This window comes from Collinsella sp. AF31-11, assembly GCF_003475605.1.
Lineage (GTDB): Bacteria > Actinomycetota > Coriobacteriia > Coriobacteriales > Coriobacteriaceae > Collinsella.
The window spans coordinates 57,900-115,570 of record NZ_QRQS01000002.1 but is presented as its reverse complement, the minus strand read 5'-3'; the positions used below and the strand labels follow the sequence as shown (position 1 = coordinate 115,570).

Below are 57,671 nucleotides of genomic sequence, written 5' to 3'. Positions count from 1 at the left end.
CTGGAGCTTTCGGCGGAGGATGGCGCGACCATTTGGTACACCACCAACGACACCTGCCCCTGCCGTGACGAAGGCCGCGTAAAGTACACCGAGCCTATTGCGCTCGATAGCAACATGTATGTGCGCATTGCGGCACAACGCCCCGGCATGTCGTACAGCGAGTATTCGGAGCGCTTGAACATTACGATTACGGTGACCGATGAGGCGGTGCCTGAGCCCAAGCCGGAGCCCGGGCCGGAGCCCGAGCCGACGCCTGGCGGTGGCGAGCAGGGTGGCGGTGCGGATGGCTCTGGCGGTACCGGGGCTCCTGCGGGTGGTTCGACTTCGACGACGACCACAGTGACGACGGACAAGTCCAAGGGTAAGGGCGAAAACGGCAAGAAGTCCGGCGGCACGGAGCTTGCCAGCACGGGTGACTCCGCCGCGATGACGGTCGCCGCCCTGGGCATCGCCGGCGCAACCGTTGCCGCGGCCGGCGTCGCCGTGACCAAGCGCCGCAAGCGCTAGGTTTTGGTGGCGGCGCCCATTCTCGGCTTTTGCAAAATTTCAATCTGTAACACCAAGCCAGATATTTGGACTCAAGGTGTTACAGATTGAGACGAAACGACCAGGCAAGTCCCAAACCACCACAAAGGTGCCTGTCCCCTTTGTGGTGGTTTGGACGGCCGGCACAAAAAAGTCCCCGCCGGGCGTGTGCTCGACGGGGACTTTGCCGTTTCATGGCTAGCGCTGTAGGTGATTACTCGCCCAGCAGGCTCTTGGTGATGGAAGCGGCGGCCTTCTTGCCGGCGCCCATCGCCAGAATGACCGTAGCGGCACCGGTGACGATGTCGCCGCCGGCCCAGATGCGGGGATCGGTGGTCTGGCCGGTCTCCTCGTCAGCGACGATGTAGCCCCACTTGTTGAGCTCCATCTTGCCGCCGATCTTGGCAGCGAAGGGGTTGGCGTTGGTGCCGATAGCCGAGATCGCGACGTCGCAGGGGATCTCCTCGATGGCACCCTCGATGGCAACCGGACGACGGCGGCCGGACTCGTCGGGCTCGCCGAGCTCCATCTTCTGGACCTTGACGGCGCACACGGAGCCGTCCTCGCCAGCGACAAACTCGAGCGGGGAAACGAGCGGCAGAACCTCGACGCCCTCGGCCTTAGCATGGTGCAGCTCGGCGCGACGGCAGGGCATCTCATCCTCGGTACGGCGGTAGGCGATGATGGCGTGCTCGGCGCCCAGGCGCTTGGCGGTACGGACGGCGTCCATAGCCACGTTGCCGCCACCAAAGACGACGACGTTCTTGCCGTGCTTGGTGGGGGTGTCGTACTCGGGGAACTTGTTGGCCTTCATCAGGTTCACGCGGGTGAGGTACTCGTTAGCGAAGAAGACGTTGGGCAGGTTCTCGCCGGGGACGTTGAGGAACTTGGGCAGGCCGGCGCCGGTCGCCACGTAGATGGCGTCGAAGCCCTGCTCGAACAGCTCCTCGGCCGTGGCCATGTTGCCCACGACGGAGTTGTACTCAAACTTAACGCCCATGTCCTCCAGGCCGTCAATTTCGCGCTTGACGACTGCCTTGGGCAGACGGAACTCGGGGATGCCGTAGACCAGCACGCCGCCGCCGGTGAAGAAAGCCTCGAAGACGGTGACGTCAAAGCCGTTGCGGGCGAGCTCGCCGGCGCAGGTGATGCCGGACGGGCCGGAGCCGACGACGGCGACCTTCTTGCCGTTCTTGGGGGCCATCTTGGGCGTGGAGGCGAGCTCGGGGCGGTCACCCAGGAAGCGCTCGAGCTGACCGATGGCCACGGGCTCGGACTTCTTACCACGGATGCACTTGCCCTCGCACTGGCTCTCCTGCGGGCAGACGCGGCCGCAGATGGCGGGAAGCATGGAGTCCTCGCGGATGGTATCGAGGGCGCCGCCGAAGTCCTTCTCGCGGATCTGCTCGATAAAGCGGGGGATGTTGATGTTGACGGGGCAGCCCTCAACGCAGAACGGCTTCTTGCAGTTGAGGCAGCGCTCGGCCTCGGCCAGCGCCATCTCCTCGGTGAAGCCCTTGTCGACGGGGCGGAAGTCGCAGGCGCGCTCGGCAGCCGGCTCCTCGTTATCGGGGGTGCGGGGCGACTTCATATCGGCAACGAAACGACCGTTAACTAGTGGCATGCGCAGCTCTTTTCCTCATAGGCCTTGAGGGACTCGCCCTCTTCGGAACGGTAAGCGGCCTGGCGGGCACGAAGGTCATCCCAGTCGACCAGGGTGGCATCGAAGTCGGGGCCGTCGACGCAAGCGAACTTGGTCACGCCGCCCACCTCGACGCGGCAGCAGCCGCACATACCGGTGCCGTCAACCATGATGGGGTTGAGCGACGCGGTGATGGGGGTGTCGTACTTCTGGGCGGTGAGGGTCGAGAACTTCATCATCGGAACGGGGCCGACGCAGAAGACCTGGCTCACGGCCTTGTCCTGCAGCAGGCGCTCCAGCGGAGCGGTGACAACGCCCTGCTCGCCATAGGAGCCGTCGTCGGTGGTGATGTGGATGTGGTCCTCGTCGAGGAGCTCGCGGAACTGGTCCTCCATGAGCAGGAGGTCCTTGGTGCGGGCGCCCATGATTGCGTGCACCTCGTGACCGGTCTCGACCAGGTGCTTGGCGACCGGGAAGGCAATTGCTAGGCCGACGCCGCCGCCAATGACGGCGCAGGGGCCCTCGGCCATCTCGGTGGGAACGCCCAGCGGGCCCACGACGTCGCGCAGCGACTCGCCGGCCTCGTAGGTGGAAAGCATCTCGGTGGTCTTGCCGATCACCATGAAGATGAACTCGACCCAGCCCTCGTCACCGTTCCAGCCGGCCAGGGTGAACGGGACGCGCTCGCCCGTCTCGTTGGCGCGAACCATGAGGAACTGTCCAGCATGCGCATGCTTGGCGATTGCGGGCGCCTCGATGCGGAACTTGAACACCTTCTCCGAGAACTGCGTCTTCTCCAGGATCTTATACATAGAACCCCTCTCTTGTTAGGGCGACCGAACCGTGCCTCCACGGAAATGGACGGCAGCCCGATTAGAACCGTACGCGCACAGGCGTTGTGCAGACATACGGTGCAAATTATACCCTCATGGGCATGTCGCTTGCGTGTATCTTCGGCAGGTGGGAAAAGTGACCTGCCAAAAAGGGACAGGTTTATTTTGGCAGGTTTTAGTGCTTGCCGTTGGCGGAAGCGGCGCCGTTTACGTGATCGCGGGCGTAGATTACGCCGTGGACGATGGCCAGACCGGCAGCGTCGGCGGCACGGGCGCAGGTGTTCTGGAAGTCCTCGGCCTCGCGGGCGCGCAGCTGCTTGAGCACATAGTCGGCGACGGCCATCTTGCCGGGAGGGTTGCCGATGCCGGTGCGGATGCGGCTAAAGTCGCGGCTGCCCATCTTGTCGATGATGGAGCGCAGGCCGTTGTGGCCGGCATGGCCTCCGCCCACCTTGACGCGCACATCGCCGGCGGGGATGTCGAGCTCGTCGTGGATGACGAGCAGCTCCTCGGCCTTGATCTTGTACTCACGGCAGAGCTTGGAGATGGGACCGCCCGAGGTGTTCATGTACGACTGCGGCTTGACCAGCACGATCTGGCGCTTGCCGTCCTCTTCCTCGGCATCGTTGATGCTGATGAGCGCGACCTCGGCGCCGGCCTGGTTTTTCCAGTACGTGACGCCGGCCTGACGGGCCAGCTCGTCGATTGCCTTAAAGCCGGCGTTGTGGCGGGTCTCGGCATATTCCTCGCCCGGGTTGCCAAGCCCGGCAACCATACGAATCTTGAGCGGCTGTGCGGCTGCCATATGCTTCCTTTCGTCGATTTGTCGCCTGCTATGGTGAGCGACCCTGTTGCCACTGTCAAATGGAGGGCAATTGAGGTTGTTTGGGGGCGTTTGGACGCCCGTCAAAATCCGAGGTGGACAGTTAGTTCAGATACGTATAAGTTCTGAGGACTCGAAGTGCTTAATTCGATGCCGATACGTTGTTTTGGAGCTTTAGTTAGTCCATATGGCGCTGTTTTGAAGTCTACCCTGCCTTCAAATAGGGCGAATGGTATAGAGATAGCTGCAAAACAGCCTAATTCACTGTGTCCATTTATACGTATTTGAACTGACTGTCCAGCCCTGCTCGACGGCGCACGGGTGATTCGCCGTTTAGACCGGCGCAAGGCCGATTCCGGCCCGCAGGGCGTTGAGCCATGCGGCCTGACGCTTGCGATAGCCCTTGATGCGATACCGGAATCGGACTCCCGCGAGTCGATGCATCGTTTGGGCGAAGGCTTCGAGTGCAACAAGGTCTTTCATTTGGTCGCGATTGATAACCAGGACGTGGATGCCCATTGCTTTGAGTCCATTATTTCGATTGCCATCGTGGATGCGAGCGTTTTGAAGCTCATGCCCAATTCCGTTGTATTCGTTGTCGACTCCGGCTGCCGGGCAATATAGGTCGCAGATGGCGTAAGGGATGCCGGAGGACATGTTGACCGCAAGAGTGTCGAAGTCGATTCGATGGTTGAGTAGCAGGCCTCCCATGGGCAGGCTGCAGCATCCGAATCCGCCAAAGCGCATGGGCGCTCCGAGAACGGCAAACATTAGGGATTCGGCTGGGGATGCAGATCCGGGTCGGGCGAGATTGACTGCCGTGCGAAACGAGGTGTATGAGCTACTTTTGGCGAAGCGCGCGACCGCCTCAAGCTCTTCGATAGTTGTGGCGGGCTCGCATTTGTAGTGCGCCTGTTCGTAGCGGGTTTCGTTCTGCTGTTCGGCCGCCGACCGATCGCCCCGGCAATCGAGGTCGTCCATCGCTTCGTAGCCATCGCCCTTGGGCCAGACGTCGTCATAGGCAATGGGGTATGTTGCCCCGGGAGGAAGGGAGTAGGTTCCGAGCAGTTCCATGAGAAGCATCAAGGTTTTGGCGACTGATTCATTTTTGGAACAAAGCATGGCTGTCATGGCAGGAGACGTTGCGTAGATGTCGGCCTCGACGTGCATAATTGCACCTTCAGGAAGCGGAGCGGAGAGAATATGCTGAAGAAGTCGCTTGTCGGGGCGTCTGTTGTCTTCGCTTGAAACGAGAAGATCGAGCAGTTCGGAATCATCTTCATTCCAGGCGTCGAGTATCGAAAGTGCGCCAAAGTCTATCGCGTCATTATTGGGAATGCAGCTAGCCAAGGCCTGTGCTTGCTGTTCACTATCAACGGAGTCCCAGGGTAGGGCAGAGTACGCCCGTCGTGCGCGACGAATTGCGCGGAGGGCGGAGAGATGTGAAATCACGGTCGTCATAGCTATAACGTACTAAGTTGGCGGCAGAATGCGACCGCCATACCGTTCTTTTCGCTCAGCGGGGCGCTGCGCGCCATGAACGGCTGGGTGTTATGAAATCGATGGAATCGGTTGAGGGGATTGCAGGAAATTGAGCTCTGCCGCGAAGGTTGACGATAGCTACTGGACAGTTAGTTCAGATACGTATAAGACGGCGGGCGTTCGAGGCGTTTCTAAGGGCCTTCGAGGGCGATTTGAGGGTAAATATGCGGCGGTTGTACTCGAAAACGATGAGCATTGGGCGGCATGGCATCCGCCGGGGAGCTCAGAAGGCTCCGAACGGCCCTTTGGGGCTTTAAAAAAATACGTATCTGAACTAATTGTCCAGGGAAGGTTGGCGAGGGATAGAAAAAGGGTCGGAAGCGAGCTTCCGACCCTTTAAAAGCATCAAAGATGATGCGATGCGCGTTGGATTACAGTGCGAAGTCGCCGCCGACGAGCGTGGAGACGGGCTCCTCGTGGTAAACGGCGGAAATGGCCTGGGCGAACTCCTCGGCGACCGAGATGGTCTTGATCTTGCCGCCGACCTCGACGGGGATGGCGTCGGTGACGACGCACTCGACGATGGGGGCGTCGTTCAGGCGCTCGATGGCCGGGCCGGAGAAGATGCCGTGGGTGGCGCACACGTAGATGTCGCCGGCGCCCATGGCCTTGAGCTCCTTGACGTTGGCGCACAGGGTGCCAGCGGTGTCGATCATGTCGTCATTGATGATGCAGGTCTTGCCCTTGATGTCACCGATGATGCCCATGACCTCGGCGGCGTTGTGGCGCGGACGGCCCTTGTGGGCGATGGCGAGATCGCAACCGAGCATGTCGGACAGCTTCTTGGCGGCCTTGGCGCGACCCACGTCGGGGGACACGACAACCAGGTTGTCGGTGTCGAAGTGCATGTCGTTGTAGTACTGGCCGAACAGCGGCAGTGCGGACAGGTGGTTAACCGGGATATCGAAGAAGCCCTGGATCTGGCCCTGGTGCAGGTCGAGGGTGATGATGCGGTTGACGCCGGCGCGCTCGAGCAGGTTGGCGACGAGGCGGGCGGTGATGGGCTCGCGCGGGCCGGCCTTGCGGTCCTGGCGGGCATAGCCGTAGTGGGTGATGACGGCGGTGATGGAGCGGGCAGATGCGCGCTTGGCAGCGTCGGTGGCGATGAGCAGCTCCATGAGCATGTCATTGACGTTGCCGCCGGCCACGGACTGAATCAGGAAGACGTCGGCGCCGCGGACGGTCTCGTCGTAGCGGGCGTAAATCTCACCATTGGCGAACTGCTTTAGCGTAAGGCCCGAAAGCTCGACCCCAAGGTACTCAGCGATCTTCTGAGCGAGGGGACGGTTGGAGGAACCGGAATACACGCGGATGGACTTGCGCATATTCTCCGACTTCTCGGGATCATTAATCGGCATTACCCTTCTCCTTTATATCGAATGCCATATAGATGCCTTGTTGCATTGTAACCGCGCGATGGGGTTTATCGAGTCTTGATAACGTCTTTACCGTCAACGGACACGAACCGACCACTCATCCGGTTGCGCAGGTCACGATAGAAAAAAGGAGCTGCCCCATGGAACAGCTCCTTTTGTGCTTGGTAAAACGTTATACCTCGTCGTCCTCGTGCAGACGGCGGCGATAATCGGCGGCCCAGCCCTCAATATTTACCTGACGGGCGCGGCCCAGGCCGAGTGCGTCTGCCGGAACCGGCTCGGTGATGACGGAGCCGGCGGCCACGAGCGCGCCGTCGCCGATCTGGGCGGGCGCGACCATCATGGTGTCGGAGCCGATGAAGGCGTCCTTGCCGATGACGGTCTTGTGCTTGTGGACGCCATCGTAGTTGCAGGTGATGGAGCCCGCGCCCACGTTGACGCCGGAGCCCATGGTGGTGTCGCCGATGTAGGACAGGTGCGGCACCTTGGAGCCCTCGCCGATCGTGGACTTCTTGATCTCCACGTGCGTGCCGGCCTTGGAGCCATCGAGCATGTGGGTGCCCGGGCGCAGGTAGGCGCGCGGGCCGCAGTCGACGCCGTTCTCGATGACGGCCTCGATGGCGATAGTCTCATCGATGACGCAGCCGCTGCCGACGGTGGTGTCGGTGAGGCGGCTGTTGGGGCCGAGCTGACACTCCTCGCCCACGGTGACGTGGCCGATTAGGTGCGTCTGCGGCCACACGATGGTGTCGCGGCCGATGACGGCATCGGGGCCGATCCAAGCCTGCGTGGGGTCGATGAAGGTGACGCCCTCGGCCATCCAGTGCTCGTTGATGCGGTCGCGCGCGATGGCGGTGAGCTGCGCGAGCTGGATGCGGCTGTTGACGCCCAGACCGTCGCGGTAGTCATCGCAGTGGAAGATGGAGACCGCCTGGCCGTGAACCTTGAGAATTTCGAGCATGTCGGGCAGGTAATACTCGGACTGCGCGTTGTCGTTGCCGATCTCGTTGATGTGTGCGGCGAGCTGCGCGCCGTCAAAGGCGTAGCAGCCGGCGTTGCACTCGAGCAGCGATGCGGCCTGCTCGGGCGTGCAGTCCTTCTGCTCGATGATGCGCTCGATCTGGCCATCGGCGCCCAGCTTGATGCGGCCGTAGCCGAAGGGATCGGGCGGGGTCATGGTCATGACGGTGCAGGCGAGCTCGCCGGTGGCGACGGTCTGTGCGAACTTTGCGACGGTGTCGGCGGTGATGAGCGGCAGGTCGCCGTTGAGCACGACGACGGGGCCTTGCGTGATGCCACAGGCCTCGAGCGCGACCTTTACGGCGTGGCCGGTGCCCAGGCGCTCGGTCTGCTCGACGCACTCGACCTTGGTGGCGCTGGTGGCGTAGGCGCCGTCGATAAGGGCGCGCATCTCGTCGGCGTGGCTGCCGATGACGACCACGACGCGGCTGCAGCCGGCCTTGATGGTGGCGTCGACGATCCACTGAACCATGGGCTTGCCCAGGATCTTGTGCGAAACCTTGCAGTGGTTCGACTTCATGCGGGTGCCCTCGCCGGCGGCGAGGATAATTGCGGTTGCGTCCATGTGATCTCCTGTTACGTTATAGAGACGTGTGTTTGGAAACGATACACGGCGCAATATGATACCGCAGGCATATGATGAGCGCGTAACGATTGGCGCATGGCGGCCGATGTCGGTGTCGCCGGTGTGGCGTTTGCGCTGGTTGTGTATGGCGTCGGCGGCGCTGCGGCGTTGGCGTTTGAGCGAGGGGATGGGGGGGCCGTGGACATCACGCGAGAGGAATCGGGCAGTGAGCCCGTCGCGGCATTCTCGATGTCGCACCCGGCGGTGCCGGCGCTCTATATGGTGCTGACGCTGGGGCTTACCATGTTCTCGATGCAACCGGTGTTGATTGCGCTGTCGCTTGCGGGCGGGCTGGCGTACGGGTTTGCGACGCGCGGTGCAGCGCGTGCGCTGGGGGCGCTTCGCTGGCAGCTGCCGGTGATTTTGATCATCGCGCTGGTCAATCCGCTGTTTAGCGCCTCGGGCTCGACGGAGCTGTTCCGCATCGGCATGCGCGCGGTGTATTTGGAGAGCATGGTATACGGCCTGTGCATGGGTGGGCTGTTTGTGGCGAGCGTGCTGTGGTTTGAGGCTGCGGCGTCGATGCTTGGCTACGACAAGGTGCTTGCGCTTTTGGGCAACGCTGCGCCGGTGGTCGCGCTCATGATTTCGATGTGTATGCGGTTGATTCCGCAGTTTCTGCGCCGCGGCCGCACGGTGCTGGCGGTGCAAGATGCGATTGACGTGCCGGGGCGCGCGCCGGCCGACCCCGTGCGCTCGCGCCTGCGGGCATCGAGCGTGCTGATGGGCTGGGGCATGGAAGATTCGCTGGAGCGCGCGGACGCCATGCGTTCCCGTGGGTGGGGCGTCGCGACGCGTCGCACGACGTACGCGCGGTATCGGCTGGGGCGCGGCGATGTTGCCGCGCTGGTTGGGCTTGCGGCGTTTGGTGCCGCCGCGGTAGCGGTGGCATGGGTTGCGACGACGCAGTATTCGTTTTACCCGCAGCTTTCGGTGCCGGCACCGTGGCCGGGCTATGTTGTATACGCGGCTTGGATGGCACTGCCCTGTGTGCTGCACGCGGTTGACGAAAAGAGGTTTGGCTGATGACTCGGTGGACGGGAGCATGATGACGGACATGGTGCGCGGCTCGGATGAGCCGGCGATTGAAGTGCGAGGCCTGCGCTTTGCCTACCCCGGGGCCGAGGCGCCGGTGTTCGATGGTCTCGATTGGCGCGTTTCCCAGGGCGCGTTTGCGCTGCTCGTTGGTGGTACCGGGTCGGGTAAGTCGACGCTGCTCTCGCTGCTTAAGCCCGAGATTGCGCCGACGGGTGAATGCGCTGGTGAGTTGCGCGTGCTGGGCGAGAACGTTGCCGACATGGACGTTCGGGCGTCCGCGGAGCGCGTGGGCTATGTGTTTCAGGACCCCGAAAACCAGATTGTGTGCGAGACCGTGTGGCACGAGATGGCGTTTGGCCTGGAAAACTTGGGCATGTCGCGCGACGAGATGCGCCGTCGCGTGGCCGAGACCAGCTATTTCTTTGGGTTGGAGGATTGGCTCCACCGCGATACCGACACGCTTTCGGGCGGACGCAAGCAGCTGCTGTCGTTGGCGGCCGTGCTGGCGTTGCGCCCGCGCGTGCTGCTGCTCGATGAGCCCACGTCCCAGCTCGATCCCGTTGCCGAGAAGAATTTCCTGCATGCGCTGTTTCGTGTGAATCGCGAGCTGGGCTGCACGGTTGTTGTGGCAACGCACCAGCCGCGGCCGATGCTCGAGTATGCGACGTGTGCGTACCGGATTAAGGGCGGTCGCGTGCGCGAGGCGGTTGACCTAGCGAGTTTGGGTAGTCGCGAGGGACTTTTGGCTTTGGACTCTTGCCGGCCCGCGCAGGGGGCGGCGACGAGTGCGGCAGCGGCTATCCGCGAGGGCTGGTTTCGCTACGATCGCGCGGGCGGTTGGGTGCTGCGCGGGCTCGACGTGGCGTTTTCGGCCGGCGTGGTGCATGCGGTCGTGGGCGGAAACGGCTGCGGCAAGTCAACGATGCTCTCGGTGCTGGCCAAGACGGCTAAGCTGCAGCGTGGCCGCATGGTGCGTGGGACGGCTTCGGCGGCGCTGCTGCCTCAGAATCCCAAGGCCCTGCTGGTTGCCGAGACGGTTCGCGATGAACTAATGGAATGGGCTTCGACCTGCGGGTACGACGAGGCCGTGGCACAGGAGCGCGCGGCAAGTCTGGGGCTGTCGGGCCTGGATGGGCGCCACCCGTACGATCTTTCGGGCGGACAGCGTCAACTGCTTGCATTGGCAAAGCTGCTGCTGATTGGCCCCGAGCTGTTGCTGCTTGATGAGCCCACCAAGGGCCTTGATCTGGCAAGTCGCTGCATTATCGCCCGAGCCCTGCGTGAGCATGCGCAGGCCGGCGGCACCGTCATCATGGCCACGCACGACCTGGACTTTGCCGAGCAGGTCGCTGACGAAATCGCCATGATGTTTGACGGCGAGATCGCCTGCGTGGAGCCGCCGACCGACTTCTTTGCCGACAACGTGTTTTATAGGGCGTGATGGAATGGCGGATTATCGCGTCTCGCGCCTACTTGCAAAAATGGAAATCCCGCTGCTGCTGGCGGTCCCCGCAGTGATGACTGCGGCGTTGCTGGCGGGCGTTGAACAGGCGGCGCTTGCCATGCTTGTCGTGGTGGCGTTGGTGCTCGCGCTGTTCTTTGCGGGCTACGAGGCGTCGCGCCCCGGCCTGCGCCAGATTATGCCAACGCTGGTTCTGGCGGCGTTGGCCGCGGCGGGGCGTATCTTGTTTGGCCCCATTCCCGACTTTAAACCCGTGAGTGCCATCGCCATTATCGCGGGGGCGACGCTTGGGCGTCGCAACGGGTTTATGGTCGGCGCGCTGGCGGCGCTGACCAGCAACTTCTTTTTTGGCCAGGGTATGTGGACGCCGTGGCAGATGTATGCCTGGGGACTCGTCGGCTATGTTGGCGGCGCCCGGGCGCATGCGGGTGCGTTTGACCGTGCGGATGGGACCGTGCGCATGCCGGCATTGCTTGCGTACGGTTTTGCATCGGGCCTGCTCTATGGCGTCGTGATCAACGCATACGACATCATCGGTTTTGTGCAGCCGCTCACGTGGGCGGGCGCCGTGGCGCGTCTTGCCACGGCGGTGCCGTTCGACATCACGCACGGACTCGCGACCTGCGTGTTTTTGGCCGCCCTGTACAAGCCCTGGTGTCGCCGCATCAACCGAGTCGTCGTGAAGTACGGGCTGTAGGGCTGGTTGTGTCGGGGCGGGAATCAATACTGTCGAAGTACCATTTCAAAACTATGCCGGTTTACGGGGCTAGATTGGCACAGGCAGGCCATACCGACTTTTTTCGAAATAGAGTAAGCCGTTTACCTGCAGTTTTATTATTTCTGAATTGCGTATGGTTGGGGGTTTGCGATTTAGCCCCGTAAACCGGCATAGTTTTGAAATGGCCGGTTGACATGACGGGCATCGTGGCCCTCAGAGAGCCAAATTGATCCGTTTTCTTCCGTCCCCAGACGTCCCCGGGAATCAGCTGAACCCGCCCGCCACGAAATCGCCCCGCTTTTCTTCGTCTTTGGGAGATCGGTTGGGTTAGAGCTCAAGGGCGAGGGTGACGGGGCAGTGGTCGCTGCCAAAGATGTCACCGCGGATGCCCGTGTCGCGCACGTTGCCGGCGATTGCGTCGCTCACCAGGAAGTAATCAATGCGCCAGCCAGCGTTGTTTTTGCGAGCATTAAAGCGGTAGCTCCACCAGCTGTAGACGCCCTCGACGTCGGGGTTTGCCGCGCGCCAGGTATCGGTAAAGCCGGCATCGAGCAGCTCGGTGAACTTGCCGCGCTCTTCGTCCGAAAAACCCGCGTTGCCGCGGTTGGACTTGGGGCTCTTAAGGTCGATCTCCTCGTGCGCCACGTTAAAGTCGCCGCAGGTCACCACGGGTTTACCGGCATCGCGCTCAAGTGCGCTTAAAAAGCCGCGGTAGGCATCGTCCCACGCCATGCGCACATCGATGCGGGCGAGCTCGTTTTGGGCGTTGGGCGTATAGACGTCGACAAACCAAAACTTATCGAACTCGAGCGCGCAGACGCGGCCCTCGGTTGCGGCCTGCGCCACGAGCTCTGCCGCCTCGCCCTCGCCGGCGTAGGGCAGCAGGGCATCGGCGCGCAGCACGCGCAGCGGTTCCTGGCGGCTAAAGACCGCGGTGCCCGAATAGCCTTTGCGCTCGGCGTAGCTCCAGGTTTGGTGATAGCCGGGCAGGTCGATATCGACCTGGCCCTCTTGCAGCTTGGTCTCTTGCAGCGCCAAGATGTCGACATCGAGCTCCTGCGCGATCTGGATAAAGCTCGGGTCCTTTTTGAGCACGGCGCGCAGGCCGTTGACGTTCCACGAGGCGAAAGTGTAAGTCTGAGGCATGGTGTCCTTTCGACGGGGTTGGCAGGCTTAAGATTAGCGCAACAAGGGCGGAGCGGGCACCATGCGTGACAACCCAAGGGCCGCGTGCTGGGATATTGCCCGACGCTGCCCGACCAACCAGGACGGAGGACTCGTATGACGCAGGCAATATCGGACCCCAAGCAGGCCTCCGCGGCGCTGGCGGAGCTGTTCGATACCCACGAGCGCGTGGTGTTCTTTGGCGGCGCGGGCGTTTCCACGGCGAGCGGCATTCCCGATTTCCGCAGTGTGGACGGCCTGTATCATCAGCAGTTTGCCTACCCGCCCGAGACTATGCTCTCGCATAGCTTTTACGAGACGCATCCGGCCGAGTTCTTTGACTTCTACCGCACCAAGATGATCGCGCTTGGCGCCAAGCCCAATCGCTGCCACACCAAACTGGCCGAGCTGGAGCGGACCGGCAAGCTTAGCGCCGTGGTGACGCAAAATATCGACGGCCTGCATCAGATGGCCGGCTCGCAGCGCGTGTTCGAGCTGCACGGCTCGGTCCACCGCAACATTTGCCAGGCGTGCGGCGCAGTCTATAGCGCCGAGTGGATCTGTGCGCGCGATCACGAGGATGCCGCGGGCGTGCCCGCGTGTCCTGTGTGCGGCGGCCGCATCAAGCCCGATGTGGTGCTCTACGAGGAGCCGCTCGACGAGCATGTGCTTACCGGTGCCGTTGCCGCCATCGCCGCGGCCGATGCCCTTATTGTGGGCGGGACTTCGCTCGTGGTGTATCCGGCGGCGGGCCTTACGCGCTGCTTTACCGGCGATACGCTGGCCATTTGCAATCTCGCTCCCACCGATCAGGATGCAAATGCCGACCTGCTGATTTCTTGCGACATCGCACCCGCGTTTGCGTTCTAGCCCGCGCACGCGGATACAATAGAAAGACTGACTGCAAAACGACCCCGCCGCCAGCGCCCAAGCGCGGCGGCGTGGGCATTTTAGGAGGATGTTCATGGCGAACGATAGCAAGACATGGCGGTGCGGAAAGTACGAGCTCAGCTTTGACCGTCCGCGCATCATGGGCGTCCTCAACGTGACGCCCGATTCGTTTAGCGACGGCGGCGAGCACTTCGATGCGGATGCCGCTATCGAGTACGGCCTGGCGATGCTCGACGCCGGCGCCGACATCATCGACGTAGGCGGCGAGTCCACGCGCCCCGGCTTTACCCCGGTCAATCCCGACGAGGAGGCTCGTCGCGTGCTGCCCGTGGTGCGCGCGCTGGCAAAAGAGGGCGCCATCGTCTCGATCGACACGCGCCACGTGGCGGTTGCCAAGGCTGCCGTGCGCTGCGGTGCCTCGATCGTCAACGACGTGACGGGCTTCACCGACCCCAAGATGGTCGAGTTTGTCGCGACAAGCACCTGCGGCGTCATCGTGATGCACGCCGGCGAGGTCGCGGCACCTACCCGCACACATGCAACGGTGCAGCTCGATACCTCGGCCGCGGCGTTTGTTGCCGAGAAGGCGCGCGAGGCGGCTGCCGAGGCCGCGCGAGAGGCCGAGAAGCCGGCTCGCCGCCGTCGCGGCAAGCTGCTGGGCGAGCCCAAGACGGAGGCCAAGCTTCCGGGCGGCGTGGTGCAGCCTTCGCTGCCGTTTGGCGACCCGGAGCCCGCGCCCGAGCCTGCGGACGAGCAGAAGCAGGCGGCACCGGCGGCCGAGCAGGTCGCCCCTGCCGCCGAGCCTGCCGCGACCCCCGAGCCCGCGCCGGAGCCCAATGACCACCTGGCAGCCATGATGCGCCGCAGCGCCCGCCGCGAGGAGGCCTACGTGCCCACCTCTCAGCTCCGCCGCTTCACCCTGCCCGATTCGGCGCCCATCATGCGCCGCGTCATGGGTTTCCTGTCCGACCAGGCCCGCACGCTCATCCATGCCGGCGTGTCGCGCGATCGCATCTGCATCGATCCCGGCCCGGGTTTTGGCAAGACGGCCAACGAGGATATCGTCATCCAGCGCGAGACCGCCAAGATGGCGTCGCTGGGCTATCCGCTCATGTGCGCCGTGTCGCGCAAGCGTTTTGTGGGCGCCGTCTCGGGCGTGACCGAGGCGGCCGCGCGCGATGCCGCCACGTTTGGTGTGTGCCTGGGCGCCATCCAGGCCGGTGCCAACATCGTGCGCGTGCACGACGTCACCGGCTTCGCGCAGTTCCTGAACGGTTACTGGGCCGTCGCCAAGCCGCAGCCGCGCCGCGCGTTTGTGGCCGTGGGTTCCAACCTGGGGCATCGCTGCGACAACATCCGAGCCGCGCGCGACATGATCGCCGAGATCCCGCTCACCTGCGTGTCCAACTGCTCGCGCATCTACGAGAGCGAGCCGGCCTACGAGACGCGCCAGGACGCGTTTGCCAACGCCGTCATTGAGATCAAGACCGAGCTGGCGCCGCTGGTACTGCTTGACGAGCTGCAGAAGATCGAGCTCGAGCTGGGCCGCGACCGCTCCAAGAAGGCCAAGGTCAACGGCCCGCGCACCATCGACTTGGACCTGCTGTGGATGGATGGTGAGACGCACGGCGGCAAGAAGCTGCGCCTGCCGCATCCGCTGATCGGCGAGCGCGACTTTGTGCTGGTGCCGCTCGAGGACCTGATGCACGACCCGGCGCGGTTCTTCCGCTTCAACGGCGTCGAGGTCAAGGAGCCCGAGGACCGCGTGGGTCATATCGTGGGCGAATTGGGGCGTATGTAGATGATTGAGATGAATGCTGTAGCCGCCGGCACCGAGCTTGATGCCGCGCGCGACGCGGGCCGCGAGGGTGCGTCTGCGGGTTGGTGCGCTTGGAGTGCGGGTGAGGCGTCGTTGACGTTTTCGCTGGTCGTGCGCCCGGACGTGAATATGCATGCCTTCCACGGCCTGCCGTTTGTGGCGGCGATGGGCATGATGGACGCGCTTGTGGGCACGGCTTCGACGCCGGGTCTGGGCCTTGCCGGCAAGGTGGGTATTGAGTGGCCGAGCAACATCGTGTGCGGCGCGCCCGCGTTCGAGACGCCGTTCGCACGCGTTGCCGTGAACGGTGGCGCCGGTGCCGCGGGCATGTTCGGTGCCGTGACGGTGGATATTGAGCGCACGGCGCTGAGCGGGCTTGGCGTGGATATGGCCGACGAGGCGCTGGTTGAGGCGCTGTCCGCCGCCGTGCTGACCCGCGTGGGCGCTTGGGCAGTTGTTGCCAACACGCCGCAGGGCGCTGCCGGCCCGTTGGCTCCGGTGCTGGGCGAGTACTTCGATATGGTGCCGCTGCTGGGTCGTCAGGTTGCGGCGGTGTCGCCCAACGGTTTGCCGCTTGCGGTCGGTGTGTTTGCGGGCCTGGATATCTGGGGCCGTGCGACCATCAAGACCGATGCCGGCGAGCAGGAGTTTCCGCCCGAGGCCGTACGGATTCGCGGACTGTAACGCGAGGCACCCGCGCTCAAAGATAACGATGACAACGAAGCCCTCTTCGGCCTGTGCCGGGGAGGGTTCCGCCTATCTGGGGAATGGGTTGCCAGCGCCTATTCCTCAAAATTGAAAAATTTTCGTTTTTGAGGAATAGGATTAAGGCAGCTCGGTCTTTCGCGAGGTATATTCGCTATAGAGCCTATTCCTCAAAACTGAAAATTTTTCAATTTTGAGGAATAGCGATAGAAGACCGCAGGGAGGCACCAATGAAACTCATCAATAGAACGTCATATATGGACACGTTGACGAGCCTTATTGGCGTACCGGACATCAAGGTCATAACGGGCATTCGCCGTAGCGGTAAGTCAAAATTGCTCGAGGCCCTCCGCGATTACGTGGAGGCAAATCTGTCCAATTCGAATGTCATCCATATCAATTACAACCTCGACGAGTTCGAGGGCCTGCTCGAATATCATGCCCTGCTCGCCTATGTAAAAGAGTATCGAGTGTCCGGCAAGCAAAACTTCCTGCTTATCGACGAGGTTCAGATGTGCGACGGCTTTGAACGCGCGATCAACAGCCTCCATGCATCCGAGCAGTACGACATCTTCATCACCGGATCGAACGCTTTTTTGCTGTCGAGCGATCTGTCGACGCTCTTTACGGGGCGCACGTTCGAGATCGAGGTTTTCCCATTCTCGTTTGAGGAGTATCGTCTCTATGGCGACGAGGGCGAGGTCGACCGCGACTTCGATGAGTACGCGAGAACCGGCGGTATGTCCGGCTCTTACCCTTATCCACTGCAGGAGCAGCGCTATCAATATCTCTCCAACGTCTTCAAGACGCTCATTGTGAGAGATATCGTGCAGCGGCATAACGTGAGAAACGAATCGGCGCTGCTGCGCATTGCCGATTACATGATGGACAACGTTTCCAACATTACGTCGGCACGCAACATTACTGATGCATTAAATGCGGATGGGCTAAAGATTACGAACAAGACGGTCGGCACGTACATGGGGTACCTGTGTGATGCGTTTGCCTTCTATAAAGTTCGTCGGTACGACATTCGCGGCAAAAAATACCTTAAGAGTGGCGAGAAGTACTATCTGGCGGATCATGCGTTTAAATATGCGCTTCTTGGTACACGTGATATGGATTGGGGACGCGTATACGAGAATATGGTGGCAATCGAGCTGCTGCGTCGCGGATACGAGGTATACGTCGGCGTGCTCTATAAAAAGGAAATAGACTTTGTAGCAATCAAGCGGAGCGAGAAACTCTACATTCAGGTGAGCGACGACATCAGCTCGGATAAGACATTTGAACGCGAGATTTCGCCACTGCTGAGCATTGGCGATGCGTATCCCAAGATGATTCTCGCCCGCACGCATCACGAGGCCACGGATCGCGACGGAGTGCAGATCGTGGACCTGGCGAGGTGGTTGTGCGGCGAGGCGTAGCAGAAAGCCTATTCCTCAAAACTGAAAAAATTTCGTTTTTGAGGAATAGGACCGATGCATTGCTTAGTCCGCCGCTCGCGCCCGTGCTCGACTTAAGCCCCTGCCTTACCCCAGCTCCTGCATGCGGCGATAGATTTCGCAGATACCCTTAATGGTAAGTTGTCCGTCGACCACGTCGAAGGCATCGGTCGAACCGGCGACGATGCTGGCGAGGCCACCCGTGGCGATAACGGTGACATCCTTGCGGCCCAGCTCGCGCTTCATGCGCGCGACCAGGCCCTCGGCCATGGCGGCGGCGCCCACCACGGCGCCGACCTTGATGCACTCCTCGGTATCGCGGCCGATGGCGTACTCGGGCGCCTCGAGCGGAACGCTGGCGAGCTTGGCAGCTCGGGCGGCGAGCGCGTCCATCGAAATGCGGATGCCCGGCGCGATCGCTCCGCCAATGTAATAGCCGTCCTCGTCGATGACGTCGATATTGGTTGCGGTGCCAAAGTCCACCACGATCGCCGGGGCGCCGTAGAAGGTCTCGGCAGCGACGGCGTTGGCGATGCGGTCGGCACCAACGGCTTGGGGGCGCGCCGCCCGCAGTTTGGTCACCGCAGCCGTCTGCGGCCCGATGACGATGGCGTCCGCGGCAATGCGGTCGGCCACGGCGTGCCACTCGCGCGAGAGCTGCGGCACCACGCCGGCAAAGGCGATTGCGTCGACCGCATCGAGCGAAAGGTCGTACATCTTAAAGAAACCCATCAGGCGCACGTGGATCTCGTCGGCGGTATAGGAGCGGTCGGTGGGCATGCGCCACGACTGCACCAGCTCGTCTCCGTCAAACAGGCCCATGGCCGTTTGCGTGTTTCCCATATCGATAGCGAGCAGCATGTCTACTCCCGGTGTCGGCATAAAAGGACGCGCACCATTGTATACGTGCCGTCGACGGCGCTCGGCTGCGATTCGTTTACGGTGATAGGGGCTGAGGGGTTTAAATATGAAGGAACTATGCTCTACGAGATTTTCCTTGCCGTTTACCGAACTCCCGCGTAGTATTCTTTTTTGCGCACATGAGGCGCCCAGACATTGCGGGGTGGAGCAGTCTGGTAGCTCGCCGGGCTCATAACCCGGAGGTCGTAGGTTCAAATCCTGCCCCCGCGACCAAGAACTTGCAGCTCGTCGGCCTAGCCGGCGAGCTTTTTTGTTATTCCGGGACCGTGTTTTCGGTCCAATTCTCGGCCTCTCAAACAACATCTCGATCTGTAACACCTAGACCCCATTTGGACGGCTAGATGTTACAGATCGAGATGTTGAGTCCCCGCCCGGACGGTTTGTCTAAATCTGTAACATCTTGGGCCCATTTTGCCGAGTAACTGTTACAGATCGAGACGCTGACCTCCCGCCTGGGCGGTTCTAGTCGTTGGTAATCAGGAACTCATCTAGGAAGACATCGAGCAGGTCGTTCTTGCGCTGTGGTAGCCAGGCGGCGGCAATTGTCATTTCGGCCGATTTGCCTTCTATGGGAATCGCAACGACTTTGCCGTTGGTGGGAAAGGTCTGCGTTAGATACCCTGGCAGCAGCGCGTAGCCCAGGCCCGCGGCGACGCACAGCACGCTTGTCTCGACGTCCTCGGACACATAGGCAATCTTGGGGCGCTCTTCTATTTTGGCAAGCGTGGCCGCAATCGCCTCCGATTCGCCGTATCCGCTGGCTCCGCGCGTGGCATCGACAATCGGATACCCCTTAAGGTCTTCGATGCGAATCGATTGCCGATGGGCGAGCGGGTGATCGAGCGGTACCACGGCGTGCAGCGGATAGGACCTCAAGACCTGCCATTGCATATCGGACATGCGGTATTCGTTGTAGAGCAGGTTGATACACACGTCGATATCTTCTCGGCGCAGGGCGTCGTAGAGCTCCGAGACGTTGTCGCGCATAAAGCTCAGTCGCACGTTGGGGTAGCATTGGTGAAACCCAAACAGCATGTCGGCAAGATCGGTCCGCTCGTATCCCTTTATGTAGCCAACCTTGAGCTCGCCTTCGGGCATGTCGTCTGCCGTCCGCGCGCGTCTTACGGCCTCGGCAGTTCGCCCGACAATTGCACGGGCGTCATCGAGGAACAGGGCTCCCGCCATCGTAAGCTCAACGTGATGGTTATCGCGCTCGAACAGCTGCTTTCCCACGATGCGCTCGAGCGCCGCTATCTGGTTTGAAACCGTTGCCTGCGAAACAAAGAACTCCCTGGCGACCTTCGAAAAAGAGCGTGCCTCTGCCACGGCTATAAAGTACTCCAGCTGTTTGATGCGCATGGTTCTCCGTACATTAGATTTCCTTATCACGTAATGCATAGATTAGCGCAAACGCCCAGCGATTTCCCTTTTATGATTTAGGAGCGGTTATTTGCGTGCGTATCGACAACACCGCAAATTTCTTTTGAAGAGAGGGATCTCGATGAAGGGCCGTAAAACCATCAAGCTTGTTCAGGCCGCCACTGGTGCCGTTGTGCTCACACTCCTTATGCAGCTGATGGGGGTGTTTGGGTATGGGCAGTACACCTGGATGTGCTTTTTGCCGTTGCTGATGTTTTTTGCCTTTGGGGCCGATTTTAAGAAGATCCCCGAGATGCTGGTGAGCTATGCCGTCGGTGAGGTTTGGTGTGTGATCAATTCGCTGGTCATGGGCGTATTCGTCTCGGCCTTTGGCGCCGACAACATGGTTATGAGCAATATCGTTCCGACCATCCTCGTTATCTTTTGTATCCTGACGACTCACGAGAACCTGCTCGAAGGCAAGATCTGCTCCAATGTGCCCTGCGTCTTTATGGGTCTTGCCACGTCGTTCTTCACGTTTATGCTGCAGCAGCCGATCAACTTTGGCCACCTCTTTGCGTTCTGGGCCTTTGGAATCGCGCTCGCGGTTTGCCTGGTCATGTCGGGAACGCTCGTGTGCTCGGCGATCTTTGGAAAAGAGCGCACTATTCAGGCGCTTACGCCGCTCGCTGTTCTCGAGGCGCAGCAGAATCATAAATAAGAAAACTCGATTATCAGGGGGCGGGTGCCATAAGGCACACCGCCCCCTTTGTGCGTATGGCGCCAAGACCATGCGCTCGAAAACGTTGCCCAAGCGCATGGTTCATCTGCACAAAGCCCGTGGATGCTATGGGCAAACATCGGTGCGCCTGCACATGGTTTTGAGGCTGTTTTCGAGCGAAAGTATGGCTGTCGATACGCATGCAATTCGCATGAAGCCCGGGCTCGTCCAAGAGCCCTATAAAGGAGGATTCGCATGAAACAGTTAGAGACCGACGTCGTTGTCGTCGCCGCGGGTCTGAGTGGTCTTGCCGCAGCGGTCGCTGCAGCCGAGGCGGGCGCTCGCGTCATTGCCCTGGAGAAGGCCCCCATTACCGGTGGCGCCGCCAACATGGGCATGGGGCCTGCCGCAGCTGGCTCTCCGCTTCAGAAGGCCTCGATGATCGAGGTCACGCCTGGCGAGCTCTTCCGTCGCCATATGTTCTACACCCATTACCAGGTCGATGCTCGCCTGGTGCGCGACTACTACTTTAAGTCGGGCGACACCATTGCATGGCTGCAGGACATGGGCGTGGAGTTTAACTCTGTGCGTCCGGCATTCCGCGCTCGCGAGCGCACGCGCGCCTATTCCGACGGCGAGTACACCTGGCATGTCGTGCAGCCCGAGGACGGCTCCGAGCCCGGTCCTCGCGCGGCCACCACGATGACCAAACGCATGACCGAGCGCGCTCAGGACCTGGGTGTCGAGTTTATGTTTGAGTGCCCGGGCACCGGCCTTATCAAGGATGAGGATGGCGCCATTTGCGGCGTGACCGCCAAGGACAAGGACGGCGAGGAGTACCAGATCTCGTGCAAGTCCGCGATTGTCGCCACGGGCGGTTTTGGCCACAACGCCAAGCTCATCAAGGAAAAGCTCGACTTTGAGTGGGGTACCGACCTGTTCTCGTTTGCCATTCCGGGCATGGACGGCGACGGCATCAACATGTGCCACGAGGTCGGCGGCGGCCACACCCCGGTGACCATGGAGCTCATGTATCAGATCCCCGACAACATGAACCACTTCTATGTCGAGGGCGCATTCCGTCAGCCGTGCTACTGGTGCAACCGCCTGGGCGAGCGCTTTATGCCGGAGGACGAGATTTTCAACACCACCTTTGTCGGCAACGCCATCAACCATCTTCCCGGCAAGGTCGCCTATGCCATCTTTGATTCCCGTATGCTCAAGCACTGGAAGAAGGATGGTCCGGATATCGTCAGCCACGTTCATCCGCACGACCTGTACGACGGCTTTGAGGAGCAGTGGAACCGCGACCTGGAGGCTGGCTATCCGGCGATCTGCCAGGCCGATACGCTGGAGGAGCTTGCCGAGAAGGCGGGTATCGACGTGGAGGGCCTGCTCGCCAACGTCGACGAGTACAACGAGATGTGCGACAACGGCTGGGACGACATCTTTGAGAAAGAGCGCGAGTTTATGAAGCCGCTCGAGAAGGGCCCCTTCTATTGCTGCAAGCAGTACTGTGGCGCCTACGGCACCCTGGGCGGCGTGCTCATCAACCACAAGATGGAGGTCATGACCGACGACTACGAGGTCATCCCTGGTCTGTACTGCGTTGGCACCGATGCCTGCACCATCTATGGCGACTCCTATAACTACTGCATTCCTGGTAACACCATGGGCTTCTGCCTTAACTCGGGTCGCATCGCCGGTGAAAACGCCGCCGCAGCCCTCTTTGAGGACGCTGGCGACGAGGAGTGGTCGTAACACCGTAGCTATTCGCGTCTGCAGACACCCACGCGTTGGGTGCAGGCGGGGATTTGCCCTACACGCGAGGCGCTCGGGATCACTTTGGTCCCGGGCGCCTTTCTGGACAAAAGCGACGTTTTGAGGGGAACGAATGAAGCTAACGATTAATGGAGCCGAGGTCGAGGCGCGCGAGGGGCAGAATGTCCTGGAGGCCGCGCTCGATGCTGGCATCTACATTCCGCATCTGTGCAAACATCCCGATCTTGAGGCCGTTGGCGGGTGTCGTCTGTGTATGGTCGAAATCGAAGGCCAAGACGAGCCGGTGTGTGCCTGCAAGACGTCGGTTGCCGAGGGAATGGTCGTAAACACGACGGGTGAGCAGGCCGAGCGCGTGCGCAAGCTGGCGATGGAACTGATCCTGGCCACGCATCCCGCCGATTGCACCGGCTGCCCCAAGTACGGCAAGTGCGAGCTGCAGTCTATGTATCAGTACCTGGGAGTTTCGCCTGCGCGCTGGCGCACCAAGAGCCGTCCGGTCGCCACGGACGAATCGAACCCGCTGATCACCCATATGTTCACCCGCTGCATCCGGTGCGGTCGCTGTGTGCGCGCCTGCCGTGAGCTGCGGGGCGCCGGCGTCTTGGACTACCAGCGCACCGAGGACGGCATTCGCATTGGTACGGACGGCAGCGTGAGCCTGCAAGAGGCCGGATGCCGTTTTTGCGGTGCCTGCATCGAGGTGTGCCCCACGGGCTCGATCGTCGACACGCTTAATATGTTTGACGAGAACAAGTCCTATGCCGATAACGTGGTCCCCTGTCGCTCGGGCTGTCCCGCTCATGTGGATATCCCGCGCTACCTGCGTCATATTCGCAACGGTGAGTACACTCGCGCCGCCGCGGTGGTGCGCGAGAAGGTCCCGTTCCCCGAGAGCCTGGGCGACATTTGCGTCCATAGCTGCCAGGATGCCTGCAAGCGCAACGAGCTCAACGGCACGCCGGTTTCGGTCTGCCGCCTTAAGCGCGCTGCGGCCGTGCGCGATACGGGCGACTGGAAGGCAAATGTGCGCCATGAGCCGCTGAGCGGCAAAAAGGTCGCCGTTGTGGGTGCCGGTCCCGCCGGTTTGACCGCCGCACTCTATTGCGCCGAGAAAGGCCACAAGGTCGTGGTGTTCGAGGCCAACGAGAAGGTCGGCGGCCAGATGCGCTACGGCATTCCGGCGTATCGCCTGCCCGATGCCACGGTCGATGCCGAGGTCGCGACGATTTTGGAAATCGCCCAGGGTGATGACGCCGAGCCGCGCATTGAGCCGCGCTGTGGCGAGCGCATCGCCGAGCCCAAGGCCCTTCTTGACCAGGGCTTCGATGCCGTGCTGGTTGCGGTGGGTACCCATGACGGAACGGTACTCCCCATGCCCGGTCACGACCTCGAAGGCGTGCTGCGCAACACCGATTTTTTGAAGGCCGCCCGTATGGGCAGCGCCCCGGACCTGACGGGCAAGCGCGTTGTGGTGCTTGGCGGCGGCAACGTGGCGTACGACTGCGCCCGCACCGCCGTGCGCCTGGGCGCCGCATCGGTCGATGTTGCCTGCCTTGAGGCCCAAGACGCGATGACCTCGACGCCCGAGGAGCGTGCCGAAGCCGCCGAGGAAGGCGTGGTGCTGCACGATGCCTATGCTTTTACCAGCATCAACGAGACCGAGGACGGTTCTGGCAAGGTCGGTTCCATGACGATCCACAAGATCGAGCGGTTCTACTTTGACGAGAACCACCGCGCCGTCACCGAACTGCTCGACGGCGGCGAGAAGACCATCGATGCCGACTGCGTGATCTTTGCCGTGGGCCAAAAGCCCGAGGGCACGGCCCAGATGGGCCTTGAACTTACGCACGGTCCGTACATCGTGGCCGACACCGAGGGCAAGACGAGCGTCGAAGGCATTTGGTCGGCGGGCGACTGCGTGACGGGTACCAAATCGGTGATCGCGGCAATTGCTGCAGGTCGCACGTGTGCTTCGGCCATCGACCGCGCGTTGGGTGGCGATGGCGACATCGACGAGGAGCTGACCGAGCACGATGCTCCCGAGCAGTGGGTCGGGCATGCCCCCGAGGGCTTCTACGACGATGCCGTGCAGCCCGAGTTTGTCGATGCCCAGATGCGTAAGGACAACTTCGATACGTTTGAGTGCCCCTATACCGACCATGAGGCCGCGTGCGAGGCGAGCCGCTGCTTGCAGTGCGATTTGCGCCTAACGATCAGCACGCCGCGCCTGTGGAACGAGTACTAGGAAAGGAGCGATAACCCATGACGATCATCAACTTTATGCCTGTGCATCGACAGGCGCCTGTGGCGCTTTGGCTCCTTAAGAAGGACGTGGCTGCCGCTGCGGAAAAAATTGCAGAGGCTGGCGCCCAGGCGGTTTTGATGCCGGCGGGCGACGAGGTCTCTGCCACGCTCGCGGATGCGTTGGGCGAGTCCTGCCGCGTGATTGAGTGCGACCCGAGCCGGGGCTTTGTCTATGCCAACGGTTCGGCCGCGGCCAAGATGCTCGACGGCGAAAAGCCTCTCCCATCTTGCTGCGAGGGCGATGGCGCCGACCGATGCCTGAACGGATCGGAGTTACTTGCTGCCGAAGGAAAGCGCTGGGTGTGGTTTGACGGGGCCGATGAGCCCGTTGAGGTCGACCGCGTCGTGAGTGTGGAATCCCTGGTTGCCGCGGCGGGCGCCGATGACGCCAAAGCGGTGGGGATTGGCTATCCCAGCGGTCTGCTGCTGAGGCCCGACGACACCTCAAAGATTGAGCTATGCAGCGACTACGTGCGCGTCTATACCTCCAAAAACTGCATGGCAAAGGCGCTTTTGGACATTTGCACGCTGTACCGTCACGAGAGCTGCGGACGCTGTGTCTTTGGCTACGAGGGCTCTCATCAGATTGCGACGATTCTTGCCGATATCTGCCGCAAGAAGGGTAAGCCGACCGACTTGGCGCTTCTTCGCGACCTTTGCCCCGTGATGCAGGCGCAGTGTCTGTGCGAGCAAGGTCGCGTGCTGGCGCGCACGGTGCAATCGTTCCTCGACCTGTTCGAGGGCGAGATTATGCAGCACACCACCAAGAAGGTCTGTGCCGCAGGGGAATGCCAGGCATTCTTGACCTTCCATATCTTGGCTTCCAAATGCCAGGCCTGCAACAAGTGCGTCGATTCGGACGTTTGCGAGGAGGACGCGATTCTGGGAAGGCCGCGGTTCATCCATGTGATTGACCAAAAGGCCTGCACCCAGTGCGGCGCTTGTCTGGATATCTGCGACAATGGCGCGATCGTTACTGCCGGTGCCGTGAAGCCCAAGTGCCCGCCCAAACCCATTCCCTTTAAGCGCAAATAGCGCGATCCCCCTCTCGTTTTGCCCCTTGTAGGCATGCGGGAGGGGCCTTTGTTTATCTGCACGAGGTATTCCGCAAATACCGAGCGGGCCTTGGTTGCCTGGACGGTGAACGCGTTTTGCGTCTGCCGTACGCTTTTTGCGAAGTACACACGGGCAGAATCCGTGTCCAAAATGCTCTGGAGAGGAGCGACCATGTCGTTTAAAGTGATGGTGATTTGTGCCGGCAGGCACGGTGGCAACGGCGAGGCTTTGGCCAAAGAGGCCCTTTGCGCGGTGCGCGAGGCGGGCGGCGAGGTCGAGCTGATCAATTTGTTCGACTACAACATCTTGCCCTGCACCGGTTGCGAGGGCTGCACCATGCAGATGGGAAAGATGGGCGCCGGCCTGCAAAAGGAATACCACGGCTGCGTCCTTAAAAACAAAGACGATGTAGATGCGATTATTCGCGAGTTGCAAACCTGCCAGGGCGTGATCTTCTCGGTTCCGACCTACGACCTTACGCCCAGCTCGGTGTACACCCGCTTTGCCCAGCGCTTCTTGGCATACGAGCTTTCGTTCTTGCTTGCCATCGGTGCCGTAAAGGAGAATCCGCATACCGTTGCCGGCCTTATTTCCGTTGGCGGCTCCATGCACGATTGGCAGTCCCTGGCGCTCGAGAGCCTGCAGGCGACTATGTTTACCATGTCGATGACTGTCGTCGATCGCTATATGGCGCAACGTGATGGTCGCCCGGGCAATACCTTTGTGTGGGGAGACGACGTGGAGTGGGGCGGACAGATTGCCCGCGCCCACAAAATGGGCGAGAACATCGTCAAGGCCATTCGCACACCGGTTGACGAGCGCTGCTGGCTGGGCGATCCGGATGACGGCGTGTGCCCCAACTGCCACAGCTCCCTGGTGTACCCCGGCGACAAGCATTGGGATGGAGTTGAGTTTCCGTGGGAGTGCGCGGTCTGCGGTGCTGGTGGCGACATCGTGACCGACGAGCGCACCGGTCGCCCCAAACTCAAGATTGCCGAGAACGGCCTGATCCGCGACCGCAACGACGACCACGCGCGCGCCGAGCACCTCAACGAGATCAACAAGACCCGCGACGAGTTCTTCGCCCACATGGACGAAGTAAAGCCGCTTATGGAGAAGTACGCCAAGATGACGTTCCCCACGCTGGAGATTAAGCGCGACTAGTTTTGTTTAAGCCCCGCTCGGCTAATTTGCGGCAGTGCAGGTCGGCGCTGGTGCGGGGCTTAATCCTCGGCTCAAGAAAGCCAAGGTAGATCAGGGCGCGAATCGAGAGATGGAACAAAAAGAGGTCTTCTCCCGATGCCAAGTCGTTACCGGTGATTTCCTTGATGCGGTTAATGCGATAGAGCAGCGTGTTTTTGTGAAGCGACAAGATCGCGGCGGTGCGCGCCGTGTTGCAGCCGTGTTGCATAAAGGCAAAGAGCGTCTCGACCAGCTCGGAATCGTGCGACTGGTCGTGTTTCCAAAGTGCCCAGATTGCCGGATGGCAGTAGTTCATAAGGTTGATGTGGTCGTTGCAGATATCGAGCATTTCCATGTAGGTGTATTCGCAATAGCGATACACATGGGTGTCTTCGAGGATTTTGGTAAAGGTCGAGCCGTAGCGAATGGCGGCGCGTGCCTGATTGAGGTGCGAACGCACATCGGTTGCCTGGGAAAACTCGTTGCTGATACCAATGAACAAATTGTTCGTGGCAGCAACGCGGGCAAGGATCGCCTCGTCGTTGGCGGGTAGCTGCGTGGAGGGCGGACGGCTTACCAGCGCCACGAGTTCGCCCTCGTACATGGTGATAAGGCTATGGTGCAGCAACGGCTGCAATTGTCCTCGGACGCTCTCCGCCTCGCGCGCCTCGAGCTGGGAATCTTTTTTGAGCAGGCATACAACGTAGAGGGCGGGAAGCGGCGTAAAACCGACGAGCTGCATTTTGCGTGTGCAGGTAATGGGGTTGGGGATTTCGTCGTCCAGGAGGCGCGAGAGAAAATATGGCCCCTGTTGCGGGCCGCCCATCGAAAGAAAGCCGCCTTTCTGCAGCTCTTGTGCGAGCAGACGGACGAAGAACTCAAAGACCTCGCGATCGCTATCGCCAAAGGCGTGATTGCGCTCGATCATCATCACCCGGCCCAGGCACGTGCCGTGCACCTTGATCGCGTCGGTCATGGTGTTGAGGCAAAACATGTCGTTATAACGCGTAAGCGGGCCTGTCGAGCGGGCGATCTTCTCGTCTAAGCCGCATTCGATGATGTAGCGCACGGCTTCGTCTTGCAGCATGTCACCTTCGGAGAGCTCGGCGCGGGTGATGGCTGCAAAGGGGGAGTCGTCGTCATCGTCGAGCTCAAAGCCGCCGCGGGCGGCATAGCGGTACACGGGATCGACGACGAGCACCGGGTTGTCCATAGCGGCAGAGGCTGTTTGCGTGAGGTTCTTGAGTCCTGCGTCGCTCAAGAGCGCCTCGAGCAGCGCTTGCTTTGCGGTGGACGTATCGGTGGTACTCGGTTGCATGGGTGTCCCTTCTGCCGCGTCTTCGCCGTAGTCGACGCGTGACCAAATAATTATCGCAGGCTGAGCGGTGTCAGGTTGTTTAAAACGGTGAGTGTGGCGGTCGTTTCCTCGAACGGGGACGGCGCTGCCGGGGGCTGTCTCGATTTGTAACAGATGGGTCCGATTTTGGCCTGTAGATGTTACAGATTGAGATTTCCGGTGCGCCGGCCCCGTTTATCTAAATCTGTAACACGAGGGACGGTTTTTGCCGAGTTGTTGTTACAGATTGAGATTTTCTTGCAGGCGGGTCCCGTTTGTCTCGATCTGTAACTTCTGGTGCCCATTTTGCCGAGTAACTGTTACAGATTTAGATCTTTCGTCAGGCCAGATTGGTTTGTCTCGATCTGCAACGGGTAGGGGCCAAAAGTGGGTCTAGATGTTACAGATCTAGATTGTTGAGGATGGGTCGAGAGGAACATCTTGATCTGTAACAGTAAGACCCGGTTTTGCCGAGTAACTGTTACAGATCGAGACAAACCGAAGGGTCGTCTCGCCCCATCCACCTGTCGCTACCTGCTATCCGCCGATTTTCGTTGTGCCGCTGTGCCCCCATGCCATATCCTCTAGACAACTACGCGGCATCATCGCCGCCGCGCCTACAAGAGAGGAATGTCCATGACCACACCTGCGTCTAAGCTGCTTCAACCCATTACGGTTGGCCCCCTTGAGCTCAAGAACCGCATTATGTTCCCGCCGCTTACCACCGGCTACGAGGAGCGCGACGGTTCCATCGGCGAGCGCAGCCTGGCTTTTTACGAGCGCCTGGCCCGTGGCGGCGTGAGTTACATCGTCATCGGCGACGTCGCTCCCGTTATGACCGCAAGCCCCACGCCCAAGCTGGCGACCGACGCTCAGATCCCCACGTTTAAGGCACTGGCCGACGCCGTCCACAAGCACGGTGCCAAGGTCGCACTGCAGCTGTTCCACCCCGAGTACGACGTCCCCGGCGTCGGCCGCATGGTCATGGGCTCAATGGCCGCCGCCAAGGCCGCGCAGGAGGCCAAGGCCGCCGGCGACGAGGAGACCTTTGCCGCCAAGATGGCCGAGTCCAACGAGATCCGCAAACAGGCCTACGCCAAGCTGCACCACGACATGCAGCACTTTGTGAACGAGGCGAGTGTGGAGCAGCTCACCCAGATCAAGGAAGCCATCGCCGCCTCGGCCGCCCGCGCGCAGCAGGCCGGGATCGACGCCATCGAGGTCCACGGCGACCGTCTGGTGGGTTCGCTGTGCTCGGCTATCCTCAACCAGCGCACCGACGAGTACGGCGGTTCGTTCGAGAACCGCGTCCGCTACGCGCTCGAGGTCGTCGCCGCCATTAAGGAGGCCGCGCCGGAGCTGATGGTGGAGTACAAGCTCCCCGTGATCATGGAGAACCCCGACGGCACGCCGCGCGGCAAGGGCGGCCTGCTGCCCGACGAGGCCTGCGAGTTCGCCAAGCTGCTCGAGGGGGCCGGCATCGACATGATCCAGGTTGCGCAGGCAAACCACACCGGCAACATGGGCGACACCATTCCGCCCATGGGCGCCATGCCCTACAACTGGACGCTGCCCGTGGCCGAGCGCGTCAAGGCCCTGGTTTCCGTGCCGGTGGCAACCGTCGGCCGCGTTGTTTCGGTCGAGGCCGGCGAGAAGATCCTGGAAGACGGCTCGGCCGACATCGTCGCGTACGGCCGCTCGCTCATGTGCGACCCCGACATTGCGCTTAAGGCCGCTACAGGTGAGCCCATCCGCGAGTGCCTCAACTGCAACAAGGGCTGCGTCGACGCGATCCAAAACCGCAAATACATCTCGTGCGTGCTCAATGCCGAGAACGGCGACGAGGCGACCATCGCCATTAAGCCGGGCGAGGGCAACAAGAAGATCGCCGTGGTGGGCGGCGGTATTGCCGGCCTGGAGGCAGCGCGCGTGGCGGCAAAGCGCGGCTACGACGTGACCGTCTACGAGGCGAGCGACCATCTGGGCGGCCAGATTGTGCTGGCGGCCGCGCCTCCGCGCAAGGACGAGATCATGCGCTCGGTCGAGTACTACGAGAAGATTCTGCCCGGCCTGGGCGTGAAGGTTGAGCTCAACCACACCGCTAGCCCCGCGGACCTCAACGCCGCCGACGCCGCGATTGTGGCCGTGGGCGCGCACGATGTGGTCATTCCCGTACCCGGTGCCGATTCGGAGAAGGTTGTCTCGAGCTGGGACGTGCTGGCCGGCAAGGTGGAGCTCAGCGGGCGCGTCGCCGTCATTGGCGGTGGCCTGGTGGGCACCGAGACTGCCGAGTACCTGCTGCAGCACGGCTGCGAGGTGGCGATCGTCGAGATGCTCGACAAGATTGCCGCGGGCGAGTCCGAGACCATTCTGCCGCTGATTATGAGCGACTTTGCCGAGCATGGCGTTGAGCAGCATGTTAAGACCCGCCTGACCGCCATTACCGACGAGGGCGTGGAGGCCGTTCGCACCACCGAGGACGGTGCCGAGGAGCCGGTGAAGATTGCTTGCGATTACGTGGTGATGGCCGTGGGCTCCAAGGCCAACGCATTTGACCTGGACGGCGTGACGGTGCCCGTGACCTGCGTGGGCGACTGCTCGGGCGAGCGCACCGCCGACATTGCGAGCGCTATCCGCACGGCGTATCACGCGGCCAACGAGCTCTAAGTAAGAAAGCTATCGCGTATTGAGTGGGCGGGGAGTGCCGTATCGGCGCTCCCCGCCTTTTTGTCAATGAGGGCGCCCCTGACCAGTGGGTTCAGAAAATCCGAATTTCATGCACCAGAAAATCCGACTCTTTAGAACATGAAAATCCGAATCGCAACCACCCGAAAATCCGAATTTGCTACAGTGGAATAGAAGAATCAGAAAGCAGGAACTGGAAATCTGCGGGGGTGGCTCATGGCAGGCGAGAGGCTACATCGGGACGGATACATCCCACGTATCGTGGATGCGCAAATCGAGCGCTACCTTCGTGTCTTTGGCGCGGTCGAGATTGCAGGCACCAAGTGGTGTGGCAAGACGTGGGCCGCGCTTGAGCACGGGGCGTCCGTCTCGTATGTCGACGAGAATCTCGACCTCGCGCGTGCCGACCCGGCGATGATGTTGCTGGGAGACCGTCCGCATATTATCGATGAGTGGCAGCGCGTTCCCCAGATTTGGGACTACGTTAGACACGAGGTCGACCGTGCCCGGGGTACGCGCGGCGCCTATATCCTCACGGGTTCCGCCACGCCTGCGTTTGGCTCAAAGGCGGAGGCGCCCGCGCATAGTGGAGCCGGCCGCATCGGCCGCGTCCGCATGCACCCCATGACGCTTGTCGAGACAGGTGAGTCTAACGGCAAGGTGAGCCTGGCGGGCTTGTTTGAGCATCGTTTTGAGCCCTGCCGGTGCGATGGCGATACGCCGGGGCTTGTCGAAGCCGCTTGCCGCGGCGGCTGGCCCGAGGCGATCGATATGGTTTCGGCCGACGCCCAGCTCATCGCCCGCGAATATCTCAACACCACGTTTTCGAGCAGCTTCCCGGCGGTTGGTCTCGACCCCGATATTGCTCGTCGAGTCTCCGCATCGATCGCGCGCAATCTGGGACGGGCGACCACGTATAAAACGATTCTTATGGATATGTTCGGTGCCGAGGAGGAACCCGCAGCGTTTGCCGACGAGACCAAGGTGCGTAGATACCTGGATGCCCTCAAAGGCATGTTCATTCTCGAGGAGGTCCCCGGTTGGGTTCCCGCCGCGCGCGACAAACGACGCTTTACCGTCAAACCCAAGCGCTATCTGGCAGATCCAAGCCTTGCTTGCGCCTTGCTGGGCATGTCCTTGCAGGCGCTGCTTGCCGACTGGCAGACATTTGGTCTGGTGTTTGAGAATATGGTCATACGCGACCTTTCGGTCTACGCGCGGTCGCTCGACCTGCTGGATAGTACGCCCGTGCGCTATTATCGCGACGATTCGGGCCTTGAATGCGATGCCATCGTGCAGCTAGCCGATGGACGGTGGGCCGCCTTTGAGATTAAGGTGAGCGAAGATAAGGCGAGCGCCGGCGTCGAGAGCCTCAAGCGCGTTCGCAAGAAGGTCTGTGGAAATCCTCGTTCACGCACACGCGAACCGGAGTTTATGGCCGTGATTGTGGGGGTGGGTGAGTACGCCCGCGAGGTCGAGGACGGTATCTACGTGATACCCGTGCGCGCGTTGGGGTGTTAAGGGGGCGGCACGTCGTGCGTCCGCTGCCCGGTGCTACGGATTGGTGCAAGGGGGTCAGGTTACTTTGCACCAAGGGCTCGACTTTTAAGACATCATTAAGGCTTGTGTTGTGGAGCACACCGCAGGTCAATGCTATTCTTTTCCCTTATCGTATGGTGTTGTATTCTGCCTGAATTCTATGCCTACGAGCAATGGATTGAGCACGACCAAGCGGAAAGGATGGCATGCCCACTAGCAGGGCAAACGTAAACGATGAGTGGCATGGACCGACATAGCGAGCTCCAGCAGCACAAGACGGCGGCCGAGTACCGCCAAGCTGCCGACGAGCATGTGCGAACCCTCAAGGATTTCTGGAAGGATTTCCTGGTGAGCGGTCTGTTTGTGCTGGCCGCCATCGTTGCCATCTTTGCATGCCTGGCCTAGTTTGCCGCGAATAACCGAGTGAGCGCCACGGGAAGCACGATCGCGGCGAAGGGCCCGCGGTTTGTGCTCTCGGGAACGCAGGACGACACGGCGGGCAAGTACGACGCCCAGGACAACTGCGCGTCGGACAGTCCAAGCCTTGCCGTGAACAATTTTTTCAACCTCAATAACACGAGTGCCGATGGCAGTCTCTCTCCGGGATCGGCGGGCCAGCTCCAGCTCAACGTCAAGCCGCTCTGCAACGACCTGCACGATATCACGGTGGAGATGACCTGGGAGATTTCTGTCCAGACGAGCGCTGCGGGTACGGGCACCGCCGCGGACGCATCGAAAAACGAAGAGATCATCAACTCGCTTAAAGATTTGGTGCGCGGTCATATCCTGGTTTTCTAGGGCAAAGACACCTCTGGCTTTTACTCCAATCCGCTGGTTCCCACGACAACCACGGTGACCCAGGACGGAGCCAGCGTTACCGTCATCACGCAGAGCTTTGCCATTCCGGCGAGGAGCTTTCGCGCTGAGGGCTCAAACAATACGACCAAAACCGTACCCAAAACCCTCTACTGGATTTGGCCGGAGCAGTTTAAGAGCTACGTTCGCACGGGCAACGCCGGCTACGGCGGCAACCTTTTTGCGAGCACGGACCCCGCCGCGGGATACGCAGCCTTCGTCGGCGACATCAACAGTAACCACGCGCGCCATTTCCGCGCCGATAGCACGAGCGTGCCAGGTCAGGCGCCTAGTGCGGTTCCGCCTGTCGGAGCCGGCATGTTCGCTGCGGATGTGGAAACCTGCGCCAGCTACTACAACAACGCCGACGAGGTTATCGGCAAGAACATCAAGTACATTCGCGTGCGCTTTACCGCCAAGGAGGCGGATAAATAAATGGACGAGCAGCTTAATGCCCGCGAGCAGGGCGATATCAAACACAACGAAGGAGCGGCAAACCCCGGCGGCAACGGGTTCGGCTCGCACGGCGAAGCGCGTCCGGTTGGCCGCATCGAGCGCATCAAGACGTGGACCAGCAATCATCGTCGCGAATCCCTGGCCATCATGGGCCTGTTGGCCGTGCTTCTCGTGTTGCTGGGGTTGACGCTCGGATGGTTTGTCGATGCCAATCGCGGCTCCACCGTCGGCAAGATCAAGGAGCCGGCAGAGCTCAAGGTGCTGGGCCCCAACGCTACGGCCGCCGAGCAGATCGACCTGAGTTACAACCCCGAATACGGCGATACCAAGACCGGCAACACGGTGACGCTCAAGCGCCCGTTTTGCGTGCAGACGGGCGGCGATGGGTTTGAGCTGCAGCTTGCGAATACGACCAATATTAAAGGTCTCACTATCGAGCTGTATAAAGCCGAGAATCAGGGCCTAGGTGATACTCCCGACGTGAGCGGCACTGCGGGTGGCAAGCCCTATAGCATGAAAATGTCTGAAACGGATCTGCTGAAGAGCTTCACGCCCATCAACGACCCGGGCGACGGCCTGGCAGCCGTGCCGGGCGAGGGCGCAAGCGACCCTACATTCAAGGACTATCAAAACGTCCAGCGCAACGCGCGCCCGCTCTACCGTTTCAAGGTGTTCAGCAAAAGCGAACTCAACGCCAAGACACTCGACGGCTCGAATGGCAAGGACACGCTCAACTTTATCATCAAGCTTTCGTGGGACGAGAGCGCCAAAGAGACCGATGTGATCTACCTGATCGCGCGCAACACGAGCGGTAAGTAGGAGAGGGGGCGCACATGGAGAAGCAGGGGAAGCAGCAGGATGCCGAGCGCGAGCAGCTGGCAAAAAGCAAAAGCCTAGTCAAGAACAAGCTGGTTGTGGCGGCAATCGCACTTGTTTGCGCCGTGGCGCTCGTGATGGGTGGTTACTTTACCTATTCCGCCTACATCGCCAACGGATTTCTTAAGTCCGTCGCCGCGACGATGCATAGCTATCTCCAGAGTGCCTACTACAGCATCGAGCCGGAGAACGACAAGGGGGAAAGCATTGACACGCTTGAGCTGGACGCTGCCGTTTTTCAGGGCTTGGGTAATAAAGGTTACCCGTTCCGTGGCGTTATCGTTGGTAATCTGAGGGGCTCGTCGCAGGTAGCTACGCAGGCGGCTATCAAGATCCGCAACTCCAAGGACACAGGTGCGCTTTCTGGGTTGATCCCGTATAGCTACGGTAGCGTTGTGAGTAATCTGAACATTGAATACTCGGGCAAGGCGGCCTCTATTGCACATAAGAATAAAGACGCCTCTGGCGTGCCGGGCGCGTTTTTTGGCGGCGTGATCGGGTGCGTCCGCAGCGGGACCGATGGTTTGTATGAGAACGTAACGGATGGCATTTCCAACTACGTAAAAGTTCCAGAGAGTAAGCTTGCCGTGGTCAACGCCGCTGGCAATGCGATCACCTTTACTGACTCAACGAAGGAGAATGGCAAGTTCCGAACACAGAACGGCGACACCACGTTTAACCTGCCCTTTACCGTTCAGGTCAACACGCAGGTTGAGCCCAACACTCAGGTTGAGCCGAGTCGGTTCTATGCGAACTATCGCTTGGTGATGACAGCGAGCCTGGTTAAGGGTGACATGGCGAGCGCAACGCCTCAATCGCCCGACTATGTGACCTATACGCTCACGAGGGTGAACCTCAACGGCATCGATCACTGATTCCGAAGCCGACTAGCTTCGCAAGGGGGGCGGCAACCACCCAGTTGCCGCCCCCCTAGTCTGCGCGATCCCAGTCTTGGACTCCGCTGGACAGTTAGTTCAGATACGTATAATTCCAGACCGCAGCAGGCGCATCCGGCGCTCGTTTTGGGGCAAAAAACAGTCCAGAACTATGGTTAGCTGGCCGATATGAGCTCGATTTGCATTTAGTGAGCTGCCAACGGGGCTTCTCAGGGGGCCAGAATAGAGTTTCGGCGCTGTCAAAAAATACGAATCTGAACTAACTGTCCAGCTGCCGCTGGAGAAAGGCGTTTTAGCTTTGCCGACTTCCCAGCATCTTTCCAGCTTTCCACTTAACTTAACATCTAGGGTGGAAAGCTGGAAAGTTAAGTGGAAAGCTGGAGAGTAAACGGAAGGCCCGCCGCGTTAACTTAGGGGCTAGGAGGGGTTAATAATTACGCAAACCATACCGAGCCAAACAAAAAGATATCAATCTGGTTGGTAAAACACCCTCAATGAGCTGCGAGCTAACTAGCTGCGTAAATAGAACGTAAAGAAATGTCGCAAATAAATGGCAAATGCCCAGATGCCGCCGTTGCTATTTTCAATTAACTGCTACGCGCGAACAGCAAAATGCTACTATCTAACATGCACGTAAGAAAGCAGATTAACGGTTAAGGCTAAGAAGTGGCAGGTATGTCAGAAGCAACTAGGACTCGCACGCATGCGCCTGAGGTTAGGCAGCGCGCCGTCGAGGTCCTCCAAGAGGGGGTCGGTCATCGCGCCCTCGCCGCGGAGCTTGGCATTCCCCAGGCAACGGCTCGTCAGTGGGCCCGCGCATATGCCGTGGGCGGTGCCGATGCCGTGCTCAACGCGGGCACTCACCATCACACGTATTCGTACGAGGTTAAGCTCGCCGTAGTTAAGGATCGCCTGGAAAACGGCCTGACGGTTCGCGAGGCCATGATCAAACACCAGATTCCCAGCGAGTCTTCGGTTAAGGCCTGGTGCCGCCAGTATCGCGACGGCGGCGAGGCAGCGCTGGTTGATAAGCCGCGCGGTCGTAAACCACGCGCCAAGAAAGCGGAGTAGCGAAAACGTGCGCCTACGGGGTGCATTTTTTCTATCGCGATGCCCCTCTAAAGGCTCTTTCGGAGCAGAGGAGGTTGTCATTTAATGGGGCGCGCCCTGCACTGCCGCGACGGGGCCCGCCATATTGCTTCAATACGGACAGGCTTCTTACCTCGCACGTCTAAAGTTCCACAGTTGGCCGAAAGCCCGCCTTCAGGTGCTCAAATTAGCGTTATAACGTAATGCATGTATAGCGTTTTTGCATGGGGGAGTGATGGTATGACGCTACTGTATTTCCTTACCCTGTTTCCGCTGGTACCGGCGCTGGGCATGCTGCTTGCGCGCGGTGACCGTGCTCGCGATGCGGTAGGGCTTGTAGGCTCCGGCGTCATTATGGCGACAACGGTTGTAGTTGCCGTCTTATTTTTTGGCACGGGTCCGCAGAGCTTTGAGGTTGCCCCCGGCACCTCGCACGTGCTCTCGATCATCAGCTCCGTCATCGACGTGATCCTGTGCGCCGTCATCCTGTACAACGCGCATAAATATAAGAGTGTGCTTACCGGTGTGCTCGGCATCGTCCAGCTGGTGGGTTCGGTCGCCTTTGCGGCCATGACGCTGCCCGCGGTCGAAGCCGTTACGGCCACGCCGCTCTACCTGGATTACATGAGCGTGATCATGGTCCTCGCCGTTGGCATCGTCGGCAGCCTGATCTGCGTGTACGCCTTGGGCTACATGAAGGACTTCCAGGCCCACGACGAGCACGAGGCCGCACTGCGCGGGCAGACTGCGCCCGACCGTCGCCCGCAGTTCCTGGCGCTCATGTTCCTGTTCCTCTCGGCCATGTTCGTCATCGTGACGAGCGACAACCTTGAGTGGCTGTTCTGCGGTTGGGAAATCACCACCGTGTGCTCGTTCCTTATGATTGGCTACACGCGCACGCCCGAGGCCATTAAAAACGCCTTCACCCAGATCATCCTCAACATGCTGGGCGGTATCGCGTTTTTGGCCGGACTCATGTACCTGCGCGTTAACGGCATGCCGCTGACCATCTCGGGCATGATCGATCTTGCCGGCGCTGGTACCGCACAATCCGCGCTGCTGGTGATGCCGGTCGTTCTGCTGTCGCTCGCCGCACTCACCAAGGCCGCGCAGATGCCGTTCCACACCTGGCTGCTCGGCGCCATGGTTGCCCCCACGCCCACGAGCGCCCTGCTGCACTCGTCCACCATGGTCAAAGCCGGCGTGTTCCTGATGGTCAAGCTGAGCCCGCTCTATGCCATCTATCCCGTGACCGGCTTTATGGTCACGAGTGTGGGCGCCATCACGTTTTTGCTTGCTGCCCTCATGGCCATCTCGCAGAGCAATGCCAAACGCGTGCTCGCGTACTCCACCATTTCCAACTTGGGCCTCATCAGTGCCTGCTTGGGTGTCGGCGCGCCCGAGGCCGTATGGGCGGCCATCTTCCTGATCCTGTTCCATACGGTGGCCAAGTCGCTGCTGTTCCTGTGCGTGGGCACCGCCGAGCATCATATCGGCAGCCGTAACATTGAGGACATGGACGGTATGTTCAGCCGCATGCCGCACCTGACGCGTCTGATGATGCTGGGCATCATGGGTATGTTTGTGGCGCCGTTTGGCATGCTCGTTTCCAAGTGGGGCGCCCTGGTGGCGTTTGCGCAGACCGGCAACGTGCTCATGATCATGGTGCTTGCTTTTGGCTCGGCCGCGACGTTCTTCTTCTGGGGCAAGTGGCTTGCCAAGCTTTCGGGCGTCGACCCCACGGCTCAAAACGTTGAGGTCAATGTCCATAAGACCGAATGGATGGCGCTCAACACCATCGCCGCGCTGCTGATTCTGTGTTGCGTGGCGTTCCCGGTTATCTCGAGCGGTCTGGTGTCGCCTTACTTGGCCATGGTGTTTGGCCGCGTGCCGTACGTTATTGGCAAGGATGCCATGTATCTGATGGTGGTTATCGTGGCGTTTATTGCCGTGGTGCTGCTGACTTCATTCCGCGTGAGCAACAAGCCGCACGTAAACGTATATCTTTCGGGCGTGGGGACCGACAATTACCGCCATTTCCGTGGCTCGATGGGTCACGAGGTGAAGGCCGAAAAGCGCAATTGGTACTCGGAGGACGCCCTTGGCGAGAAGCGTATCGGCCCCGCGGGCAGCGTCGTGTGCTGCAGCATTATCTTGTTTGCGCTGCTGTGCTGCGCGTGGATCGGGCCCGAGAGACTTGCCATGAGCACGCCCTCGGTGCTGCGCGGTAAGTATTTTGAAGGTTCGGGCGTCGTGGGCATATTTATTGGTACCGTGGCGTTTGCCCTGATTGCGCCGCTTGTGGGCGGTTTGATCGACGGCGTTGACCGCAAGCTTTCGGCCCGCATGCAGGGCCGCGTTGGTCCGCGCCTGCTCCAGCCTTTCTACGACGTTGCCAAGCTGCTGCGCAAGGCCCCTGCCAGCGTAAACACCATGGATGATACCTACATGGCGTGCGCGCTCATCTTTACCGTGGTGGGCGGCGGCATCTTTGTGTCGGGTTCCAACACGCTGTTGTGCGCTTTTATGGTGACGCTCGCCGCGATCTTTGTGGTGTTGGCGTCCGCCTCGACGCAAAGCCCGTTTGCCCAGGTTGGCGCCGATCGTGAGTTGTTGCAGGTTATGAGCTACGAGCCCGCCGTTCTGCTGATGAGCGTGGGTCTGTATCTCGCCACCGATAGCTTCGACTCCATCGCCGTAACCGGGCAGTCGGCGCCCATCATCGCGTACAGTGCGCCCATTTTCTTGGCGCTGCTTGCGGTGCTCACCATCAAACTGCGCAAGTCGCCGTTTGACCTTTCGTACTCGCATCACGCGCATCAAGAGATTGTCCAGGGTGTCGCCACCGAGATGAGCGGCGGTACGCTGGCCAAGATGACCCTTATGCACTGGTGTGAGACCGTGCTGTTTTTGATGTGGGTGGGCATGTTCTTTGTCTGGGACAACCCGGTGAGCTGGGTCGTAGCCCTGGTCGTGATGGTTGCGACGTACTTTGTCGAGGTGCTGATCGACAACACCTTCGCGCGCAGCACCTGGCGCAGTTGCTTTAAGCTCGGCTGGGGCGTGGCGCTGGTGTTTGGTCTGCTCAACCTTATGCCCATCCTCGTTGACGTGTTTATTTAGGAGGCGGCATCCATGGATCATAAAATGTCGCGCTCGCCGTGGGTTATTCATTACGACGGCTCGAGCTGCAACGGATGCGATATCGAGGTGCTGGCCTCGCTCACGCCGCTGTTCGATGCGGAGCGCTTTGGCGTGGTCAATACCGGCAACCCCAAGCATGCGGACATCTTTTTGGTGACGGGGTCGGTCAATGCCCAGAACCTGCCCGTCGTGCGCCAGATTTACAACCAGATGCTCGAGCCCAAGTGCGTGGTGGCCTGCGGCATTTGCGCGTGCTCGGGCGGCGTATTCCGCGATGCCTATAACGTGATCGGCGGCGTGGACCGCGCGATTCCCGTGGACGTGTACGCGCCCGGATGCGCCATCCGCCCCGAGACCGTGATCGATGCCATCGTGGAGGCGTGCGGCATTCTGGACCAGAAGGAGGCCGTGATGCGTGCCGGTGGCGACCCGCTCACCGTGGGAGGTGCCGCCACCTGGGAAGGTGGCGTTGAGTTGGGCGAGGACGGGTTTGTGGCAGTTGCGGGGGCCGGCGACACGCCCGCTGGGACGCCCGCCGCGCCCGTCGCTGCAAAGGAGGCCGAGTAATGCAAAAGGCTATCTATACCACCGTTGGGATCGACGAGCTCCTGTCGCATGTCCAGGTGCTCAAGGGCGTCGGCGCGCGCTTTGTGCAAATGCATGCCGAGCGCAGCGTCGACGACGGCACGTATCGCCTAGTCTATACGTTTATCAACGTTCGTGCTGCTCAGGAGCATATTGCGCAGGACGGCAGCTATGCGATTGAGAACCTGGTAGTCGAGGGCATCGACCAGTACCAGGAGATTCCGTCCATCAGCTCGTACTATCCGGCGGTGTTCCCGTTTGAAAACGAAGCGCACGACTTATTTGGTCTTGCCATCACCGATATGCAGATCGACTTTAAGGGCTTTTTCTACCAGGTTTCGACTGCCGAGCCCATGAGCGTTATCACGCCCGAGGTGAAGGCCGCGCGCGAGAAGGCCATGAAGGTCCGTGCCGCCGCCGAGGCCAAGGCGCGCAAGGCCGCGGCCGAAAAGGCGGCTGCGGCTGCTGCGGGGGAGGGCGCTGCGGGCGCTGGCGGTGCCGCGGGCGCTGTCGTCGCTCAGCCCGCTGCGGCTGCCGGCTCCGATGCTCAGCACGATGAGGCTGCCGCCAAGGCCGCGCTCAAGGCTGCCGAGATGGAGGCAAAGCTCGCCGCCATGGATCCCGAGAAAGCGGCCAAGGTCCGCGCGGCGCTTGCCGCCAAGGCCGCCCGCGACAAGCAGAAAAAGGAGGCGTAAGGTCCATGGCACACCGCTCCGTTATTCCGTTTGGCCCGCAGCACCCTGTGCTGCCCGAGCCGCTTCACCTGGACCTGGTGATCGAGGACGACCGCGTTATCGAGGCAATTCCGCAGATTGGCTTTGTGCACCGCGGCCTTGAGAAGCTCACCGAAAAGCGCGATATGCACCAGTTTGGCTACATCGCCGAGCGCATCTGCGGCATTTGCGCCGTGGGTCACAGCTACGGTTATGCCAGCGCCTGCGAGCGCATGCTCGATATCGAGGTGCCCGGGCGCGTGCAGTATATCCGCACCATTTTGCATGAGCTTTCGCGCATCCACTCGCACCTGCTGTGGCTGGGCCTGCTCGCCGATGCCTTTGGCTTCGAGGCGCTGTTCTATCGTTCGTGGACCCTGCGCGAGCAGATTCTCAAGATCTTTGAGAGCACGTGCGGCGGCCGCGTGATCCTTTCGATTAATGAGGTCGGCGGCCTTAAGCATGATATTGAGGATTCTGAGCTGGCGGGTATTGTCCAAACGCTCGACGCCATGCGCCCCGACTACGAGGCCCTGGTGCATACGTTTTTGGACGACGACAGCTGCGGCGAGCGCCTGCATGGCGTGGGCGTGATCAGCAAGAAGGACGCGCTGGACCTTTCGATGGTCGGTCCGTTTGGGCGCGCTTCGGGCGTGGACTACGACGTGCGCATGTTCGGCGACGGCGCCTATGCGGATCTGGCTGCGTTTGAGCCTATCGTTGCTACCGATGGCGACTGCTATGCCCGCTGCCAGGTGCGTTGTGCCGAGGTCACGCAGGCCATGGACATCATTAAGGAGCTTGTGGGCAAGATTCCGCACGACGGTATCGGCGGGCGCACCAAGCTCACGCCGGCTGACGGCGCGCTCGGCGAGGTTGTGATTGAGCAGCCGCGCGGCGAGGCGTATTACTATGTGCGCGGCAACGGCACCAAGAACCTTGACCGTTTCCGCGTGCGCACGCCGACGTCGCAAAACCTGGCGGGTCTGACGCATGCGCTGCAGGGCGTGCTCATTGCTAACGTGCCTATGATTATCCTGACCATCGACCCCTGCATTAGCTGCACGGAAAGGTAGGCGCGGCATGAGTTTGCTGACATTTGCCAAGACGGCCTTGGGCTCTATGATCAAGCAGCCGGTAACGGTGTGCTATCCGCAGGAGAAGCTCGCGGCACCCGAGCGCCTGCGTGGGCACATCGTCAACGACATGGACGTGTGCATTTGCTGCGGCATGTGCGCGCGCCGTTGCCCGGCGGGCGCGCTTGCGGTCGATCGCAAAGGCGGAACGTGGTCGATTGACCCGTACGCCTGCGTGGTGTGCGGCGAGTGCATCGAGAGCTGCCCCAAGCACTGCCTGACTATGGACACCGCCCGTACTCCGGTTGCGGCGGACAAGATTCTCACGGTAGAAACCAAGCCGGAATAGCGCCGGAATAGAGCTGGAATAGAGCTGGAATAGGGGCCGGCGGGGCAAAAATGCCCCGCCGGCCCCGCGCTTGAACGCGCGGTTGGGCCGCCGCGAACAAAAGTATGCCGGATTACGGGGCTGAGTCACGAGTCCCCAACCATGCCGATATTCGTGAAAATGAAACCGCAGGTAGACGAGCCGTCATTTTGCAGAAAACGCGGGTATGGATGGGGGTCCTGAGTTTAGCCCCGTAAACCGGCATAGTTTTGAAATGGCATTAAATCGGTGACAGCCATTTTGCTATGCCGGGGCGGTTGGCCGTTGGGTAATTACCCTCGCAGGTAGGCGATGGCGATCTGCGTGCGGTTGCGCAGGCCCATTTTGGCAAGGATCGAGCTGATGTGGTTGCGCACGGTGCCTTCGCCCATGTATGCCGTGGCGGCAATCTCCTTGTTGTCGAGACCGCGGGCGATGAGCTCTGCGACTTCGAACTCGCGGTCGGTCAGGCCGGCAAAGGCCGCGGGCCGGCGGGGCGTGCCCGCCGCGATGCCCGCCCCATCAAAATCGATATCCTCGATCGCCTTGCCCTCGAGCACGCGTTTGCCGTCCATGACCTGCGCCAACGCCGGAGGAATGGCGGCGATATCGGTTTTAATCAGGTAGCCGCGGGCGCCCAGCTTGAGCGCCGACACGATGTACTCGTCATCCGAGAATGTCGTCAGAAACACCACGCGTGCCGCGGGGTCGTGCTCAAGGATTTCGCGCGCCGCCGAAAGGCCGTCGCGCCCTGGCATTTGAATGTCGAGCAGCGCGACGTCGGGTGCGTGCTCGGCGCAGAGCGCCACCGCGTCGTCGCCGTCGGCACCGGTGCCCACCACCTCTATCTGCGGCTGAGCGCCCAGGATAATCTTGAGCGAATCGACCACTAGGCGGTCGTCGTCGACAACTATGAGCCTCATCGGCCCTCATCTCCTTGCTGTTTGGGGATGGTGGCAAACACGCGCCAGCCGGGGGCGCCGGCGCGCAGGCCGGCGGTGAAGGTTCCGCCAAGCGCCTCGACGCGCTCGCGCATGGAGGCGAGCCCCATACCCCCTGTGGCGCTGTGGGCGCCTGTCCGAACCCCGCCCGTTCCATCGTCGGTAACGACGAGCTGGTAAAACGACGGATGCTCCATGCACCGCACGGTAATGGTTTTGGCATGGGCGTGGCGCATGGCGTTGGAAAGCGCCTCGCGCAGTACCGCCGCAAAGCAGTTGGCGACGTTGGCGGGTGCATGCTCGGCCAAAACCTCAAGCTCAATCTGCGGACCGCTGTCCGAGCGTGCGCCTTCAACGATGCGCTCGAGCTGCACGGAGAGGTTGGCCGCATTGTCGTTGAGCGCGTGGACGCTGGCGCGCACGAGCTGAAGCGCCTCGTCAACGGTGTATTTGACGTCGGCGAAATCGGCGGCGACGCTGGGCTCGTTGGCGTGGACCACGCGCAGAGCTTCGGTTTGAAGCGAAGCGCGCGTGAGCTGGTGGCCCACGTTATCGTGGATCTCGCGCGCGATGCGGGCGCGTTCGGCGAGCGTCGCGAGCTCGACTTCGTAGTCCTGGCGGTCGGCGAGGTCGCGGTTGCGTGTCTCGAGTGCCAGGGCGCGTTCTTGCAGCTTGTCGCGGGTGCGACGCATGCGTTCCTGTTCGCGCTCCAGCTGCGCGGTGCGCAGCGACAGCAACGTGGCAGCGACCGAAAGGATGGCGGTTAGCAGCAGCGTTCGGGTGGTGAGCGCGCCGCCGCGAAGGTCCGCGACAAGCGCGCAGACAAACACGGCGCTAATCGCCGGCGCGGGCCAGATGCGTTCACGGCGCACGCGTCGCGCGATGTCATAGAAGGCAAGGGGTGCGAACGGCATAAATGGCGGCACGAAGACGGCAGCGATGATGTAGGCGTAGCTCGCGGTCTCGCTCGCGCGATGGGCGTGTTCTTCTCGTGCGACTTCCGACGCCGAGGTGGCTATAACGCCAAGGCAAAACGCCGCGACCAAGCGGGCATCCACAGCAAGGCCCAGAGCGGCCGCAATACAGCACGCCAGCACGATCGATTTGTCGAATAGCCTATTCATACGGGTATTGTACGCGATACCGCGCACGGGGAAGGCGCCGCCCGGGGCAACCGTGACATTCCTCCCGCGCGGCAAAGCGGCGTCGATCGCTTGCGCGAGCGGGGATTTCGCCTCCGCCCCCTCGCACTCGTGACAAAGCTCACTGGTGCGCGCCGTCCGCTCCTGCGATGATGCAATCGTACCGGGCCGCAAGCAACAGAAGGGCCGCCTTATGACAGACATCGTCCACGTCGAAAACCTCGTCAAGCGCTATGACGATCTTATTGCGCTCGACCACTTTAACCTGAGTATTGCCCCTGGCGAGATCTTTGGCCTGCTGGGCCCCAACGGCTCGGGCAAGACCACGTCCATCAACTGCATCCTGCAGCTGCTCGCTTACGACAAGGGCACCATCGAGCTGTTCGGCGAGCCCATGACGCCCACGCGTTACGACCTCAAACGCCGCATCGGCGTGGTCCCACAGCAAGTTGCGGTGTTTGACGAGCTTACAGTGCGTGAGAACATCGACTATTTCTGCAGTCTCTACGTTAACGACCGCAAACGTCGCCGCGCGCTGGTGGATGAGGCGATCGACTTTGTCGGTTTGGGCGACTTTACCAAGTTTCGCCCCGGCAAGCTCTCGGGCGGCCTGGCGCGTCGCCTCAACATCGCCTGCGGCATCGCGCACAAGCCCGAGCTGATCTTTTTTGACGAGCCCACGGTGGCGGTCGATCCGCAGAGCCGCAACGCCATCCTGCAGGGCATCTGCCGTCTGCGCGACGAGGGAGCCACGGTGGTGTATACCAGCCATTACATGGAGGAAGTCGAGCAGATTTGCAGCCGCATCATGATCATGGACGGCGGGCGCGTGCTGGCGCAGGGCACCAACGACGAGCTCAAGCGCATGATTCAGATGGGCGAGCGCGTGACCGTCGAGGCCGGCACCGTCGAGGCCGCCACGGTCGAGCGCCTGCGTGCCCTCGAGCACGTGCTTAGCGTTGAGCTTTCCGGCGGCGAACTCGTCTGCACCTGCGAGGCGAGCCCGCACAATCTGGTCGACATCCTCGACACGCTGCGCGTCGCCGACGTGGCGCTCGGCCGCGTGTGGAGCGAGCCGCCGACCCTCAACGACGTGTTCCTCGAGATCACCGGCCGCGAGCTGCGCGACTAGGGGGGCGGCCATGTTCAACACCATCATCACCACGGTCAAGACGCTGCTGCGTCGGCCGAGCACATGGGTCTGGGGCGCGATCTTTCCCATTGCGCTTTCAACGATGTTCATGTTTATGTTTGCGAACCTCAGCTCCGACGGCAAAATCGACCCGGTGCCGGTTGCCGTCGTGGCGGACGAGGCCTGGGACGCTTCGTCCTTTAAGGACGTGGCGACTTCGCTTGCCAAGGAGGGCGACGATCAGCTGCTCGATGTGAGCGAGTGCGAGGATGTGGACGCCGCGAACCGTGCGCTCAAGTCCGGCGAGGTCGTGGGCATCTACACGGTCGATGCCGCGGGCACGCCCAAGCTCACGCTGCTTTCGAGTTATGACAGCTCGCGCGCCTCGTCGGTGCTCACCGACCGCAGCATCCTTGAGACGGTGGCGAGCTCGTATACGCAAAATGCCGAGCTCAAGTCCCAGATTGCCCAGGACAACCCGGCGGCGCTCGCCGACCCCGAGGCGGTTGCGCGCGCCCTGTCGCTCGAGGGCGGCGTCCGCCGCGTAAGCCTGACACGCACCACGCCCGATGGCACAGTCATCTACTATTACGCGCTTTTTGGCCTGGTCGCGATGATGTCTGCCGAGTTTGCCGCCTTGAGCGTCGTCGACCTGCAGCCCAATCTGTCGGGTCTTGGCGCGCGCCGCTGCGTGGGCGGCCTTTCCAAGACGGCGTCGCTGGCCGGCATTTTTGTCGGCTCGTGGCTGGTCTCCTTCGCCTCGATGACGATCGCGATCGGCTACGTGCGCCTGGTCGTGGGCGTCGACTTTGGCGGGCGCGAGGGACTGTGTTTGGTGGGCGGCGCCGCTTCCGCGCTTGCCGCCACGGGCTTGGGACTCTTTGTGGGCACGCTTCCCGTTAAGGGTGGCAAGGCATCCAAGTCGGGCATCCTCACGGGTTTCGCTACCACGTGCGCCCTGTTCGCCGGGCTTTACGGCGAGCCGGCGATGGCACTTGCCGACGACGTTGCCCGCGCCTGCCCGGCCGAGTGCTGGCTCAACCCCGTCAAGCTCATCTGCGACATGTTCAACCGCTTATATTTCTTTGAGGACCTGGGTCCCTTTGTCATCCGTGCGGGCGCGCTGGTCCTCATGACGCTGCTGTTTGTTGTCGCCGCCACGCTGATTTTTGGAAGGAGCCGCTATGAGCACCTTTAAGACTGCGCTGCGCATGGCGCTCGCGCATCCGTTCTACCTGCTCATCTATACGGTGTTCATATCGCTGATGGGTGTGTTCATCGCGGCATCGGTGAGCTGGAACTCGTCGCAGCTCACCGAATACAAGCCCTACGACGCCAATGTGATTGTGGTCGACCGCGACGACAGCGATCTTTCGCGCGCGCTCACCAAGCACTTGGGCTCGCGCTTTGACCTGGTTACGGGTGTTGGCGACGACACGTACGACCTTGCGGACGCGCTCTCCAAGAGCAACAGCGCCAAGGGCAGCGCCGACTGCGTGTTCTTTATCCCGGAGGGGTTTGAGGACGACCTCGTTGCAGCCGCCTGCGTGGGGGAGTCCCTGCCCAAGCTCGATGTGACCTACGGTGCCGGCACCATGGCGGCGGCGCTTTCGTCTGCCGAGGCCTCGCGCTGGATCTCGCTCGCGGGCGCTGCGGCGGCACTTGAGCCCGCTGCTTCTAACGGCGACGTTGCCAAGGCGGCCGAGCACGCGGCCGCAAAGCGCGCGGAGGTCCAGATCGAGCAGGTCAAGGTCGACTCGACTGCCGCCGCCACGCTCGAGTCGTACTTCAACTTTGGCGCGTACGCGATCATCTCGTCGGTCATCGTGTCGGTGGGATTGGTGCTCTCGGGCATGAACGAGCCCGAACGCGTGCGCCGCATGGATGCCGGCCCGGTCTCCGAGCGCCAGCGTTCGCTCGCCGTGTTCGCGGCCGCCGCCGTGCTCACCGTCTGCATTTGGTTTGTGTCGAGCATGATGGGCGTCGTGGGCTTTGCCGGAGCGGTTGCCGAGGTTGGCGTGGATCGCGTGTGCCTAGCGCTGGCTGCAACGTTTGCCCTGGCGTGCACGCCGCTGGCCGTTGGCTTTACGCTGTCGAGCTTGGGCGCGCGCGAGGAGCTGCTCAACGGCGTGGGCAACTTACTCGGCATGCTCATGACGTTTTTGGGCGGCGCCTGGATGCCGCTGTCGCTCATGGGCTCGGCCGTGCAGACCGCGGCGCATTTTGTGCCGACGTATTGGGTGAACGACGCGATCGGCAAGGCACTTGCCTCGGACCTGACGCCTGGCGTGCTGGGCGACATTGCCTGCGACCTGGGCGTCACGGCGCTCTTTGCCGCCGCCATCGCCGCCGCAGGCCTAGCCCTCGCGCACAACAAATCCCGCGCCTAACCGCCTAGTCATTGGGGGACGTTCTTAAACGACTGGCCATGGGGGACAGTCTTTGCCGATTGGCCGGCTTGCCGGCCGGGCTGGCAAGGACTGTCCCTAACTGTCGGCAGGAAAGGAGCGTCCCCAACTGCCGGGTGGCGAAAGGGTGCCCCCAGCGACTAGTCGTATAAGAACGTCCCCAACGACTAGGCGCCGCGCTTGACTTCAACCCCGCTTTAACGGGTACCATTCTCTATGTCTGTAACGCCATATAGACCGAGGGGATATATCTATGACCGCAACTGCACCCGCTGCACCTGCCAAGGTGTACTTCACCAACCTGCGCACGCACGGCCGCGAGAGTCAGCTCGACAAGCTCAAGCGCCTGATTCGCCGCGCCGGCATCGAGCAGATCGACTTCGACAACAAGTTCGTCGCCATCAAGATCCACTTCGGCGAACTGGGCAACCTCTCCTTCCTGCGCCCCAACTACGCGCGCGCCGTCGCGGACGTGGTCAAGGAGCTGGGCGGCAAGCCTTTCCTCACCGACTGCAACACGCTTTACGTCGGTAGCCGCAAAAACGCGCTCGAGCACATCGACACCGCCTACCAGAACGGCTTTACCCCGTACGCCACGGGCTGCCAGGTCATCATCGCCGACGGCCTCAAGGGCACCGACGAGGCACTCGTTCCGGTCGAGGGCGGCGAGTACGTGCATGAGGCCAAGATCGGCCAGGCGCTCATGGATGCCGACATCGTGATCAGCCTCACCCACTTTAAGGGTCATGAGCAGGCCGGCTTTGGCGGCGCCATGAAGAACCTGGGCATGGGCGGCGGCAGCCGTGCCGGCAAGATGGAGCAGCATGCTGCCGGCAAGCCGAGCGTCGCGACCGAGCACTGCGTTGGCTGCCGTGCCTGCGAAAAGATTTGCGCGCACAACGCCGTCTCGTTCGACGGCACCCGCGAGCGCGAGCTGGCGAGTGGCAAGACCGTCGAGGTGCACGTGGCCGCCATCGACCACGACCGCTGCCTAGGCTGCGGCCGCTGCATCGGCGTGTGCAACCAGGATGCCATCAATCCCGACTATGACGCCGCTGCCGACGTGCTCAACTGCAAGATTGCCGAGTACACCAAGGCCATCGTTGACGGCCGCCCGAGCTTCCACATCTCGCTCGCCATGGACATCAGCCCCAACTGCGACTGCCATGCCGAGAACGACACGCCCATCGTCAACGACATTGGCATGTTTGCGAGCTTCGACCCGGTCGCCATCGACCAGGCCTGCGCCGACGCCGTTCTGGCCTCCGAGCCGCTGCCCAACACCGTACTCACCGACAGCGCGGCCAAGATGGAGCACGACCACGAGCATCTGGAGGGCGAGCAGGCCAAGGACCCCTTCTGCATCACGCATCCCGACACCGACTGGCGCTCCTGCATCGCACACGCCGAGAAGATCGGCCTGGGCACGAGCAAGTACGAGCTCATCGAGGTCAAGTAGCGCCTGTCTATTGGACATATCAAGCGTCTTTGTAGCGTAACGTAAGAAAAAACCGCCCGCGAGCGCAGTGCTCGCGGGCGGTTTTTCGAAAGTGCGGGGAAAAATCGAATATCGCAGACCACAAACCGTTTTTTGGCAACAACACCCCTGATAAATTCCTGGTAAAACCGCGGTCTGGTCGGGGCTTCCGACATTTTCCCCGCACTTCCGAAAATAGAGGGGTCAGATAAAGCCAAATATGTGTAAATTCACCTAGAAATTCTTGTCGAGGAAGCCGTTGACCGTGTTCCAGTAGAGTTCGGGGTCGACCTGCGCGCTCTTGGCGTGCGCGGCGCCATGGACGGTGAGCTTTTGCTTGACCTTGCTAGCGCACGCGTCGTAGTTTTGCTTGAGCATACTGTACGGCACAAAGGTGTCTTGGTCGCCATGGATAAAGAGCATGGGGACCGTCGCGTGTTTAAGCTGCTCCACGCTGTTTGCCTTATGGAAGTCATAGCCTGCGCGAACGTTGCACACCAGGTTCGCCACATCGAGCAAGGGAAAGCTGGGCAGGCCAAACACGTCCTTGAGCTGCAGGGAAAACTCGTCCCAGACGCTCGTGTAGCCGCAGTCCTCGATGATGCACCTAACATTAGAGGGCAACGATTCCCCTGCGACATTCATGGCCGTCGCCGCGCCCATCGACTCGCCAAAGATCAGGATGCGTGCCTCGGGGTCGGCCTGAACGATTCGCCCGATCCATGCGACGACGTCGAGCTGCTCGGGCCAGCCCATGCCGATATAGTCGCCGCCGGAGCGCTCGTGGGCGCGGGCGGCGGGTGCGAGTACGTTCATGCCGCGGTCGTGGAAGCGCTTGACGTATCGGGCCATGCCGATGGGCTCGTCGGTGTATCCGTGCAGGCAGATAGCGTAATCGTGCGTGCTCTCCGGGGCGGCAAAATACCAAGCGGCAAGCTCGGTCCCGTCATCTGCGGTGAGGCTGCTGCTCTCGCGATGCTCTTTGAACCACGCCCGCGCCTCGACCTTCTCGGCATCCACCTGCTCGTCCTTTTTGGCGTCCTTGCCGTCCTGCATCATCTTCATGGTGTACGGCGCTTGGGGGTTCAGGGCAAAGTCAAACAAAAAGTTGCCGGCAAATCCGAGTAGCGCGACAACGAGCACCAGCGCAACAATACCGGCTATCTTAAGCTTTCGATGGGGGTGTGCGCTTTGAGCCATAAGGTCTTCTCCTCTAAGATGTTAATACGTCAACAATTAAACGAAGCGCATTATGGATGTTCACTGTTGATGTGTCAACAGGCAAAGAATGGGTAAACAAAGGGTCACGTATGGTGCAAATGTCGCACGTACCCAGACGCTTTGATATAGTGTTGAGAACTCTTTTATGTTGGAGGATGTAACCGGCATGTCCGATTCGAGCGACAGTTCCAAGCCGCGGCCCAAGACCGCGGCCATTCCGCACTACACGGTGGGCGAGGAGATCATGAACTCCGTCACCCATGGTGTCGGCTGCCTGCTGGGCATTGCGGGCCTGGTGCTCCTGATCGTATTCGCTGCCCTGCGCGGCGGCGGCCCGGCCCACATGGCCGCGGCAATCGTCTATGGCGTCAGCATTATTCTCGAATACCTCGCCTCCACGCTCTATCACGCGATTCAGCCCGCACGCGCCAAGCGCGTCTTCCGCGTGATCGACCATTGCGGCATCTACGTGCTCATCGCGGGCAGCTACACCCCGTTTTGCCTCATCACGCTCGCAAACGACGGCGGCCCCGCGCTGTTCTTTGCCGTGTGGGCCATCGCCATCATCGGCATCGCCCTCGAGTGCTTTATGCGCGAGCGTCAACCGCACTGGGTATGCGGCCTGGTCTACCTGCTGATGGGCTGGCTCGTCGTCTTTAAGTTGTCCGAGCTTGTGGCGCTGCTGAATCCCGTGGCGCTTGCCCTGCTCGCCGTCGGCGGCGTGTGCTACACCGTGGGCGTGCCGTTCTATATCGCCAAAAACGTGCGCTATCTGCACAGCGTGTTTCACCTGTGGGTGCTCGCCGGCAGCATCTTCCAGTTCATGGCGGTGATTCTCTTCGTAATCTAGCGATCGCGTCTGTGCCCGCGGACCCATCCAGGCGGCCACCGGGCGCAACTGCCCTATCCGTCACCAACGTTTTAACCTGACGTCCCGAATCTTGGAGGTTCGAGAAACTCCCGATGGACATAACCATCTCCCTTATCACCACCCTCGTTTTGACCCTCATCAACGGCTACTTCTCTATGTCGGAGATGGCGCTCACCACGGCCAAGCGCGCCGTGCTGGAGCACGAGGCCGAGGAAGGCGACAGGCGCGCCGAGCGTGCCATTAAGCTGGCTGCCGACTCCGACCAGCTGCTCGCCACCATCCAGGTCGCCATCACGCTCGTGGGATTCGCCTCGTCCGCCGTCGCCTCGACGAGTCTGTCCGACCCGCTCGCCACGTGGCTCATGAGTTTTGGCATCGCGCCGCTCTCCGCCATCGCGCGCGGCCTGGCGCCGGTCATCATCACCGTCGCGGTCGCCTTCGTGTCCATCGTGATTGGCGAGCTTGTGCCCAAGCGCATCGGCCTGGCCAATGCCGAGGGCGTGTCCAAGCAGGTCGTGGGGCCGTTGTCGTTTTTCCAAAAGATCGCCCGTCCGCTCGTGTGGCTGACTGGCGCTTGCTCCGATGGCCTAGCCCGCATCCTGCGCATCAAGAGCGCCGACGACCGTCAGAACGTCTCGGAAGAAGAGATTAAGTACATGGTCTCGGAGCAGGATGACCTGCTCGACGAGGAAAAGCGCATGATTCACGAGATCTTTGACTTGGGCGACACCGTTGCCCGCGAGGTCATGGTGCCGCGCGTGGACACCACCATGTGCGAGGATGACGAGACGGTCGCCAGCGTGCTATCCACCATGCGCCAGACCGGCTTTAGCCGCATCCCCGTCTATCACGAGGACCCCGACAGCGTGGCGGGCATCGCGCATATCAAGGACCTGATTCAGCCCGCGCTCGACGGCAAGGGCGACCAGCCCATCGCCGGCTTTTTGCGCGACGCCACCTTTGTGCCCGACACCAAGGACATCCTGCCGCTGCTGTCCGAGATGCAGACCTCGCACGACCAGATCGTAGTGGTCGTGGACGAGTACGGTGGTACGGCCGGCATCCTCACCATCGAGGACATCGTCGAGGAGATCGTGGGCGAGATCGAAGACGAGTTCGACCCCGACAACAAGTACCTCACGCGCCTTTCGCGCCGCGAGTGGCTTGTCGATGGGCGTTTTTCGTGCGATGACGCGATTGAGCTTGGTTGGCCGCTCGAGGAAAGCGATGATTATGAGACCATCGCCGGCTGGATTTTGGAGCTTTGCGACTCGGTGCCCGACATCGGAGAGGTGTTTGAGGTCGCGGGGTACAAGTTTAAGGTGCAGTCGATGCGTGGCCAGCGCATCTCGCTCATTCGCGTGATCGCTCCGGCCGAAACCGATAAGAAGGATTCCGAGTCTTCGGTAGACGAGCCGACGACGTCGGGTGCGGGTTCTGCGAATCCGCACGACGGCGACGAGTAGGACAAGGAAGAGTAGGGGAGAGTTATGGCAGGCCTGTTCAACATCCTTAAGGTCACCGTCAGCGAGGACAAGATCTGCGCGCATGTGCTGGTGAACCCCGGCATGCCGCTGATGACCTCGGAGGATATCGAGGCCACGGCGCGCGTGTACTACCTGGTGCCGGCGATTGCCAAGCACCTGTGCCTGGGCGATTCCGGCCGCGAGTTCCAGGATTGCATGGGTCAGACCGAGCTTTGCCACCTGCTGGAGCACGTGACGGTCGAGCTCATGAACGAGACCGGTCTTGCCGGCAGCATCTCGTGCGGTCGCACGCGCGTAAGCGAGCACGACGAGCGCGTCTTTGAGGTTGAGCTTTCGTGTCCCGACGACGCGCTGGCCATTGGCGCGCTGTCTTCGGCCACCTTTATGATGGATTGGGCCTATCTGCACGCCGACCAGCCGGCTCCCGATGTGGACGGTACGGTCGCGGGCCTGCGCAACCTGGTGCTGGGCATGCGCGCCGAGGCCGAGGGCAAGGATCCTCACGAGGCCGTCGCCGCCGCGAACGGCCAAGATGCTGCCGAGGACGAGGGCGATGACGAGGGCGATGCTCCTGCCGACGCCGACGTCGATTCCGTTGTCGATGCGGCCGCCGAGCCGGCAGCTGAGCCCCAGGGCGTTCCCAACTTTGATGAGGAGCCCCAGGTGGCGATTGATACCGAGGGCGCGGTTGTTGAGAATCACGAGGCCTCCGCGGCCGTCTTCGGCGGCGCGGCAACGGCTCCGACTGGGTCGGCGCATGAGGGCGGCTTGCCCCTCGTGGACGGCGCCGGTGGGGATCCGGCTGCCACGGTTGCCATGCCTGCCATGCCGCAGGAGTAGGTTCGCTCGCTCAACACCATCATGTACCTGCGTCTTTGCCGTATGCAGATGAGCGGGGCGGCAAGTGTTGCGCTGCGGGTATAATGGACAGCATTCAAACGGTGGGCGCCGACGTGCCCGCAGGAGAGGAATGATCATGGGTAAGACTTTTAGCTTTGTCTCCGGTGCACTCTTTGGTGCCGCCGCCGGCGCTATCATCGGCGTTGCTCTGGCCCCGCGCTCGGGCGCCGAGACCCGCGCCATGGCTGCCGATATCGCCAACGACGCTTGGGATAACATGCGCGATACCTACGAGCACGGTGCCGAGGAGGCCCGCGCCGCGGTCAACGACTTTGGCCCGATGGTCGATGCCAAGACCGATGACCTGCGCGCCAAGGTCGACCTGGCCCGCGAGCGTATGGACCAGTTGCGTGAGCAGCTCAACGACGCCATCTCGGGCGGCAACGTGACGCCCGCTGCCGACGTCGTGGTCGAGAACGCCGCCGAGGCCGACACCGAGGCTGCGGAGCCCTCGACCGAGGCATAATGCGCGCTGGGGATTTTGTCGGCGCCAAGATCTATCGCAAGCCCACCGAGGACAAGCGCACCAAAAAGGACGGCACGCCGCGCAGCCCTAAAAAGCTCGGAAAGATTCACTTTCCGGTTTTTACCCCGGGCGGTACGCGCGTGGTCGGCTTTATGGTCCGCCAGTCCGATATCGCGGGCATGATCGAGCGTCCCGATCGATTCGTAGCGCTCGACGCCATTGGTGTCTACGAGGGCGCCATTGCGGTCGATGACGTCAAGGACACGTACGATGCCGCTGCGGCCAAGCGCCTCGACATCAACCTGGACGATTGCATCATCTGGGTCGGTATGGACGTGCGCACGGAATCGGGCGACGTCGTGGGCTATTGCTCGGACGTTGAGTTCAAGCCACGCTCGGGCATCGTGCAGGCATTCTATGTGACCGCCGGTGCTGCTTCGAGTGTTTTGGTTGGTGACACGCAGGTGCCGCCGACGATGCTGCGCGGCTACGAGAACGGCGCGATGGTCGTCTCGGACGAGGTCAAGTCGCTCGGGTATTCGGGCGGCGCCGCTGCAAAGGCCGCTGAGGCCAGCGTCGTGGTGGGTGACAAGGTCAAGAAGGGCGCCAAGGTGCTCGATGACAAGGGATCGGTCGCCGTGGACAAGGGCAGCCGCGCACTGGGCAAGCAGCTCGGCAAGACGCGCGGTATGTTCAAGGCGTTTAAGGACGAATATCAAAAGGCGAGCGGGGGCTCGTCAAAAGCTAGCAAATAGCGACGTACCAAATGATGGGAGGCGAGCCGGAGACCTGTTGCTCCGGCTCGCTGTGTTTATGGGGGAGGGCACATGCGCCAAAACGGATCTAACTTAAACGGGCGCTCGGGTGCGCGTCCGACGGCGCGCCGCGACCTGGGGCAGCTGCCCAGCGGTCAGCGTCGACGTCGCCGTAAGCCAGGCGCGATGTACCTCAACCATAGCCGTGGGTTTAGCGATCGCAGCGCGCGCATCGGCAACGGGCGCTCACCGCGCCGACCGTCCCGCCTGCCCTATGCGCTCATCGCCGTGGGTTGCGCGCTCGTACTGTTTATCGCTGCCGTCGTGGGCTACGTAAACCGCAGCGTGGACGTGGAACTCAACGGGCAAAAGACCGCGGTGCGCGTGGGCTCTACGTTGCAGAATCTTATCGACGACCAGGAGTTGGCTGACACCTACGACGCAGGCGACCTGTTGGCCGTCGATGACAGCGTGCTCAAGCGCCATGGGGGCGAAAAGCTGTCGGTGAAGGTCGACGGCAAGCGCGTGAAGCAGGGCAAATGGGACAGCCGTGAGCTTACCGGCGGCGAGAAGGTGACGGTCAAAGACGGTCGCAACATCTACGAGAAGCACGAGGTGCAGGCCACGACCATCGAGCCCAAACTGAAGGTCGAGGGCACAGGCGCCATCGAGTACGTGCAGACATGGGGCGTCCAGGGCCGCTCCGAGGTGTGGGTCGGCGAGCAATCGGGCAAGACGCAGGACCGTGGCGAGGTTGTGCCCGCCACCGATTGCGTGGTTGCCTGCGCCAGCGTGGCGCCAAAGGGCAACGAGAAGGTCGTCGCCCTGACGTTTGATGAGGGGCCGAGCGGCGCCACCAAGCAGATCTTGCAGGTGCTCAAGGAAAAGGGCGTCACCGCGACGTTCTTCCTTTCGGGCGATGCGGCCGAGGCCTCGCCTGCCACGGCCAAGGCGATTGTCGATGCCGGGTGCGAGATTGGCTCCAACAGCTACAGCGATGATTCGCTCAAGGGCGAGGATCGCGAGACAGTACGCGAACAGATCACGAAAGGTACCGATGCGATTAAGTCGGCGACCGGCGTGAAGACGATGCTGCTGCGTGCCCCCTACGCCGCGTTTGACGAGCAAAACTGGATCGACTCGATGGACCTGGTCTCCGCCGTGGTCTCGTGGAATATCGATTCGGGTGACTGGCTGCTCAAAGGTGCCGACGAGCAGGTCTCGACGGTGCTCGATTCGGTGACGCCAGGCAATATCGTGCTGCTCACCGATAGAGACGAATGCGCCGAGCAGACGCTCGAGGCGCTGCCGCAGATTATCGACGGGCTTATTGCCGACGGCTACAAGATCGTGACGCTCAGCGATCTGGTCAAGACGGACACGTCGCTCAGCAAAAAGCTCACGTCACTGACGAAGGTCACCATGCCCAAGAACGCCGTATTTCCCCAACTTGCCGAGGACGACGACGCCACGGAGTAGCTCAAACGAGTGGCACGGTGGGACAAAATTATCAGTAGTGTTTGTCCCAGGTGCGAAAGGCGCATCGGGCTTGTCGTCGCAAGCGACCCTGGGACAAACACTACTGATAATTTTGTCCCACCACTTCGCTGCGGACGACTATGTCACGGATGCGTCAGCGTTTGGTATGCCTGCAATGTGCAGCGCATAAATTCGGTGCCGCAGCGCGATGCTGATGCTATAGTTACTGCGGTTAATAAGGGTCAAGAGAAAGGTTACAGGTGAAATCCAAACCTCGACCATACAGTCGATGACCCCATGCAGGTGCTTTCTGCGCATGCACGGGGTGTAAGCGTCGAGCGGCGTGCCGCCCGCGCATGCGTATACATATCTAAAAGTCCACGGATTGCGTGCCGGCATGGTCACGCGGTCCGCAGGAATAATGATGGGGAGCACCATTGAATTATCTGAGTGAGATGCTCAAATTGCCGGTCTTGGACGTCGACGGCGAAAAGCTCGGCGTTGTGAACGATTTTGGCATTGCAACCGGCGAAGTTTTTCCGCACGTGACGTCGCTTGCGTTCCGTGGTCCCGGCAAGACGCCGTTTATGATCAGCTGGCGCAAATGGGTCGACCGTATCGACGAGACGGGCGTGTATCTCAATACGTCTGCCACCAACATTCGCTTTTCGTACCTGCAGCCGACCGAGCTCCTGCTGGCGCGCGATGTTCTCAATAAGCAGATCGTCGATACGCAAGGCATGAAGGTCGTGCGTGTCAACGACATCAAGTTCTCCATGTCGGGCGAAAATCAGCTGCGTCTGCTGGGTGCCGAGGTCGGCG

Annotated in this window: 50 protein-coding genes and 1 tRNA gene (2 of these 51 cut by a window edge); 38 read left to right on the top strand and 13 right to left on the bottom strand. The window is 61.3% G+C overall.

The features are described from left to right. Positions 1–507: the end of a leucine-rich repeat protein gene (locus tag DWZ22_RS01605; RefSeq protein ID WP_118405271.1), read on the top strand. It extends 6,114 nt beyond the left edge of the window; 507 of the gene's 6,621 nt are visible here — the last part of the coding sequence; the start codon falls outside the window, past its left edge; its stop codon occupies positions 505–507. A gap of 232 nt (positions 508–739) precedes the next feature. Here DWZ22_RS01605 and gltA read toward each other — a convergent pair whose 3' ends face one another. The 6 genes from gltA to glmU form a co-directional block, all read right to left on the bottom strand. Further along, the gene (gene gltA / locus DWZ22_RS01600) at positions 740–2,149 is read right to left on the bottom strand and encodes an NADPH-dependent glutamate synthase (protein WP_118405270.1); all 1,410 of its coding nucleotides are present in this window, start codon (positions 2,147–2,149) and stop codon (positions 740–742) included. Beyond that, complete coding sequence (locus tag DWZ22_RS01595) at positions 2,140–2,979, bottom strand: sulfide/dihydroorotate dehydrogenase-like FAD/NAD-binding protein (RefSeq protein ID WP_006235793.1); 840 nt, start codon at positions 2,977–2,979, stop codon at positions 2,140–2,142. The genes gltA and DWZ22_RS01595 overlap by 10 nt, the downstream gene beginning before the upstream one ends. A 196-nt stretch (positions 2,980–3,175) precedes the next feature. Beyond that, on the bottom strand, positions 3,176–3,805 hold the full coding sequence (gene pth / locus DWZ22_RS01590; RefSeq protein ID WP_199583414.1) for an aminoacyl-tRNA hydrolase: 630 nt from the start codon (positions 3,803–3,805) through the stop codon (positions 3,176–3,178). A 351-nt stretch (positions 3,806–4,156) separates the two neighbouring features. Continuing rightward, positions 4,157–5,173, bottom strand: coding sequence for an endonuclease domain-containing protein (locus DWZ22_RS01585; RefSeq protein WP_233546421.1), 1,017 nt, complete (start codon positions 5,171–5,173; stop codon positions 4,157–4,159). A 563-nt stretch (positions 5,174–5,736) separates the two neighbouring features. Continuing rightward, positions 5,737–6,723, bottom strand: coding sequence for a ribose-phosphate pyrophosphokinase (locus tag DWZ22_RS01580; protein ID WP_089573682.1), 987 nt, complete (start codon positions 6,721–6,723; stop codon positions 5,737–5,739). Positions 6,724–6,913: 190 nt separating this feature from the next. Further along, the gene (gene glmU / locus DWZ22_RS01575) at positions 6,914–8,326 is read right to left on the bottom strand and encodes a bifunctional UDP-N-acetylglucosamine diphosphorylase/glucosamine-1-phosphate N-acetyltransferase GlmU (RefSeq protein WP_118405268.1); all 1,413 of its coding nucleotides are present in this window, start codon (positions 8,324–8,326) and stop codon (positions 6,914–6,916) included. 96 nt (positions 8,327–8,422) lie between these two features. On the opposite strand from glmU, the gene DWZ22_RS01570 reads away from it, so the two are divergent. From DWZ22_RS01570 to DWZ22_RS01560, 3 genes are read left to right on the top strand one after another with little or no spacing between them, the layout of a single operon-like run. Continuing rightward, the gene (locus tag DWZ22_RS01570) at positions 8,423–9,412 is read left to right on the top strand and encodes an energy-coupling factor transporter transmembrane component T (protein WP_233541762.1); all 990 of its coding nucleotides are present in this window, start codon (positions 8,423–8,425) and stop codon (positions 9,410–9,412) included. Between the two features lie 19 nt (positions 9,413–9,431). Continuing rightward, on the top strand, positions 9,432–10,865 hold the full coding sequence (locus DWZ22_RS01565; RefSeq protein ID WP_199568986.1) for an ABC transporter ATP-binding protein: 1,434 nt from the start codon (positions 9,432–9,434) through the stop codon (positions 10,863–10,865). A gap of 4 nt (positions 10,866–10,869) precedes the next feature. Next, positions 10,870–11,583, top strand: a complete 714-nt coding sequence (locus DWZ22_RS01560) for a DUF6580 family putative transport protein (protein WP_117794579.1) — start codon at positions 10,870–10,872, stop codon at positions 11,581–11,583. 348 nt (positions 11,584–11,931) lie between these two features. On the opposite strand, the gene DWZ22_RS01555 is transcribed toward DWZ22_RS01560, so the two are convergent. Continuing rightward, positions 11,932–12,750 (bottom strand): exodeoxyribonuclease III, encoded by an 819-nt coding sequence (locus DWZ22_RS01555; protein ID WP_117794580.1) that lies wholly within the window; start codon positions 12,748–12,750, stop codon positions 11,932–11,934. A 135-nt stretch (positions 12,751–12,885) separates the two neighbouring features. On the opposite strand from DWZ22_RS01555, the gene DWZ22_RS01550 reads away from it, so the two are divergent. The 4 genes from DWZ22_RS01550 (at position 12,886) to DWZ22_RS01535 (ending at position 17,610) form a co-directional block, all read left to right on the top strand. Beyond that, positions 12,886–13,638 (top strand): NAD-dependent protein deacylase, encoded by a 753-nt coding sequence (locus DWZ22_RS01550; protein ID WP_117794581.1) that lies wholly within the window; start codon positions 12,886–12,888, stop codon positions 13,636–13,638. A 94-nt stretch (positions 13,639–13,732) separates the two neighbouring features. Next, positions 13,733–15,460, top strand: coding sequence for a dihydropteroate synthase (gene folP, locus DWZ22_RS01545; protein WP_117734764.1), 1,728 nt, complete (start codon positions 13,733–13,735; stop codon positions 15,458–15,460). Beyond that, positions 15,461–16,162 carry a hypothetical protein gene (locus tag DWZ22_RS01540; RefSeq protein WP_117734763.1) on the top strand — a complete coding sequence of 234 codons (702 nt, stop codon included), beginning with the start codon at positions 15,461–15,463 and terminating at the stop codon, positions 16,160–16,162. Positions 16,163–16,413: 251 nt separating this feature from the next. Next, complete coding sequence (locus DWZ22_RS01535; RefSeq protein ID WP_117794582.1) at positions 16,414–17,610, top strand: ATP-binding protein; 1,197 nt, start codon at positions 16,414–16,416, stop codon at positions 17,608–17,610. 105 nt (positions 17,611–17,715) lie between these two features. Here DWZ22_RS01535 and DWZ22_RS01530 read toward each other — a convergent pair whose 3' ends face one another. After that, a complete protein-coding gene (locus DWZ22_RS01530; RefSeq protein ID WP_158553175.1) occupies positions 17,716–18,489 on the bottom strand; it encodes a type III pantothenate kinase in 774 nt (257 codons plus the stop codon). Positions 18,490–18,685: 196 nt separating this feature from the next. Here DWZ22_RS01530 and DWZ22_RS01525 point away from each other — a divergent pair. After that, positions 18,686–18,762: transfer RNA gene (locus tag DWZ22_RS01525), tRNA-Met, on the top strand. Positions 18,763–19,011: 249 nt separating this feature from the next. Here the strand turns inward: DWZ22_RS01525 and DWZ22_RS01520 are convergent. Further along, positions 19,012–19,908, bottom strand: coding sequence for a LysR family transcriptional regulator (locus DWZ22_RS01520; protein ID WP_158553174.1), 897 nt, complete (start codon positions 19,906–19,908; stop codon positions 19,012–19,014). Positions 19,909–20,050: 142 nt separating this feature from the next. Between DWZ22_RS01520 and DWZ22_RS01515 the strand changes: the two genes are divergently transcribed. The 5 genes from DWZ22_RS01515 to DWZ22_RS01495 all read left to right on the top strand — a co-directional run bounded on the left by DWZ22_RS01515 (position 20,051) and on the right by DWZ22_RS01495 (position 26,935). Further along, the gene (locus DWZ22_RS01515) at positions 20,051–20,629 is read left to right on the top strand and encodes a DUF1097 family protein (protein ID WP_117743657.1); all 579 of its coding nucleotides are present in this window, start codon (positions 20,051–20,053) and stop codon (positions 20,627–20,629) included. 255 nt (positions 20,630–20,884) lie between these two features. Further along, a complete protein-coding gene (locus tag DWZ22_RS01510) occupies positions 20,885–22,390 on the top strand; it encodes an FAD-dependent oxidoreductase (RefSeq protein ID WP_117763285.1) in 1,506 nt (501 codons plus the stop codon). A 133-nt stretch (positions 22,391–22,523) separates the two neighbouring features. Continuing rightward, a complete protein-coding gene (locus DWZ22_RS01505; RefSeq protein WP_118273289.1) occupies positions 22,524–24,656 on the top strand; it encodes an FAD-dependent oxidoreductase in 2,133 nt (710 codons plus the stop codon). 17 nt (positions 24,657–24,673) lie between these two features. Then, a complete protein-coding gene (locus tag DWZ22_RS01500) occupies positions 24,674–25,750 on the top strand; it encodes an NADH-ubiquinone oxidoreductase-F iron-sulfur binding region domain-containing protein (RefSeq protein ID WP_118273288.1) in 1,077 nt (358 codons plus the stop codon). A 192-nt stretch (positions 25,751–25,942) separates the two neighbouring features. Beyond that, positions 25,943–26,935: a flavodoxin family protein gene (locus tag DWZ22_RS01495; RefSeq protein WP_118405267.1), complete on the top strand. Its 993-nt coding sequence runs from the start codon at positions 25,943–25,945 to the stop codon at positions 26,933–26,935. Here the strand turns inward: DWZ22_RS01495 and DWZ22_RS01490 are convergent. Then, positions 26,922–28,271: a CdaR family transcriptional regulator gene (locus tag DWZ22_RS01490; RefSeq protein ID WP_118273286.1), complete on the bottom strand. Its 1,350-nt coding sequence runs from the start codon at positions 28,269–28,271 to the stop codon at positions 26,922–26,924. The genes DWZ22_RS01495 and DWZ22_RS01490 overlap by 14 nt on opposite strands. Before the next feature lie 654 nt (positions 28,272–28,925). Here DWZ22_RS01490 and bilR point away from each other — a divergent pair. From bilR to DWZ22_RS01430, 13 genes are all read left to right on the top strand, one after another. Continuing rightward, entirely contained in the window at positions 28,926–30,956 is a 2,031-nt protein-coding gene (gene bilR / locus DWZ22_RS01485; RefSeq protein ID WP_233540152.1) for a bilirubin reductase, long form, read from the top strand. A 234-nt stretch (positions 30,957–31,190) separates the two neighbouring features. Beyond that, complete coding sequence (locus tag DWZ22_RS01480; protein ID WP_118273284.1) at positions 31,191–32,495, top strand: ATP-binding protein; 1,305 nt, start codon at positions 31,191–31,193, stop codon at positions 32,493–32,495. Between the two features lie 261 nt (positions 32,496–32,756). After that, the gene (locus DWZ22_RS10195; RefSeq protein ID WP_158570723.1) at positions 32,757–32,918 is read left to right on the top strand and encodes a hypothetical protein; all 162 of its coding nucleotides are present in this window, start codon (positions 32,757–32,759) and stop codon (positions 32,916–32,918) included. Between the two features lie 63 nt (positions 32,919–32,981). Then, entirely contained in the window at positions 32,982–33,311 is a 330-nt protein-coding gene (locus tag DWZ22_RS01475) for a hypothetical protein (protein WP_118405266.1), read from the top strand. 54 nt (positions 33,312–33,365) lie between these two features. Then, positions 33,366–33,803, top strand: a complete 438-nt coding sequence (locus tag DWZ22_RS01470; protein ID WP_117798847.1) for a hypothetical protein — start codon at positions 33,366–33,368, stop codon at positions 33,801–33,803. Continuing rightward, positions 33,804–34,643 carry a hypothetical protein gene (locus DWZ22_RS01465; protein ID WP_118405265.1) on the top strand — a complete coding sequence of 280 codons (840 nt, stop codon included), beginning with the start codon at positions 33,804–33,806 and terminating at the stop codon, positions 34,641–34,643. Between the two features lie 14 nt (positions 34,644–34,657). Then, positions 34,658–35,575, top strand: a complete 918-nt coding sequence (locus DWZ22_RS01460; protein WP_118405264.1) for a hypothetical protein — start codon at positions 34,658–34,660, stop codon at positions 35,573–35,575. Positions 35,576–36,271: 696 nt separating this feature from the next. Further along, a complete protein-coding gene (locus tag DWZ22_RS01455; RefSeq protein ID WP_117734753.1) occupies positions 36,272–36,667 on the top strand; it encodes a helix-turn-helix domain-containing protein in 396 nt (131 codons plus the stop codon). Between the two features lie 258 nt (positions 36,668–36,925). Then, complete coding sequence (locus DWZ22_RS01450; protein ID WP_118405263.1) at positions 36,926–39,808, top strand: proton-conducting transporter membrane subunit; 2,883 nt, start codon at positions 36,926–36,928, stop codon at positions 39,806–39,808. Positions 39,809–39,820: 12 nt separating this feature from the next. Continuing rightward, complete coding sequence (locus DWZ22_RS01445) at positions 39,821–40,396, top strand: NADH-quinone oxidoreductase subunit B family protein (protein ID WP_118405262.1); 576 nt, start codon at positions 39,821–39,823, stop codon at positions 40,394–40,396. Then, positions 40,396–41,109 carry an NADH-quinone oxidoreductase subunit C gene (locus tag DWZ22_RS01440; RefSeq protein ID WP_118405261.1) on the top strand — a complete coding sequence of 238 codons (714 nt, stop codon included), beginning with the start codon at positions 40,396–40,398 and terminating at the stop codon, positions 41,107–41,109. Before DWZ22_RS01445 ends, DWZ22_RS01440 begins: the two co-directional genes overlap by 1 nt. A 5-nt stretch (positions 41,110–41,114) precedes the next feature. After that, entirely contained in the window at positions 41,115–42,203 is a 1,089-nt protein-coding gene (locus DWZ22_RS01435; protein WP_117742959.1) for a nickel-dependent hydrogenase large subunit, read from the top strand. A gap of 7 nt (positions 42,204–42,210) precedes the next feature. Further along, the gene (locus DWZ22_RS01430) at positions 42,211–42,552 is read left to right on the top strand and encodes a 4Fe-4S dicluster domain-containing protein (RefSeq protein WP_117734749.1); all 342 of its coding nucleotides are present in this window, start codon (positions 42,211–42,213) and stop codon (positions 42,550–42,552) included. 311 nt (positions 42,553–42,863) lie between these two features. On the opposite strand, the gene DWZ22_RS01425 is transcribed toward DWZ22_RS01430, so the two are convergent. Together DWZ22_RS01425 and DWZ22_RS01420 are read right to left on the bottom strand one after the other, a co-directional pair. After that, positions 42,864–43,493, bottom strand: a complete 630-nt coding sequence (locus DWZ22_RS01425) for a response regulator transcription factor (protein ID WP_117734748.1) — start codon at positions 43,491–43,493, stop codon at positions 42,864–42,866. Next, a complete protein-coding gene (locus DWZ22_RS01420) occupies positions 43,490–44,635 on the bottom strand; it encodes a sensor histidine kinase (protein WP_158573283.1) in 1,146 nt (381 codons plus the stop codon). The genes DWZ22_RS01425 and DWZ22_RS01420 overlap by 4 nt, the downstream gene beginning before the upstream one ends. 211 nt (positions 44,636–44,846) lie before the next feature. Here DWZ22_RS01420 and DWZ22_RS01415 point away from each other — a divergent pair, with 211 nt between their 5' ends. The 4 genes from DWZ22_RS01415 (at position 44,847) to DWZ22_RS01400 (ending at position 49,652) form a co-directional block, all read left to right on the top strand. Continuing rightward, the gene (locus DWZ22_RS01415) at positions 44,847–45,785 is read left to right on the top strand and encodes an ABC transporter ATP-binding protein (RefSeq protein ID WP_118405259.1); all 939 of its coding nucleotides are present in this window, start codon (positions 44,847–44,849) and stop codon (positions 45,783–45,785) included. A gap of 10 nt (positions 45,786–45,795) precedes the next feature. After that, on the top strand, positions 45,796–46,983 hold the full coding sequence (locus DWZ22_RS01410) for an ABC transporter permease (RefSeq protein ID WP_118405258.1): 1,188 nt from the start codon (positions 45,796–45,798) through the stop codon (positions 46,981–46,983). Continuing rightward, positions 46,970–48,175 carry an ABC transporter permease gene (locus DWZ22_RS01405; RefSeq protein WP_118405257.1) on the top strand — a complete coding sequence of 402 codons (1,206 nt, stop codon included), beginning with the start codon at positions 46,970–46,972 and terminating at the stop codon, positions 48,173–48,175. Before DWZ22_RS01410 ends, DWZ22_RS01405 begins: the two co-directional genes overlap by 14 nt. A 271-nt stretch (positions 48,176–48,446) precedes the next feature. Next, positions 48,447–49,652 (top strand): DUF362 domain-containing protein, encoded by a 1,206-nt coding sequence (locus tag DWZ22_RS01400; protein ID WP_117794596.1) that lies wholly within the window; start codon positions 48,447–48,449, stop codon positions 49,650–49,652. Positions 49,653–49,904: 252 nt separating this feature from the next. Here DWZ22_RS01400 and DWZ22_RS01395 read toward each other — a convergent pair whose 3' ends face one another. Then, positions 49,905–50,870, bottom strand: a complete 966-nt coding sequence (locus DWZ22_RS01395; RefSeq protein ID WP_117794597.1) for an alpha/beta hydrolase — start codon at positions 50,868–50,870, stop codon at positions 49,905–49,907. Positions 50,871–51,057: 187 nt separating this feature from the next. Here DWZ22_RS01395 and DWZ22_RS01390 point away from each other — a divergent pair, with 187 nt between their 5' ends. The 7 genes from DWZ22_RS01390 to DWZ22_RS01360 form a co-directional block, all read left to right on the top strand. Further along, positions 51,058–51,741, top strand: a complete 684-nt coding sequence (locus DWZ22_RS01390; protein ID WP_199568988.1) for a hemolysin III family protein — start codon at positions 51,058–51,060, stop codon at positions 51,739–51,741. Positions 51,742–51,854: 113 nt separating this feature from the next. Beyond that, positions 51,855–53,228 carry a hemolysin family protein gene (locus tag DWZ22_RS01385; protein ID WP_118405256.1) on the top strand — a complete coding sequence of 458 codons (1,374 nt, stop codon included), beginning with the start codon at positions 51,855–51,857 and terminating at the stop codon, positions 53,226–53,228. A gap of 24 nt (positions 53,229–53,252) precedes the next feature. Then, entirely contained in the window at positions 53,253–54,089 is an 837-nt protein-coding gene (locus DWZ22_RS10365) for a hypothetical protein (protein ID WP_233546420.1), read from the top strand. Positions 54,090–54,225: 136 nt separating this feature from the next. Further along, complete coding sequence (locus DWZ22_RS01375; protein ID WP_117794607.1) at positions 54,226–54,615, top strand: YtxH domain-containing protein; 390 nt, start codon at positions 54,226–54,228, stop codon at positions 54,613–54,615. Beyond that, a complete protein-coding gene (locus DWZ22_RS01370; RefSeq protein WP_117794599.1) occupies positions 54,615–55,370 on the top strand; it encodes a PRC-barrel domain containing protein in 756 nt (251 codons plus the stop codon). The genes DWZ22_RS01375 and DWZ22_RS01370 overlap by 1 nt, the downstream gene beginning before the upstream one ends. Before the next feature lie 72 nt (positions 55,371–55,442). Beyond that, a complete protein-coding gene (locus tag DWZ22_RS01365; RefSeq protein WP_233541764.1) occupies positions 55,443–56,849 on the top strand; it encodes a polysaccharide deacetylase family protein in 1,407 nt (468 codons plus the stop codon). 437 nt (positions 56,850–57,286) lie between these two features. Beyond that, positions 57,287–57,671: the start of a magnesium transporter gene (locus DWZ22_RS01360; RefSeq protein ID WP_117742950.1), read on the top strand. Its footprint extends 1,460 nt past the window's final position; 385 of the gene's 1,845 nt are visible here — the first part of the coding sequence; its start codon is at positions 57,287–57,289; the stop codon falls past the right edge of the window.

Excerpts from the sequence above, each read along its gene's own strand:
- gltA (WP_118405270.1), bottom strand. The coding sequence starts at position 2,149 with ATGCCACTAGTTAACGGTCGTTTCGTTGCCGATATGAAGTCGCCCCGC.
- DWZ22_RS01595 (WP_006235793.1), bottom strand. The coding sequence starts at position 2,979 with ATGTATAAGATCCTGGAGAAGACGCAGTTCTCGGAGAAGGTGTTCAAG.
- pth (WP_199583414.1), bottom strand. The coding sequence starts at position 3,805 with ATGGCAGCCGCACAGCCGCTCAAGATTCGTATGGTTGCCGGGCTTGGC.
- DWZ22_RS01580 (WP_089573682.1), bottom strand. The coding sequence starts at position 6,723 with ATGCCGATTAATGATCCCGAGAAGTCGGAGAATATGCGCAAGTCCATC.
- glmU (WP_118405268.1), bottom strand. The coding sequence starts at position 8,326 with ATGGACGCAACCGCAATTATCCTCGCCGCCGGCGAGGGCACCCGCATG.
- DWZ22_RS01570 (WP_233541762.1), top strand. The coding sequence starts at position 8,423 with ATGGCGGCCGATGTCGGTGTCGCCGGTGTGGCGTTTGCGCTGGTTGTG.
- DWZ22_RS01565 (WP_199568986.1), top strand. The coding sequence starts at position 9,432 with ATGATGACGGACATGGTGCGCGGCTCGGATGAGCCGGCGATTGAAGTG.
- DWZ22_RS01560 (WP_117794579.1), top strand. The coding sequence starts at position 10,870 with ATGGCGGATTATCGCGTCTCGCGCCTACTTGCAAAAATGGAAATCCCG.
- DWZ22_RS01555 (WP_117794580.1), bottom strand. The coding sequence starts at position 12,750 with ATGCCTCAGACTTACACTTTCGCCTCGTGGAACGTCAACGGCCTGCGC.
- DWZ22_RS01550 (WP_117794581.1), top strand. The coding sequence starts at position 12,886 with ATGACGCAGGCAATATCGGACCCCAAGCAGGCCTCCGCGGCGCTGGCG.
- folP (WP_117734764.1), top strand. The coding sequence starts at position 13,733 with ATGGCGAACGATAGCAAGACATGGCGGTGCGGAAAGTACGAGCTCAGC.
- DWZ22_RS01540 (WP_117734763.1), top strand. The coding sequence starts at position 15,461 with ATGATTGAGATGAATGCTGTAGCCGCCGGCACCGAGCTTGATGCCGCG.
- DWZ22_RS01535 (WP_117794582.1), top strand. The coding sequence starts at position 16,414 with ATGAAACTCATCAATAGAACGTCATATATGGACACGTTGACGAGCCTT.
- DWZ22_RS01530 (WP_158553175.1), bottom strand. The coding sequence starts at position 18,489 with ATGCTGCTCGCTATCGATATGGGAAACACGCAAACGGCCATGGGCCTG.
- DWZ22_RS01520 (WP_158553174.1), bottom strand. The coding sequence starts at position 19,908 with ATGCGCATCAAACAGCTGGAGTACTTTATAGCCGTGGCAGAGGCACGC.
- DWZ22_RS01515 (WP_117743657.1), top strand. The coding sequence starts at position 20,051 with ATGAAGGGCCGTAAAACCATCAAGCTTGTTCAGGCCGCCACTGGTGCC.
- DWZ22_RS01510 (WP_117763285.1), top strand. The coding sequence starts at position 20,885 with ATGAAACAGTTAGAGACCGACGTCGTTGTCGTCGCCGCGGGTCTGAGT.
- DWZ22_RS01505 (WP_118273289.1), top strand. The coding sequence starts at position 22,524 with ATGAAGCTAACGATTAATGGAGCCGAGGTCGAGGCGCGCGAGGGGCAG.
- DWZ22_RS01500 (WP_118273288.1), top strand. The coding sequence starts at position 24,674 with ATGACGATCATCAACTTTATGCCTGTGCATCGACAGGCGCCTGTGGCG.
- DWZ22_RS01495 (WP_118405267.1), top strand. The coding sequence starts at position 25,943 with ATGTCGTTTAAAGTGATGGTGATTTGTGCCGGCAGGCACGGTGGCAAC.
- DWZ22_RS01490 (WP_118273286.1), bottom strand. The coding sequence starts at position 28,271 with ATGCAACCGAGTACCACCGATACGTCCACCGCAAAGCAAGCGCTGCTC.
- bilR (WP_233540152.1), top strand. The coding sequence starts at position 28,926 with ATGACCACACCTGCGTCTAAGCTGCTTCAACCCATTACGGTTGGCCCC.
- DWZ22_RS01480 (WP_118273284.1), top strand. The coding sequence starts at position 31,191 with ATGGCAGGCGAGAGGCTACATCGGGACGGATACATCCCACGTATCGTG.
- DWZ22_RS10195 (WP_158570723.1), top strand. The coding sequence starts at position 32,757 with ATGGACCGACATAGCGAGCTCCAGCAGCACAAGACGGCGGCCGAGTAC.
- DWZ22_RS01465 (WP_118405265.1), top strand. The coding sequence starts at position 33,804 with ATGGACGAGCAGCTTAATGCCCGCGAGCAGGGCGATATCAAACACAAC.
- DWZ22_RS01460 (WP_118405264.1), top strand. The coding sequence starts at position 34,658 with ATGGAGAAGCAGGGGAAGCAGCAGGATGCCGAGCGCGAGCAGCTGGCA.
- DWZ22_RS01455 (WP_117734753.1), top strand. The coding sequence starts at position 36,272 with ATGTCAGAAGCAACTAGGACTCGCACGCATGCGCCTGAGGTTAGGCAG.
- DWZ22_RS01450 (WP_118405263.1), top strand. The coding sequence starts at position 36,926 with ATGACGCTACTGTATTTCCTTACCCTGTTTCCGCTGGTACCGGCGCTG.
- DWZ22_RS01445 (WP_118405262.1), top strand. The coding sequence starts at position 39,821 with ATGGATCATAAAATGTCGCGCTCGCCGTGGGTTATTCATTACGACGGC.
- DWZ22_RS01440 (WP_118405261.1), top strand. The coding sequence starts at position 40,396 with ATGCAAAAGGCTATCTATACCACCGTTGGGATCGACGAGCTCCTGTCG.
- DWZ22_RS01435 (WP_117742959.1), top strand. The coding sequence starts at position 41,115 with ATGGCACACCGCTCCGTTATTCCGTTTGGCCCGCAGCACCCTGTGCTG.
- DWZ22_RS01430 (WP_117734749.1), top strand. The coding sequence starts at position 42,211 with ATGAGTTTGCTGACATTTGCCAAGACGGCCTTGGGCTCTATGATCAAG.
- DWZ22_RS01425 (WP_117734748.1), bottom strand. The coding sequence starts at position 43,493 with ATGAGGCTCATAGTTGTCGACGACGACCGCCTAGTGGTCGATTCGCTC.
- DWZ22_RS01420 (WP_158573283.1), bottom strand. The coding sequence starts at position 44,635 with ATGAATAGGCTATTCGACAAATCGATCGTGCTGGCGTGCTGTATTGCG.
- DWZ22_RS01415 (WP_118405259.1), top strand. The coding sequence starts at position 44,847 with ATGACAGACATCGTCCACGTCGAAAACCTCGTCAAGCGCTATGACGAT.
- DWZ22_RS01410 (WP_118405258.1), top strand. The coding sequence starts at position 45,796 with ATGTTCAACACCATCATCACCACGGTCAAGACGCTGCTGCGTCGGCCG.
- DWZ22_RS01405 (WP_118405257.1), top strand. The coding sequence starts at position 46,970 with ATGAGCACCTTTAAGACTGCGCTGCGCATGGCGCTCGCGCATCCGTTC.
- DWZ22_RS01400 (WP_117794596.1), top strand. The coding sequence starts at position 48,447 with ATGACCGCAACTGCACCCGCTGCACCTGCCAAGGTGTACTTCACCAAC.
- DWZ22_RS01395 (WP_117794597.1), bottom strand. The coding sequence starts at position 50,870 with ATGGCTCAAAGCGCACACCCCCATCGAAAGCTTAAGATAGCCGGTATT.
- DWZ22_RS01390 (WP_199568988.1), top strand. The coding sequence starts at position 51,058 with ATGTCCGATTCGAGCGACAGTTCCAAGCCGCGGCCCAAGACCGCGGCC.
- DWZ22_RS01385 (WP_118405256.1), top strand. The coding sequence starts at position 51,855 with ATGGACATAACCATCTCCCTTATCACCACCCTCGTTTTGACCCTCATC.
- DWZ22_RS10365 (WP_233546420.1), top strand. The coding sequence starts at position 53,253 with ATGGCAGGCCTGTTCAACATCCTTAAGGTCACCGTCAGCGAGGACAAG.
- DWZ22_RS01375 (WP_117794607.1), top strand. The coding sequence starts at position 54,226 with ATGGGTAAGACTTTTAGCTTTGTCTCCGGTGCACTCTTTGGTGCCGCC.
- DWZ22_RS01370 (WP_117794599.1), top strand. The coding sequence starts at position 54,615 with ATGCGCGCTGGGGATTTTGTCGGCGCCAAGATCTATCGCAAGCCCACC.
- DWZ22_RS01365 (WP_233541764.1), top strand. The coding sequence starts at position 55,443 with ATGCGCCAAAACGGATCTAACTTAAACGGGCGCTCGGGTGCGCGTCCG.